The 55,878-nt window shown below is 60.9% G+C and carries 58 protein-coding genes, 1 tRNA gene and 1 pseudogene (1 of these 60 only partly in view); 28 read left to right on the plus strand and 32 right to left on the minus strand.

The annotated features are described in order from the left end of the window. Nucleotides 1-215 precede the first annotated feature (215 nt). A pseudogene (locus tag E1B25_RS22865) lies at nt 216-332 on the plus strand (IS481 family transposase); the annotation flags it as partial. Nucleotides 333-480: 148 nt separating this feature from the next. Here E1B25_RS22865 and E1B25_RS22255 read toward each other — a convergent pair. Continuing rightward, a complete protein-coding gene (locus E1B25_RS22255) occupies nt 481-783 on the minus strand; it encodes a hypothetical protein (protein WP_165937694.1) in 303 nt (100 codons plus the stop codon). Between the two features lie 179 nt (nt 784-962). Here E1B25_RS22255 and E1B25_RS19350 point away from each other — a divergent pair, with 179 nt between their 5' ends. From E1B25_RS19350 to E1B25_RS19365, 4 genes are all read left to right on the plus strand, one after another. Then, nucleotides 963-1,304 (plus strand): PepSY domain-containing protein, encoded by a 342-nt coding sequence (locus tag E1B25_RS19350; RefSeq protein ID WP_165937695.1) that lies wholly within the window; start codon nt 963-965, stop codon nt 1,302-1,304. Then, complete coding sequence (locus E1B25_RS19355) at nt 1,304-1,969, plus strand: response regulator transcription factor (protein WP_132831231.1); 666 nt, start codon at nt 1,304-1,306, stop codon at nt 1,967-1,969. The genes E1B25_RS19350 and E1B25_RS19355 overlap by 1 nt, the downstream gene beginning before the upstream one ends. Beyond that, nucleotides 1,966-3,396: a sensor histidine kinase gene (locus E1B25_RS19360; RefSeq protein ID WP_132831232.1), complete on the plus strand. Its 1,431-nt coding sequence runs from the start codon at nt 1,966-1,968 to the stop codon at nt 3,394-3,396. The genes E1B25_RS19355 and E1B25_RS19360 overlap by 4 nt, the downstream gene beginning before the upstream one ends. Nucleotides 3,397-3,479: 83 nt before the next feature. Beyond that, complete coding sequence (locus tag E1B25_RS19365) at nt 3,480-4,517, plus strand: cytochrome-c peroxidase (RefSeq protein WP_132831233.1); 1,038 nt, start codon at nt 3,480-3,482, stop codon at nt 4,515-4,517. Between the two features lie 89 nt (nt 4,518-4,606). Here the strand turns inward: E1B25_RS19365 and E1B25_RS19370 are convergent, their stop codons facing one another. From E1B25_RS19370 to E1B25_RS19440, 15 genes are all read right to left on the minus strand, one after another. After that, nucleotides 4,607-5,377 (minus strand): MurR/RpiR family transcriptional regulator, encoded by a 771-nt coding sequence (locus tag E1B25_RS19370; RefSeq protein WP_165937696.1) that lies wholly within the window; start codon nt 5,375-5,377, stop codon nt 4,607-4,609. A gap of 52 nt (nt 5,378-5,429) precedes the next feature. After that, a complete protein-coding gene (locus E1B25_RS19375; RefSeq protein ID WP_132831235.1) occupies nt 5,430-6,332 on the minus strand; it encodes a CehA/McbA family metallohydrolase in 903 nt (300 codons plus the stop codon). 34 nt (nt 6,333-6,366) lie between these two features. Then, entirely contained in the window at nt 6,367-7,026 is a 660-nt protein-coding gene (locus tag E1B25_RS19380) for an HAD family hydrolase (RefSeq protein ID WP_132831236.1), read from the minus strand. A gap of 99 nt (nt 7,027-7,125) precedes the next feature. Next, nucleotides 7,126-8,406 (minus strand): ABC transporter substrate-binding protein, encoded by a 1,281-nt coding sequence (locus E1B25_RS19385; protein WP_132831237.1) that lies wholly within the window; start codon nt 8,404-8,406, stop codon nt 7,126-7,128. Nucleotides 8,407-8,558: 152 nt separating this feature from the next. Next, nucleotides 8,559-9,431 (minus strand): carbohydrate ABC transporter permease, encoded by an 873-nt coding sequence (locus E1B25_RS19390; protein WP_132831238.1) that lies wholly within the window; start codon nt 9,429-9,431, stop codon nt 8,559-8,561. Continuing rightward, nucleotides 9,431-10,366: a carbohydrate ABC transporter permease gene (locus E1B25_RS19395; RefSeq protein WP_132831239.1), complete on the minus strand. Its 936-nt coding sequence runs from the start codon at nt 10,364-10,366 to the stop codon at nt 9,431-9,433. The genes E1B25_RS19390 and E1B25_RS19395 overlap by 1 nt, the downstream gene beginning before the upstream one ends. Further along, on the minus strand, nt 10,356-11,528 hold the full coding sequence (locus E1B25_RS19400; protein ID WP_132831240.1) for an ABC transporter ATP-binding protein: 1,173 nt from the start codon (nt 11,526-11,528) through the stop codon (nt 10,356-10,358). The genes E1B25_RS19395 and E1B25_RS19400 overlap by 11 nt, the downstream gene beginning before the upstream one ends. A 553-nt stretch (nt 11,529-12,081) precedes the next feature. Further along, the gene (locus tag E1B25_RS19405) at nt 12,082-13,365 is read right to left on the minus strand and encodes an NAD(P)/FAD-dependent oxidoreductase (protein WP_165937697.1); all 1,284 of its coding nucleotides are present in this window, start codon (nt 13,363-13,365) and stop codon (nt 12,082-12,084) included. A 4-nt stretch (nt 13,366-13,369) separates the two neighbouring features. Then, nucleotides 13,370-14,131 carry a DUF1028 domain-containing protein gene (locus E1B25_RS19410; RefSeq protein WP_165937698.1) on the minus strand — a complete coding sequence of 254 codons (762 nt, stop codon included), beginning with the start codon at nt 14,129-14,131 and terminating at the stop codon, nt 13,370-13,372. A 17-nt stretch (nt 14,132-14,148) separates the two neighbouring features. Further along, entirely contained in the window at nt 14,149-15,516 is a 1,368-nt protein-coding gene (locus E1B25_RS19415; RefSeq protein ID WP_132831242.1) for an amidohydrolase family protein, read from the minus strand. Beyond that, nucleotides 15,513-16,286 carry an ABC transporter permease gene (locus tag E1B25_RS19420; RefSeq protein ID WP_132831243.1) on the minus strand — a complete coding sequence of 258 codons (774 nt, stop codon included), beginning with the start codon at nt 16,284-16,286 and terminating at the stop codon, nt 15,513-15,515. Before E1B25_RS19420 ends, E1B25_RS19415 begins: the two co-directional genes overlap by 4 nt. Next, complete coding sequence (locus tag E1B25_RS19425; protein WP_132831244.1) at nt 16,286-17,128, minus strand: ABC transporter permease; 843 nt, start codon at nt 17,126-17,128, stop codon at nt 16,286-16,288. Before E1B25_RS19425 ends, E1B25_RS19420 begins: the two co-directional genes overlap by 1 nt. A 58-nt stretch (nt 17,129-17,186) precedes the next feature. Continuing rightward, nucleotides 17,187-18,320 carry an extracellular solute-binding protein gene (locus E1B25_RS19430; RefSeq protein WP_132831245.1) on the minus strand — a complete coding sequence of 378 codons (1,134 nt, stop codon included), beginning with the start codon at nt 18,318-18,320 and terminating at the stop codon, nt 17,187-17,189. 44 nt (nt 18,321-18,364) lie between these two features. Further along, nucleotides 18,365-19,504, minus strand: a complete 1,140-nt coding sequence (locus E1B25_RS19435; RefSeq protein ID WP_245510786.1) for an ABC transporter ATP-binding protein — start codon at nt 19,502-19,504, stop codon at nt 18,365-18,367. Nucleotides 19,505-19,569: 65 nt separating this feature from the next. Further along, nucleotides 19,570-20,475 carry a LysR family transcriptional regulator gene (locus E1B25_RS19440; protein ID WP_132831246.1) on the minus strand — a complete coding sequence of 302 codons (906 nt, stop codon included), beginning with the start codon at nt 20,473-20,475 and terminating at the stop codon, nt 19,570-19,572. Nucleotides 20,476-20,574: 99 nt separating this feature from the next. Between E1B25_RS19440 and E1B25_RS19445 the strand changes: the two genes are divergently transcribed. Beyond that, a complete protein-coding gene (locus E1B25_RS19445; RefSeq protein ID WP_206338594.1) occupies nt 20,575-21,510 on the plus strand; it encodes an N-carbamoyl-D-amino-acid hydrolase in 936 nt (311 codons plus the stop codon). Next, nucleotides 21,507-22,172, plus strand: coding sequence for a DUF1028 domain-containing protein (locus E1B25_RS19450; protein ID WP_132831247.1), 666 nt, complete (start codon nt 21,507-21,509; stop codon nt 22,170-22,172). The genes E1B25_RS19445 and E1B25_RS19450 overlap by 4 nt, the downstream gene beginning before the upstream one ends. Here E1B25_RS19450 and E1B25_RS19455 read toward each other — a convergent pair. The 10 genes from E1B25_RS19455 to E1B25_RS19500 are packed head-to-tail and all read right to left on the minus strand — an operon-like array spanning nt 22,169 to nt 32,905. After that, nucleotides 22,169-22,450 carry a hypothetical protein gene (locus tag E1B25_RS19455; RefSeq protein ID WP_132831248.1) on the minus strand — a complete coding sequence of 94 codons (282 nt, stop codon included), beginning with the start codon at nt 22,448-22,450 and terminating at the stop codon, nt 22,169-22,171. The two genes, E1B25_RS19450 and E1B25_RS19455, sit on opposite strands and share 4 nt — an antisense overlap. A 6-nt stretch (nt 22,451-22,456) precedes the next feature. Beyond that, nucleotides 22,457-23,548 (minus strand): ABC transporter ATP-binding protein, encoded by a 1,092-nt coding sequence (locus E1B25_RS19460; protein WP_245510787.1) that lies wholly within the window; start codon nt 23,546-23,548, stop codon nt 22,457-22,459. After that, nucleotides 23,545-24,528 (minus strand): ABC transporter ATP-binding protein, encoded by a 984-nt coding sequence (locus tag E1B25_RS19465; protein ID WP_132831249.1) that lies wholly within the window; start codon nt 24,526-24,528, stop codon nt 23,545-23,547. The genes E1B25_RS19460 and E1B25_RS19465 overlap by 4 nt, the downstream gene beginning before the upstream one ends. Continuing rightward, nucleotides 24,525-25,967 (minus strand): amidohydrolase family protein, encoded by a 1,443-nt coding sequence (locus E1B25_RS19470; RefSeq protein ID WP_132831250.1) that lies wholly within the window; start codon nt 25,965-25,967, stop codon nt 24,525-24,527. Before E1B25_RS19470 ends, E1B25_RS19465 begins: the two co-directional genes overlap by 4 nt. A 60-nt stretch (nt 25,968-26,027) precedes the next feature. Then, nucleotides 26,028-27,611 (minus strand): ABC transporter substrate-binding protein, encoded by a 1,584-nt coding sequence (locus E1B25_RS19475; protein WP_206338595.1) that lies wholly within the window; start codon nt 27,609-27,611, stop codon nt 26,028-26,030. 50 nt (nt 27,612-27,661) lie between these two features. Beyond that, a complete protein-coding gene (locus tag E1B25_RS19480) occupies nt 27,662-28,594 on the minus strand; it encodes an ABC transporter permease (RefSeq protein WP_132831251.1) in 933 nt (310 codons plus the stop codon). After that, the gene (locus tag E1B25_RS19485) at nt 28,591-29,529 is read right to left on the minus strand and encodes an ABC transporter permease (protein ID WP_132831252.1); all 939 of its coding nucleotides are present in this window, start codon (nt 29,527-29,529) and stop codon (nt 28,591-28,593) included. Before E1B25_RS19485 ends, E1B25_RS19480 begins: the two co-directional genes overlap by 4 nt. After that, nucleotides 29,526-31,154, minus strand: coding sequence for an amidohydrolase (locus E1B25_RS19490; RefSeq protein WP_132831253.1), 1,629 nt, complete (start codon nt 31,152-31,154; stop codon nt 29,526-29,528). Before E1B25_RS19490 ends, E1B25_RS19485 begins: the two co-directional genes overlap by 4 nt. Nucleotides 31,155-31,181: 27 nt before the next feature. Further along, a complete protein-coding gene (locus E1B25_RS19495) occupies nt 31,182-32,129 on the minus strand; it encodes a 2-hydroxyacid dehydrogenase (protein ID WP_165937699.1) in 948 nt (315 codons plus the stop codon). Between the two features lie 5 nt (nt 32,130-32,134). After that, a complete protein-coding gene (locus tag E1B25_RS19500) occupies nt 32,135-32,905 on the minus strand; it encodes a class II aldolase/adducin family protein (RefSeq protein WP_132831255.1) in 771 nt (256 codons plus the stop codon). Between the two features lie 199 nt (nt 32,906-33,104). On the opposite strand from E1B25_RS19500, the gene E1B25_RS19505 reads away from it, so the two are divergent. Further along, nucleotides 33,105-33,806 carry a GntR family transcriptional regulator gene (locus tag E1B25_RS19505; protein WP_132831256.1) on the plus strand — a complete coding sequence of 234 codons (702 nt, stop codon included), beginning with the start codon at nt 33,105-33,107 and terminating at the stop codon, nt 33,804-33,806. A 621-nt stretch (nt 33,807-34,427) separates the two neighbouring features. Here the strand turns inward: E1B25_RS19505 and E1B25_RS19515 are convergent. Both E1B25_RS19515 and E1B25_RS19520 read right to left on the minus strand, forming a co-directional pair. Further along, nucleotides 34,428-34,739, minus strand: a complete 312-nt coding sequence (locus E1B25_RS19515) for a hypothetical protein (protein ID WP_132831258.1) — start codon at nt 34,737-34,739, stop codon at nt 34,428-34,430. Between the two features lie 103 nt (nt 34,740-34,842). Further along, a tRNA-Ser gene (locus E1B25_RS19520) sits at nt 34,843-34,932 on the minus strand. A gap of 123 nt (nt 34,933-35,055) precedes the next feature. Here E1B25_RS19520 and E1B25_RS19525 point away from each other — a divergent pair. The 8 genes from E1B25_RS19525 (at nt 35,056) to E1B25_RS19560 (ending at nt 42,056) form a co-directional block, all read left to right on the plus strand. After that, nucleotides 35,056-35,928: a DUF2059 domain-containing protein gene (locus tag E1B25_RS19525; protein ID WP_132831259.1), complete on the plus strand. Its 873-nt coding sequence runs from the start codon at nt 35,056-35,058 to the stop codon at nt 35,926-35,928. Between the two features lie 3 nt (nt 35,929-35,931). Next, nucleotides 35,932-36,765 carry a DUF2059 domain-containing protein gene (locus tag E1B25_RS19530; protein ID WP_132831260.1) on the plus strand — a complete coding sequence of 278 codons (834 nt, stop codon included), beginning with the start codon at nt 35,932-35,934 and terminating at the stop codon, nt 36,763-36,765. A gap of 190 nt (nt 36,766-36,955) precedes the next feature. Beyond that, nucleotides 36,956-37,546 (plus strand): 50S ribosomal protein L21, encoded by a 591-nt coding sequence (locus E1B25_RS19535; protein WP_132831261.1) that lies wholly within the window; start codon nt 36,956-36,958, stop codon nt 37,544-37,546. A gap of 12 nt (nt 37,547-37,558) precedes the next feature. Beyond that, complete coding sequence (gene rpmA, locus E1B25_RS19540; protein ID WP_132831262.1) at nt 37,559-37,828, plus strand: 50S ribosomal protein L27; 270 nt, start codon at nt 37,559-37,561, stop codon at nt 37,826-37,828. A 183-nt stretch (nt 37,829-38,011) separates the two neighbouring features. Further along, nucleotides 38,012-38,548 carry a GNAT family N-acetyltransferase gene (locus E1B25_RS19545; RefSeq protein ID WP_132831263.1) on the plus strand — a complete coding sequence of 179 codons (537 nt, stop codon included), beginning with the start codon at nt 38,012-38,014 and terminating at the stop codon, nt 38,546-38,548. A 36-nt stretch (nt 38,549-38,584) separates the two neighbouring features. Next, on the plus strand, nt 38,585-39,619 hold the full coding sequence (gene obgE / locus E1B25_RS19550) for a GTPase ObgE (RefSeq protein WP_132831264.1): 1,035 nt from the start codon (nt 38,585-38,587) through the stop codon (nt 39,617-39,619). Further along, a complete protein-coding gene (proB, locus tag E1B25_RS19555; RefSeq protein ID WP_132831265.1) occupies nt 39,607-40,713 on the plus strand; it encodes a glutamate 5-kinase in 1,107 nt (368 codons plus the stop codon). Before obgE ends, proB begins: the two co-directional genes overlap by 13 nt. Nucleotides 40,714-40,790: 77 nt before the next feature. Next, nucleotides 40,791-42,056 carry a glutamate-5-semialdehyde dehydrogenase gene (locus tag E1B25_RS19560; protein ID WP_132831266.1) on the plus strand — a complete coding sequence of 422 codons (1,266 nt, stop codon included), beginning with the start codon at nt 40,791-40,793 and terminating at the stop codon, nt 42,054-42,056. A gap of 39 nt (nt 42,057-42,095) precedes the next feature. On the opposite strand, the gene E1B25_RS19565 is transcribed toward E1B25_RS19560, so the two are convergent. Beyond that, nucleotides 42,096-42,716, minus strand: a complete 621-nt coding sequence (locus E1B25_RS19565) for a histidine phosphotransferase family protein (RefSeq protein ID WP_132831267.1) — start codon at nt 42,714-42,716, stop codon at nt 42,096-42,098. A gap of 16 nt (nt 42,717-42,732) precedes the next feature. Between E1B25_RS19565 and E1B25_RS19570 the strand changes: the two genes are divergently transcribed. The 5 genes from E1B25_RS19570 to tsf all read left to right on the plus strand — a co-directional run bounded on the left by E1B25_RS19570 (nt 42,733) and on the right by tsf (nt 46,797). Next, nucleotides 42,733-42,915, plus strand: coding sequence for a DUF3553 domain-containing protein (locus E1B25_RS19570; RefSeq protein WP_132831268.1), 183 nt, complete (start codon nt 42,733-42,735; stop codon nt 42,913-42,915). Between the two features lie 118 nt (nt 42,916-43,033). After that, the gene (olsB, locus tag E1B25_RS19575) at nt 43,034-43,858 is read left to right on the plus strand and encodes an L-ornithine N(alpha)-acyltransferase (protein ID WP_132831269.1); all 825 of its coding nucleotides are present in this window, start codon (nt 43,034-43,036) and stop codon (nt 43,856-43,858) included. Beyond that, nucleotides 43,855-44,694: a lyso-ornithine lipid O-acyltransferase gene (gene olsA / locus E1B25_RS19580; protein WP_132831270.1), complete on the plus strand. Its 840-nt coding sequence runs from the start codon at nt 43,855-43,857 to the stop codon at nt 44,692-44,694. Before olsB ends, olsA begins: the two co-directional genes overlap by 4 nt. A 354-nt stretch (nt 44,695-45,048) precedes the next feature. After that, nucleotides 45,049-45,840 (plus strand): 30S ribosomal protein S2, encoded by a 792-nt coding sequence (gene rpsB, locus E1B25_RS19585; RefSeq protein WP_132831271.1) that lies wholly within the window; start codon nt 45,049-45,051, stop codon nt 45,838-45,840. Between the two features lie 81 nt (nt 45,841-45,921). Further along, complete coding sequence (gene tsf, locus E1B25_RS19590) at nt 45,922-46,797, plus strand: translation elongation factor Ts (RefSeq protein WP_132831272.1); 876 nt, start codon at nt 45,922-45,924, stop codon at nt 46,795-46,797. Between the two features lie 364 nt (nt 46,798-47,161). Here the strand turns inward: tsf and E1B25_RS19595 are convergent, their stop codons facing one another. Then, a complete protein-coding gene (locus E1B25_RS19595; protein WP_132831273.1) occupies nt 47,162-47,917 on the minus strand; it encodes a LuxR family transcriptional regulator in 756 nt (251 codons plus the stop codon). Between the two features lie 251 nt (nt 47,918-48,168). Continuing rightward, a complete protein-coding gene (locus E1B25_RS19600) occupies nt 48,169-48,648 on the minus strand; it encodes a MaoC family dehydratase (protein ID WP_132831274.1) in 480 nt (159 codons plus the stop codon). 110 nt (nt 48,649-48,758) lie between these two features. On the opposite strand from E1B25_RS19600, the gene E1B25_RS19605 reads away from it, so the two are divergent. Further along, nucleotides 48,759-49,415, plus strand: coding sequence for a histidine phosphatase family protein (locus E1B25_RS19605; protein WP_132831275.1), 657 nt, complete (start codon nt 48,759-48,761; stop codon nt 49,413-49,415). Nucleotides 49,416-49,421: 6 nt separating this feature from the next. Here E1B25_RS19605 and E1B25_RS19610 read toward each other — a convergent pair whose 3' ends face one another. Then, the gene (locus tag E1B25_RS19610; RefSeq protein WP_132831276.1) at nt 49,422-50,417 is read right to left on the minus strand and encodes an NADPH:quinone oxidoreductase family protein; all 996 of its coding nucleotides are present in this window, start codon (nt 50,415-50,417) and stop codon (nt 49,422-49,424) included. A gap of 141 nt (nt 50,418-50,558) precedes the next feature. Between E1B25_RS19610 and E1B25_RS19615 the strand changes: the two genes are divergently transcribed. The 6 genes in view from E1B25_RS19615 to E1B25_RS19640 are tightly spaced (at most 28 nt apart) and all read left to right on the plus strand, a layout consistent with a single transcriptional unit that may run on beyond the window. Beyond that, on the plus strand, nt 50,559-51,737 hold the full coding sequence (locus E1B25_RS19615; RefSeq protein ID WP_132831277.1) for an acyl-CoA dehydrogenase family protein: 1,179 nt from the start codon (nt 50,559-50,561) through the stop codon (nt 51,735-51,737). A 5-nt stretch (nt 51,738-51,742) separates the two neighbouring features. Beyond that, nucleotides 51,743-52,858, plus strand: a complete 1,116-nt coding sequence (locus E1B25_RS19620; RefSeq protein WP_206338596.1) for an acyl-CoA dehydrogenase family protein — start codon at nt 51,743-51,745, stop codon at nt 52,856-52,858. Nucleotides 52,859-52,868: 10 nt separating this feature from the next. Then, nucleotides 52,869-53,690, plus strand: a complete 822-nt coding sequence (locus tag E1B25_RS19625; RefSeq protein WP_132831278.1) for an SDR family oxidoreductase — start codon at nt 52,869-52,871, stop codon at nt 53,688-53,690. A 28-nt stretch (nt 53,691-53,718) separates the two neighbouring features. Beyond that, nucleotides 53,719-54,648, plus strand: a complete 930-nt coding sequence (locus E1B25_RS19630) for an SDR family NAD(P)-dependent oxidoreductase (RefSeq protein WP_132831279.1) — start codon at nt 53,719-53,721, stop codon at nt 54,646-54,648. Nucleotides 54,649-54,653: 5 nt separating this feature from the next. Further along, entirely contained in the window at nt 54,654-55,313 is a 660-nt protein-coding gene (locus E1B25_RS19635; protein WP_132831280.1) for a histidine phosphatase family protein, read from the plus strand. A gap of 9 nt (nt 55,314-55,322) precedes the next feature. Further along, a protein-coding gene (locus E1B25_RS19640; RefSeq protein WP_132831281.1) for a phosphotransferase family protein crosses the window boundary here: on the plus strand, nt 55,323-55,878 show its 5' portion. 476 nt of this gene lie beyond the right edge of the window; only the first 556 of its 1,032 coding nucleotides appear in the window; it begins with the start codon at nt 55,323-55,325; its stop codon lies beyond the right edge, outside the window.

Consider the following 55,878-nt stretch of genomic DNA (forward strand, 5'->3'; position numbering starts at 1 on the left):
CCTGCTTGTGAAGATGGATCAGCATGGTCGCACCCCGTCCCGAATGTCCCTCAGAACCGATCCTGCCATGAAAAACGCGGATCGCCGAGGGTCTATGTGATCATCCGGGATGGAACAGTTAGGTGACCCATCCCGGATGATCACATAGACCCTCGGCGGACTGCGTTGTTCAGGGCAAGATCGATCTTGGGCGAGGTTCGGGACGGGAACAAGAGATGCTGATTTCTCTTCACAAGCAGGCCACGACGACACCGAAGATCCGGGCTGCGATTCAGGCAAGCGACGACCCGGCGTGGGTGGTGGCGGAGCGCTGCAGGATCTCGGAGCAGACCGCAGCAAGAGTAACAGAGCATATAGGGCTGTGGATGTCTGCTAACGCCGATCTGAGAACACTATCTCGCATGTACCGCGAATGCGGACTATCCGCGCGGACCAGGCGCGTGTTCGATATCGCAACCCTGTGGGTATACACGCGAACACCTATGCCCGGACCAACCATGCTGCCTCCACCACACGGCATAGGGAGGTCAGCGCGGCCAGGTCCATTGTGCTGTCAAAATGCCAGCGGCGACCACGCCGCAGGCGCAATTCGATGGCAGTCTGTGGCAACGTTTCGGTGCCAGAGGGCTGTAGCACAGGACCTTCGCTCTCGACCGAAATAACCATCGGGACGACGAGCGCCCCCGCATCAGGCGACCACGGACCAACAGGCGTGACAATCTCGAGCTTGTCCCCGTCACGCCAAAAGCGCCGACGCTCCAACCCAAGACGTTCACCGCGCATCGCAGCCCTCGCATAAGATACGTCGCAAGCGATGTCGCTAAACACCTGTCTTGGATCAAAGCCCAACCCTCAGGCCGGCGATGCCAATGGCGCGGTTCCGCTCATGTCATACCTGTGCTGACGCTGACCTGACGTGACCTGTCAGGCTTCTGTCAGGTTTGTTGGGTTACAAAGGCCGTGTGAAACATTTCATCACCCTCCTTCTTGTCTTGCTGGCCTGCCCGGCACTTAGCCAGCATGCGGGCGGCGGCTCGTCCGGACAAAACGGCGGCGCTGACCACGATCGGGCGCGCAGCGCCGTCGAGCGGAACGAGATTCTGTCGTTGAGACAGATATTCTTCGGCACTCAAGAGCAATATGGCGGACGCATCATCAAGGTCGAACTTGAAGAGAACCATGGCCTCTATGTCTATAAGCTGAAGCTTATCACGCCTCAGGGACGGATCGTTGAGCTTGAGGTCGATGCCGCGACCGGATTGCCCGTTGGCACCACCGAAAAAGATCGCGGCGAGGACAGCTGATGCGTGTACTCTCGGTTGAAGATGACCAGAGGATTGCGGCGGATCTGAAGACCGCGCTGGAGCCGGTCGGCTACCGCGTCGAGACGTGCACGAACGGGCTTGATGCCTGGTTCCTGGGCGACACCGAAGACTATGATCTCATCATTCTCGATCTCGGCCTGCCCCAGATGGACGGGTTGAGTGTCTTGAAAAAATGGCGTGCCAATGGCCGCGAGATGCCCGTCCTTGTGCTTACGGCGCGCGGTGCATGGACCGAACGGGTCGAGGGAATTGACGCTGGCGCTGACGATTACCTGCCAAAGCCGTTTCGCATGGAAGAACTTGTGGCCCGGACCCGCGCGCTGATCCGTCGTTCGGCGGGGCGCGCCTCGGCGTGCCAGAGCGTTGGCGATCTGACGCTCGACACCAACCGGATGAGCGCCTTGATCGGCGGCGTACCGCTTTCCATGACCGCGCTCGAATTTCGGCTGCTTTCCTATCTGATGCTGCATCGCGACCGGATCGTGCCGCCAACGGAACTGCTTGAACATCTTTATGGCGATGATGAGTCCCGTGAGGCGAATGCGCTCGAGGCGGTCATTGCGCGCTTGCGCCGCAAGCTTGGGTCCGGTGTGATCTGCACCCGACGCGGCTTTGGCTACTTTCTCAAAGGGGATTCAGCGTGAGGCGTCTCTCACTCCGGCTGCGACTGGCGCTTGTGGGCGCGCTCGCGGTGGTGGGGGCATTGGCCATTGCCTCCACTGCGCTGACGGCCCTCTTTGCGGCCCATGTTCAGCGCCGCGCGGAAGCTGAACTTTCTGTCCAGCTCGATCAGGTCGTGGCCGGACTGGGACGTGGCGCCGGTGGGGCGCTGGAGTTGCAAAATCCACCTGCGGACCCGCGCTTTGACCATCCGCTGAGCGGGCTCTACTGGCAAATCGAGCTCGACGGCGCGATCTTGCGCGCGCGTTCGCTTTGGGATCACGTTCTTCCGCTACCGCCCGATGACCTGCGCGACGGTCAGGTTCACATCCATAGTCTTCCCGATCAGGCGGGTGGCTCGCTCCTCACCCTTGAACGCAGCGTCACGCTGACGCCGTCGCTTGGAAGCCAACGGGTTCGCGCTGCGGTTGCGCTCACCACGGCAGATCTCAAACAGGCGCGCGCCGATTTTGTGCGCGATCTCATCCCTTATAACGTGATCCTCGCGATTGCTTTGATTTTGGCTGGCTGGGTTCAATTGTTCTTTGGGCTGCGCCCGCTTGCCGAAGTTGGCAAACGGGTTCTCGAAGTGCGATCTGGCCACCAGAAACGACTTGGCGACGGTTTTCCGAGGGAAGTCTTGCCGCTTGCCAACGCGGTAGACGCTTTGATCGACGCGCGCGACGCAGAACTTGAACGCGCAAGGCGGCGTGCTGGCGATCTTGCCCACGGGTTCAAGACCCCGTTGCAAGCCCTTTTGGGAGAGGCTGATCGCCTGCGAAAGAACGATCAAACCGAAGCTGCGCGCGCGATCGAGGAAATCGCGGATGCGATGCGCCGTCATGTGGATCGGGAACTGACACGCTCCCGGCTTGCAGGGGGCGCCACGACGGCAAGCTCCAATGTTGAGAGGATCGTGCAAAGGATCATTTCCGTCGTGAGCCGAACGCCTCTTGGGGCCGCCTTGACGTGGGATTTGAAGGTTCCGGACGCGCTCAACGTTGCCCTTGATCCAAATGATCTGACCGAGGCGCTTGGCGCCGTAATCGAAAACGCAAGTCACTACGCCAAAGAGCGCATCGAGATCCGCGCAATCGAGCGCGGTTCATCGGTCGAAATCGAGGTTCAGGATGATGGCCCCGGAATCGATGAAAACCGGATCGGGGAACTGCGCAAACGCGGGGCCCGCGTCGACGAGAGTGGTCATGGTTTGGGGTTTGCGATCTCAGCCGAGATCGCTGAAGCCGTCGGAGGAAGATTGACGGTTGTGAACACAAGCCCGGGTTTATGTGTCGCATTACATCTTCCGAAACCGGCGGGCTGTTTTCCTGCGAAGTGGGTGGGCAATTGCCGAGCCATGCGGCCAAAAGAATTTGGGATTAATTTGAAGAAAATCCCATATTTGGGGTGATAGGTTATGCCAAAATACAACTTTTAGTTGATTTTTGTGTGGAATATAATTTTTCCGTATTGCGAACTCGAAAGGAGAGTCGAATGAGAAAGTCTTCAATTATCGCGTTGAGTTGTCTTCTCGTGATGCCCGTCAACATGCTGGCGGCACAGGAGCTTATGTCTGATGCTCAGGATCTGTTTGAGCCCATTCCCGCAGAGCCGCCGGCGCTTGAGGGCAACGCATTGACCCCTGAGAAGGTCGAACTCGGAAAGATGCTCTACTTTGAGCCTCGGCTCTCTGAAAGTCACACGATCAGCTGCAACACCTGCCACCAGATTGGTATGGGTGGCGTCGACATGCTTGAGACATCGCGTGGTCACCGTTGGCAAGCTGGCGGACGAAACGCACCGACAGTGCTGAATTCCGTCTTCAACACCGCCCAGTTCTGGGATGGCCGCGCAGCCGACCTTGCCGAACAGGCCGGTGGGCCCATGGTGAATCCGGTCGAGATGGCGTCTACGACAACACATGTTGTCGAACAGCTGAAAGGTATTCCCGGCTATGACGCCTATTTCAAAAGCGCATTTCCCGATGATCCCGACCCAATCAATTTGCCAAACGCCGAAAAGGCTATCGCCGTTTTTGAAACGACTCTGATCACCCCGAACGCACCGTTCGACAAGTTTCTAAAAGGCGACGAAACTGCGCTGACAGATATGCAGAAGGAGGGGCTGCAGGCCTTTATGGATAACGGCTGCGCGACCTGCCACAACGGCGTCAATGTCGGCGGCAACATGTATCAACCGTTCGGCGTGGTCGAAAATCCGGGTGCGGAATTCCTGCCGCCGGATGACAAGGGGCGGTTCCAGGTCACCGCATCGGTGGATGACGAGTATGTCTTCAAGGTGCCGACCTTGCGCAATATTGCGCTCACGCCGCCTTATTTCCATACCGGTAAATCGTGGGATCTACATCAGGCCGTCGCTGTGATGGGATCAAGCCAGCTTGGTATCACCCTATCCGATGATGAGGTCGCAAAGATCACGGCCTTTCTCGACTCCCTGACGGGGGATCAACCACAAATCGTTTACCCGACCCTTCCGCCTTCGGTCGCCACCACGCCAAGGCCGATGCCGTAAGTTTTACGCATGCCCGGCGATTTAGCTGACCATTGACCTGAGCCCCAGGTTCTTCTTGCTTGCGAGGAGAGCTTGGGGCTGATTGCGGTTCATGACAATCGTTCGATCTCGTCGGCGATGAGTTCACAAAGGACGATCTTGGCGACGGCGGGGCTCAGCTCGCCGCGTTCGGGCAGCGGCGAGAGCGGGGGGGCGATCAGCACCATATCACAGAGCTTGTTCAACTCGGCAATGCGGCGGCCCGAGACCGCGACGCGATAGGCCCCGCGCTCGCCCGCGAGGGTGAGCATATGGCGGGTATGGGCGGTAAGTCCGGTTTCGGAAATGGTAACGAAGACCGAGCGCGTATCGAGGGCGCCCGCCACCTCGACGGTTTCGACAGGATCCTGAAAACTGCGCGCCACCAGCCCGAGCCAAGACAGGCGGTAGGCAAACATCCCGGCGATCATCCCGGAGAGCCCCGAGCCGAAGATATCCACATGACGTGCGGCCACCATCCGCTCGGCGACTTGGCGCAACTCATCGCGCTGGGGGGCGTCGATGACGGCGCGCACCGCCTCGGCTATGCGGGTGCCAAGATCGTGCGAGCGGGGATCAACATGGCCGCGATAGGCGATGTCAGAGGCCAGCGCGATCTTGAGATCGGGGAAGCTGTCAAAGCCGAGACGGCGGTAAAAGCGCACGATGCTGGCCTCGCCGCTGCCGCTGAGATCGGCCAATTCGGCCATCGAGGCGCGCACCGCAACTTCGGGCTCTCGCAGGATGAAATCGGCGATCCGCGCCAGGGCCTCGGGCAGGTCGCCACGGCTGGCCTCGATGCCGGTCAAGACGTTATGCCCGAACGGATGTTTCTCCTGCATGGGGTCTTCCTTTTCGAGGCGGGGCGCCCGCAGACGCCCCTGAGCCGTTCGCTTACATCCAATACGGGTTGGTCCAGGCCCGCTTGCCATCGGTTCCGAACACGATAACACGCAGCCATGGGCTGCCTTCAAGACCATCCAGCGGAATGGTGGCGTGGCTGATGCCTTGTTCAAAGCGATAGCTGTGCTGATAGCCTTGCCCGATCACCAGAATGCCGCTGGCCGGGCTGCATTCGACGGTAAGCCCCGCGCCGGTCATTTCCAGATTATGGATCGCGGGGCCTTGGGTGGAATAGAACCGGCCTTGTTTCAGCGCCTCGAGAATGGCTTCGGGGTTGCGGTCGGGGGCTTTCAGCTCGATCCAGCCGCCGCCGAAATCGGGGGTTTTGAAATGGGCGTCGTCGCAGGCATAGGTGAGCAGGCGGTGCCCCTTGTCGGCCAGACCGTCGAGCATATAGGCGCCGTCGCCCTTGTCGTGCATGACATGGCAGCCGTGATTATAGATCTCGACCGCGTCGGCATGTTCGACCAGAGTTTCAGCATCCTCCATTGAAAGCTGATACCAAGCCGGATGCGCGATGCCGACGAAGGCGCCCGCGTTATGGGCGCGCCGGGCGAGCGCCGGGCCGTCTTCTTCGGCAGAGGTCGGCGCAAAGTCGGCGGGCAGGCCGACGGCGACGAGATGCCACAATTCGCTCATCTCGGTGCGTGGCGCGTGCAGTTCGGCGCCGAGCAGGGGGGTAAACGTCTCGCTCCGAAGGGCCGAGATATCGGTAAGCGGGAAATCGAAGCCGGGCAGGAAATGATCCGTGAGCGACAGGAAGTCGTAGCCCGCCGCGCGATAGCGCAGCGCGACCTCCTCGGGCGGCAGGGCCCCGTCAGAGCGGTTGGAATGGGTGTGGATATTACCCTTCAGAAAGGGGCCGGGGGCAGAGAAGAGGGAAAAGTCAGTCATGCGTTTGGTTTCCTTGTGAGGGATTGGGGGTTGATCACGCCGCGGCGCGCAGGGCCGAGAGCAACGCAGGGGTGTTTGCGGCGACGCAACAGGCCCCGGCGGCGTGCAGGCGGTCGGCTTGATCCCACGCGACATGGCTGCCGCCGGTAAAGCCGATGGCGCGGGCCCCGGCGGCGATGGCGGCCTGAATGCCGGAAACATTGTCGTCGATCACGGTGCATTTTGCGATGTCGGCGCCCATGACACGGGCGGCGTGGAGAAAGAGATCGGGCGCGGGCTTGCCTTGGGTCACGTCCTCGGCGCTGAAGACGTTTTCTTGAAAGAACGCCCCCAGCCCGGTGGTGGCGAGCGTCACCGCGAGACGCCTGTGCGTGCTGTTGGAGGTGATGCAGCGGGGGCGGTCAATCTCGCAGAGCAGCGCCGCCATGCCATCGATCGGCCTAAGGTCGGCTTCGAAGCGTTGGAAAAGCAGGGCTTCATGCGCCTCGACGAAAGAGGCTGGCAGAGAGACACCATAGGAGGCGTGTACGAGCGCGAGGGCGTCTTTCATGCTCTTGCCGATGAAGATGTCGTTTGCCTCTTGCCAGCTCATCTCGATGTCATGCGTGGCCAGAAGATCGGCGGTGGTTTGCGCCGAGAGGGGCTCGCTGTCGACGAGCACACCGTCACAGTCGAAAAATATGGCGTCTTTCACGAAGGGTCTTTCTGTTTTCTGGCGGTGCCGACGGGGACGCCGGGCGCGAAAACCGGAGGCGGCGCGGGGACGCCTCCGGCAGGTGTGTCTGCGTGGAAATCAGCGGCCGATCAGGCTGTTGGTTTCGTCGGCCAGTTCTTCCAACCCGTCTTCGACGTCGAGATCGCCGGACATGACTTCGGCGATGATGTCGCGCTGGGTGCGCCAGATTTCGACGGCATTGGTGCCGGGATAACCGGCCCAGGGGGTGGCGCGGTCAAGTTGGCGCAGCGAGGTGGCCCAGTTCGGGTTGGCGGCATAGAAATCGCCTAGCAAATCCGGTGCCATGGCGAGCTTGTTGGTGGGCATGTAGCCAGAGCCAAGTACGGCCAGTTTCTGACCTTCGGGGCTGGCGGCGAACTTGATGTATTCCCAGGCGGCTGCCTGCTGCTCGGGATCTTGCGTGGTGATCAGGCCGCCATTGCCGCCGGTGGGCACCTTGCCAGAGTCCTTGTTGCTCACCGGGAAGATGTCTGTGCCGACGGTGAACTTGTCGCCGGCCAGCTCTTCGAAGGAGCGGGCGGAGTTGACCGATTGAATGGTGAATCCGGTCAGGCCGGCGGCGAACTGCTGACGGGCCTGTGAGAAATCCATCTGGACCATGCCGCCCTCGGTGACGAACCGACGGGCCAGCTCCAGCGCCGATTTTCCGACCTCGTTATCCCAGGCGACGCTCTGGCCGTCCTCGGCCATGAATGGTTTGCCCTGCTGCGAGATCAGCGCGCGCCAGAGCCAGTCGTCAGGCCAGGCGTCAACCGAATAGGACATGCCCGAGATGGTGTCGCCGAGCGCGTCGATCTTGCCGGCAAGCTCGATCCAGCCGTCCCATGTGTCGGGCAGGTTGGAGGCGTCGCCACCGGCTTGTTCGATCAGGTCCTTGTTGAAGAAGATGATCGGGGTCGAGGCGTTGAAGGGCAGGGCGTAAATTTGGCCTTCGACGGTGGTGAGGTTGATCATCGAGGGGGCGTGGTTCGCCGAGATCCAACCGTCGCCGCCTTCGGCGTCGATGAAGGGCTTGAGCGGGACATCAAGACCGCGGGCCTGAAGTTGGCGGATCAACTCGGGCAGGAGGTGATAGCCGGAGAAGACGATATCGGGCAGGTTGCCTGTCACGGCATCGCGCACCACGGCCTGATGCTCGGTGTCATAGCTTTCGGCGGCGGCGAGGAAGTTGACCTTGATATCGGGATGCTGCGCCATAAATGCCTCGGCCACGTCCTCGTGGAAATGGCGGTGCCCCGGCCAGGCGTGAAGCACGTCGATGGTCACTTCGGCTTGCGCGGCGAAAGCCCCGGCTGATAGGGTGGCTGCCAGAGCAGCTGTTCTGAGGTAGGTTCTCATGGATTTGTCCTCGGATTTTGGGGAGGTTCCCCAGGTTATGCGGCGGTGCCGCAGCTCATCTGCGGGGTGGGGGCCACCACCCCGCAGTCCACGCCGCCCCGGCCTTGCGGGAACGGCGAAATTTTTGGCGATCCTCACGTCACGCCCGTCCTTCACTTCACGCCCGTCATGGTGACGCCTCGGACGAACTGGCGCTGTGCCAGCATGAAGACGAGCATCAGCGGCGCGGTGAGGATCGTGGCGGTGGCCATCAAGGCCCCGTAATTCTCGCCGCTTTCCACATCGGCGAAGGTTGCCAGCCCCAGCGGCGGCGTCATCAGCTCGTTTGAGCGGATCACGATCAGGGGCCAGTAGAGGTCGTTCCAGTGGGTCGTAATCGAGAACACCGCAAAGGCGGCAATGGCAGGGATCGAACCGGGCACGACGATGCGCCACAGGATTGCCCATTCTGACAACCCGTCGAGCCGGGCGGCCTGAATGATCTCGTCAGGGTAGGATTTGAAACTTTGGCGGAACAGGAAGATGGCGAAGACCGAGAGGAAAAACGGCACCATGGCCGCGAAATAGCTATCGAGCAGGCCCAATGCGTTGAGCCCGAGGTAGAGCGGCAGCGCGGGGACCTGAATGGGCACCGTGAGCGCGAAGATCACAAGCGCTAGAAGCAGATTGCGACCGCGGAACTCGAACTTGGCCAGCGCATAGGCGCAGGGGATGGCGGTGAGGATTTGCATCACGAGAATGCCCAACGCGATGATCACGCCATTCTTCATGAAGGTGAGCACCGGCGAGGTGGTGATCGATTCAATATAATATTTCAGCCCGGTGAACTCCTGCGGCAACAGGTGGAATTCTGGCGTAAAGAGTTCGGAGGGAGACCGGAAGGATGTGACCAGCATCACGTAGAAGGGGAACAGGAACAACACCGCCAGCAGCAACAGGACCAGATGTGTGCCGATCTGGCCCCAAGGCAGGCGGCGACGAGAGGCGCGGCGGGGGGAAGCGCGATGGTTCGGAGCGGCGGCCATCAGTAATGCACCTTCTTGTCGAGAACCCATGTCTGGAGCAGGGCGAAAACCATGATGATCGCAAGGAAAACGACCGTCATCGCTGCCGCAGATCCCATGCGGAAATAGGAAAAGCCTTCGAGATATGTCGTGTAGAGCAGCACATCGGTGGAACCGCGGGGGCCGCCACGGGTGATCACCGCGACCGTATCGAACACCTTGAACGCTGTGATGGTCGAGGTGACGATGACGAAAAGCGTGGTCGGGCCCAGCAGTGGCAGGGTGACGGAAAAGAAGCGGTCGAGCGGTTCGCTCAGCCCGTCTACCTCTGCGGCGTCGTAGAGTTCGGAGGGGATCGCCGTGAGTCCGGCGGCAAAGAGCACCATGTTGAAGCCTGCGAGGCTCCAGATATTGATGATGGCCAGTCCCGTCAGGGCGAGATCGGGGTCGCTGAAAAAGTCGATCGCGGGCAGGCCGAGCGATTGCAGCACCAGGTTGAACGGCCCGATGGTGCCATGCAGCAGGTATTTCCACACCGTCGCCATGGCCACCACCGTCGCGGTGACCGGCAGGAAGAAGATCATCTGATAGATCTTGCGCCCGCGCCGCAGCCCGGTGGTCATGACCGCAAGCGCAAGGCCGAGCGCGACGCTTCCGGGGACGACGATGGCAACATAGACAAAGGTATTGCTCAGCGCGCGCCAGAAGGTCCGGTCATCGGCAAGATCAAGATAATTCTCGACCCCGATGAAGGCATAGCTCAGATCGCCAAAGCGGTAATTGGTCAGGCTCATCACCAGCATGACGGCGATCGGCAGCAACATCAGAAGACACAGCAGGATCATCGAGGGCGCCGCGAGGGCATAGGCGATCCAGCCGGGCAGTTCGGCCCCAAGCCGCTTGCGGCGGAGGGGGAGGGCGAACGCGCGGGGCGCGCCCGTCGTTTCAACCGACATGGCTCAGCCCCCGGTTGGTCGCCGCTGCAAGGCCGGGAAGGGCGACGCGTTTGCCATCGGGGCCGAAGGCCAGAAGATCGGCCGGGTGCAGGCTGGCTGTCAGCACGCCCCCGGGGGCGTCAAGGCGGGCAAAATCGGCCGCTGGAATCCGCGCTGTGACGCCGGCGCCGTCCGCAAGGACACGCAGGAACAGCAGCACGTCATGGCCGAGCCGCTCTGTGCGCTCGATGTGGCAGGAGAGATGGAGCATATCGGTTTGCGCTGCGCTTTCTGCGCTAAGCCGAACGGCTTCTGGGCGAAAGGCGATATGCAGCGGCCGTTGCAGCAACTGCCCTAGCCTTGTATTGCCGCCCTCCCATCCGGCCACGGTGTCGGAGGCCACGACATTGATCTCGGGCGAGCCGATGAAGCGGGCGACGCGAAGATCCTCGGGCGCTTCGTACAGCCCCTGTGGCGTACTGCACTGGATGATGGTGCCATCCATCATGACCGCCACGCGACTCGACATGGTCATCGCTTCGGTCTGATCGTGGGTGACATAGATGAAGGTGGCGCCGAGCCGACGGTGCAGGGCGGTGATCTCGGCGCGCATTGTGACACGGAGGCGGGCATCAAGATTGGAAAGCGGCTCGTCCATCAGGAACACCCGCGGATCGCGGATGATGGCGCGGGCCAGCGCGACGCGCTGGCGCTGCCCACCGGAAAGCGCCGCCGGTTTACGCTCGAGCAGGGGTCCGATCTCGACCAGATCCGCGACGCGGCGCACCTCGTCGGTGATCTCGCGCCGGGTTCGTGCCTGTCCCGGAAGCAGTCGACCAAGAGCGGGCAGGCGGGCCATGCGCGACAGGCGGCGCACCTTCAGCGGCGTCGCGACATTCTCGGCCACGCTCATATGCGGGTAGAGCGCATAGGACTGGAACACCATGGCGATATCGCGCTCTCGTGGCGGCAGATGATCTATGCTGGCACCGTCAATGTGCACTTCGCCGCTGGTTTGCGGCAGCAGCCCGGCGATAATGCGCAGGAGGGTGGATTTACCGCAGCCCGAGGGCCCCACCAACGTCATGAATTCCCCGGGCTTCACGTCCAGAGTTGCGGCGCGCAACGTGGTTGTCGCGCCATAGGTCTTCTCAATTCGGTCCAGTTCAACCCCGGCAGACATCATCCGCATCCTTTCGAAATACGGTGGTGATCTATTGGAGTTGTGCTTCACTTTTGTGAACTACTTGTGGAGCTTTTACTTCATGATCTCGGCAGGGCATTGCCGCAGACCACTTTTCATGACAGGCGCACAATGTGGGGTGCTTTGTCTAGGCGGAGTTCTGAAGTGGTCCTGCTGTTTCCAACAGGTATGCGGCTTATCAAAGATGCATCCGGGTTAAGTTTCATGCCGCAGGCCGTGCCGGTGAACTGCGATCCTTGATCCCCATCAGACGCCGAACCCGATGCCGCCCGGCATGGACCCCTTGAAAATGGTGGATTACACCCTCCACGGGCTCGCCCCGTGAGAGTATCACCAACGGTCACTAAAGCCCCTCCCTGAACAGAGCGCCCTTATAAACAAGGGTTCTTCAGAGAGAACGTCACTGCGCGAGACGCTGAAGGAGCTGTCTGGCGACCATCGCGCCTTGTAACTGCGGCCCAGCTGAGGCCGAAGAACAAAGTGACACCATTTCCCGGGGCGCCATTTTCTTTGAATGTGTCTGTCGCTGTGGCTATCGTTTCTTCAAGTCGCACGCGTCCTGATAGGCATACCATTTTGTCATTAGATCAGCCACATGACCTGCGACAGGTTTGAAGGGAACGCGCGCAAACGGCAGATCGTCAAATGCGGTTTCCGCATCGGGTTGGCGCAGTATCTTGCGGGCCAGCTTCATCCCGAAATACAGGCTGCGCGTCACGCCAGACCCGCAGTATCCCCCGGCCAGCCACACCCCGTCTTCATACCCGATGTGCGGGCTATGATCCGTCGTATAGGCCACATCGCCAGACCAGACATGGCTGAAGGCCACGTCTTTCAGTTGCGGGAACACGCGCGTGGCAGCGGTTTCAAAGGCTTTGCGCTGCTTGTCGGGGTCACCGCCCGGGCGGCCAATCCTGCCGCCAAAGATAAACCGTTTGCCGTCTGGCGTGGGTCTGAACCACATGAAAATGCGACCAGATTCACCAAAGGTCCGGCCTTTGGGAGTTAGCTGGCTGATGACGTCAGCGGGCAGCTCTTCGGTGGCGACGGCGGCCGTGCGGATCTGAACAACGCGGCGATTCATGGCAGGGGTGTGCCGGTCGGAATAGGCATTGGTCGCGACCACGACCTCGCTGGCCCGAATACTGCCCTCGGGGGTTCTGACCTGCGTCCCGGTGATGTCTTTGCGCAGGGCGGTGACCGGACAGTTGGTTATAATGCGCACGCCCGAGGCCACGGCGAGACGTGCAAGCGACAGCACCAGTTTGCGCGGGTGGATACCACCGTCCCGGTGATACACCACGCCGCCTTTGTAAAAGTCGCTGCCGATTTCGCTGCGCTGTTCGCTCTGCGGCACCATGTCGAACGGAAGGCCCAGATTCTTTCCCAGCCATTCACACTCGCGTGCCGTGCTCTCATAATCGCCACGGGTTCGCGCGCCTCTGAAACGGCCTTGCATTTTCAGATCACAGGCAAGGTCTTCGCGTTTCACGAACTCTTCGAAAAAGTCGAGGGCCAGCAGCCCTTCGCGCAAAATGCCCAGCGTTTTCTGTTCGCCATAGCGCGCCAGCAGACCCGCAGAGCCGAGCTTGTGAAAACTGGGCCCAACCATGCCCCCGTTGCGAGAGGAGGCTCCGGCCCCGATGCCGCCGGCATCAAAAACGGTCACATCGCGTCCCGCGCGGGCAAGGTGCAGAGCCACGGACAGGCCGGTGAACCCCGCCCCGATCACCGCAATGTCCGTCTTTTCGGGCAGGGCCGGTTTTTCGGGGGAATAGGTGGGGATCGTTTCCCAGAAAATTTGCTCAGCGGTCATTTCTTCAGTCCCTAAGGGTCCAGTTGTCGCGATTTCGAGCCGTGGGAAAACGGTCTTGCAGACCCAATTCTTCGATCCGTTGGATGCTTGCTTCGAACAGGCCGCGCTTGATCGGGATTCCGTCGGGGGCCAGCGCGACCTCGCGCAGGTTTTCTGCACGGTCCGCATAGGCATCCACAAGTTTACGCAGGTCTTCGATCGCGGTTTGTTCCGACATGTCGACGCGCAGATCCATGGCATCAATCCCGTGCTCGCCGGTGACGCGCACGCCGGCCGAACGCAGGGGCCCTTGGATTTCTCCTCCGGCATCGCGGCCCGCCTCCAAGGCGCGCATCAGGCGCTCCCCAAGCGGCAAGTCGGAGTTTGCGGTAAAGGCATCGGCCATTTTGCGGGTGACCTGATCATTCGCCAGAATATTCCCCAGCGCGAGGCAGTCCTTGTCGATGCTATGGGTAAAGATCGAATACATGCGGCGGCCATGGTAGACAGAGGCCTGTCCCGTGGCATCCAATGCGCCGACTTGGCGCCATTCAATGTCATTGGTCGAATTGCAAACCTCGGACACGGTTTCATCCGCGCGTTTGCCTGCCGCCAAAAGGGATATGCCAAGATCGCCCAACCGGCTGTCAGTACGGTGCTGCGATAGCATCGCGCCTTTGCCATGGGCCAGTCGGACACAGCGCGCGCCGACAGCCAGATCCGATGTCGTGATGGCGGCCCCGAAAGCCCCTGTGCGCTCGCATCGGCCAATAATTGAAAAGGTCACTCGGGTACTCCTGTTCGTCAGCAGATGTCAGTTGAAGGCAGGGGGACGCCACGATCCTCGGCGCCAAACCTTTGCCACATGGCGTCGGTCGCGGCCTGTGCCTCTTGCACGGCGGCGCGTTCATCGATCGTGACAAGTTTGCGGTCGCGCATCAGGAAATGCCCGTCAACCATCGTGTCGGTGACCGTGCCCGGATGACCGTAATGCACAATGTTGGAGATCGCGGACACCCGCGGGGACAGCGCGGGCGTCATCAGATCGAACATGGCCAGATCGGCTTTCATGCCCACGGCAATGCTGCCGATGCCGGAGTGATCCAGCGCCTTTGCCGCGTTCACGGTGGCATAGTTGAACACCTGCTGCGGTGTCGGCGTGACGGATCGTTGATAGGCCCCGCGATGCAGCGTCAGACCCATTTTCATGGCGTGGAACATATCCTCGGTCATGTTGTCCGTGCCCAATACGATCTTTACCTTGTGATCAAGGATCGCGCGCATCGGTAGCGGGTGCGGCCCTTTGGCCGACATTGACGCCGGGCAATGCGCCAGCCACGTTCCCGTTTCAGCCAGTCGGGCCACGTCGCTTTCGTTGCAAAACGTCCAATGCACGGCCAGCAGGTCATCGCCAAGGAAGTTGTTGCGGTCCAGATACTCGGTCGAGGTGCAACCATGCAGGCTTTCAACCTGTTCCTTTTCGCTGATGATCTGGCTGAGATGAACCGTGCGGCGCAGCCCGTGCCGCCGGGCCAGATCCGTCAGCTGGCCCAACATCCAAGGGCTGCAATTGTCAGGCGCATGGGCGGAAATCATGACCCGCACGCGGTCGTCCTCCGCGCCGTGAAACCGCTCGATCAGGGCGCGGGTGCGGGTCAGGAATGTTTCCCCGAATTCGCGGTCAAACCGGTATTTCCCGCTGCCCACTTCGGTGGTGACGGCATCGGCGCAGCTTTCTGCCAGCCACAGGCGCATCCCTGTTGCAATCATCGCCGGCGCGTAATCGGCAACATGGCGCAGCGGATCAACCATCGTGGTCGTGCCGGACCGGATCGCCTCGGCGCAGGCAAGCCGCGCGATTGCGGCACGTTCTTGCGGTTCCAGAAGGTAGGAGGCCGGCACCATGTATTGGTAGACAAGGTTGCCCTCGATATCCTCTACCGTGCCGCGCAGCACCAGCAAGACCGCATGGGTATGCGCATTTATCAGACCGGGCGATACCAGCTTGTCCGACATGTCCAAGGGCTCGAACCCGTCGAAATCCGTGCCCGAAAGGCTGTCGGAAATGGCGATGATCCGGCTGCCATCAATGGCGATATGCCCTTTGCAGACCTCGGGCAGGCCGCTTTCATGAGAGATATACTGCGCGTTCTTAAGTAAAGTGCGGCTCATTTTTTGCGCATCACTCCGATGGCTGTTGCGGCAAGCGTGATAACGACAAGCACGGTTGCGACGGCGGCGATTGTCGGGTCGATATTGTCCTGAATGCCTTCCCAGATCATTTTGGGCAGGGTGCTGACCCGGCGCACGGTAATGAACAGGACACCGACGATTTCATCAAAGCTGACGATAAAGGCGAAGATGAATCCGGTCGCGATCCCCGGTTTGGCGGCGGGCACGACAACGGCCCATACGGTTTGCAGGACCGACGCCCCAAGGCTGCGCGCGGCGCGGGGAATATTGCGGTCAAGATTGGTCAGGGCCGCGAAGACAGAGATCGACACATAGGGAAGGGCCAGCAGCGTATGCGCAAGGATGACGCCCATATTGGTGTCGATCAGCCCCAGAACGACCCAGAAACGGTAGAACCCAAGGGATTGCACCACGGGGGGCACCAGGATCGGCGTGATCAGCACCCAACGGGCAATGGAGGAGGCGCGATCGGACAGGAACCAGCAGCCAATGGCAAAAGCCGTGCCAAGAACCGTGGCGCATGTCGCCACGACCAGACCGATCCAGATGCTGGTCCAGGTGGCACCAAGCCATGCCGCGTCGGTAAAATAGTTCACATAGTGCTGGATCGACAGGCCGTGTTTGGGCAAACCGATATAGCTGGTGTCGGTAAAGGAAATCGGGAGCACCACCAGCAAGGGCAGAACCAAAAAGGCGATGACCACCCACGCGCCGGTCTGAAAGAAAATCTGAAAGGTGGAACGGGGCATCATTTACGCTCCAGCAGGGCGGCGCGCAGGTTGACGAACCGCGCCGCGATCAAAAGGACAAGGGCCGTTGCAACCAGCAGGCCGACCGACAGGGCAGAGCCAAGCCCCCAGTTCAGGAATTCCTGAATCTGGTAGGTGATGTATTCGGAGATCATCAGTACACGGCCGCCGCCCAGCAAGGCTGGCGTCACGAAAAAACCAAGCGACAAGACAAAGACAAGCAGCGCGCCGGACATCACGCCGGGCATCGTCTGGGGAAAATAGACTTGGCGGAATGCGGTCCATTCGCCTGCGCCCAAACTGCGGGCGGCCAGCACATAAGCGCCGGAGATACCGCGCATATTGGTCAGCATGGGAAGGATCGCAAAGGGCAACATGACGTGGATCATCGCGATCAACACGCCCAACTCGTTGTGCATCAGCCGCAAGGGCGACTCTATAAGCCCTGCGCCCTTCAGTGCGTCATTCACGATCCCGGACCGGCCCAGCAACACGATCCAGCTGAACGACCGGATCAGAACCGAGACCCAGAACGGCAGGATGACAAGGGCCACCATCAGCGGTGTCAGCCGCGAGGAGTAATTGCTGATGGCATAGGCCACGATATAGCCCAAAAACAGGCAGCCGATCGTGGTGATCGCAGCCACCCGAAAGGTGATGACAAAACTGGTCTTCACGGCGTTGGACCCAGCCATGGCGACAAAGTTCGTCAGTCCCGTTTCGGGTTCGGTAAAGGCGATTTTCCAGATGCCAAGAACCGGGACTATGTAGAAAATCACCATGATGGCCAAAGCTGGAACAACCAGCATCCAGTAACTGACCTTTTCGTTCATTCTCGGCATCTCGGCTCCTGACAAAATCGGACGGGCCAGCGGCTATCACTGGCCCGCCAAAGGTCGCTTAGTTGATCAGCGCATCCACATAGAGTTCTTCTGCGGCAATCTGGTTCTTGGCGTACCATTCATCGTTATACAGAATCTGGGTCGCCAGATTCTCGGGGCTGGATGGGTTCCAAGGTGCCAATTCGGCAGGGACCAGGGCAGCGGCCTCGGGGTTGATCGGGCCAGACCCGATCATCTCAAGCCATTTGACCTGAAGCTCGGGTTTCTGCGCATGCGCGATAAGCTTCATGGTTTCTTCGGTTCCGGCGGGATTGCCCTTGGGGACAACCCAGATCCCCGGTGCGATGACACCGCCGTTGAAGCTTACGTTGAACGAGCCCGTCTCCATTTGGTCCTTCAGCAGATGCGCGCGGGTGGACCAGATGTTGCCGATCGCAACCTCTTCTTGCAGGAACAGGTTTTGGCTGTCGCTGCCCGAGCCCCAAACAATGATGTTTTCGCGCAATTCGCGGAACTTGGCGATTGCGGCCTTGATGCCATCTTCAGTACCAAGCGCCTCGTAGACTTCGTTCAGCGGCACACCGCGCGCCATTGTGGCGCTCTCAAGCTGACCGCGCACCGATTTACGGAAGGTCCGCATGCCGGGGAAATCCTTGACGTTCCAGACATCTTCCCAAGATTGCGGAACGGCGCCGCCCAAAAGCTTAGGGTTGGTCGCCAGAACATAGGAATACACATAGTTGCCGACGCCATTGTTATAGGCGGTGCCTTCGAGAACCTTGGATTTGTCGACGATGGAATAGTCGATCGGCTGCGTGATGCCCTGCTGTTCAAGAATGATCGCCGAACCCGCGCCGCTGTCGCACAGATCCCAAACAACTGCGCCGCTTTCGACCATCGCACGGATTTTTCCTGCTGAGGGGCCGGACCCGTCAACAATAACCGGAATGCCGGTTTCGGCTGTATAGGTATCGCAAATCACCTCTTGCAGCACGTCTTTTGCCGTGCCGCCCCAGTTGACGACGATGATCTCTTTGGCTTGGGCGGTGGCCTTTGTGCCCAGTGCGGGCAGAATGCCCAAGGCGCCCATTGCCGCGATAAAACCGCGCCGTGTCAGGCGGCCCTGTTTGTACCGCTCGACCGCAATATCTGCGATGTCACGTTTGGCTTCAAAATCTGTTGTGTCTTGCATGGTGGTGCTCCTTGTTGGTGGGGGATCGGGGTCTTTGCCCCTTGTTAATCTTCTGACAAAACGACGGGGGCGTCGGGGTCCCACCCGATGCTGACGGCAAGGCCGGCAACTGGGGTGATGTCGGTTTTCCAGGTCGGGCAAGAAATCAGCATCTCGCCCAGCGTCTCGTGTTTCACGATGACCTGACAACGCTCGCCCAAATAGCTGACCTGCTTTACAACTGCGGGCAGGAACTCCTCGCCGGGGGCGCCAAGCTTCAGCCGCTCGGGACGCAGCGCAAGTTTGACGTCGGAGCCGGCAGCATTGTGCGTGTCGGTTTCGACGTTAAAGGCGACCCCTTTGGCGGCGCACTGCAACGTGGTTCCGGTCTGCGCGCCAACCGTGACGTCGATAAAGTTCGACTTGCCTAGAAAATCGGCAACGAATTTGTTGCGGGGGCGATTGTAAAGCGTATTGGGATCGCCCTGTTGCTGGATGCTTCCGTCTTTCAGGATGATGATCCGGTCGGACATCGACAACGCTTCGTCCTGATCGTGGGTCACGTAGATGAACGTCACACCCAATTGATTGTGCAGTGCTTTCAGCTCCCACTGCAAATCGGCGCGAAGCTTCTTGTCGAGGGCTGACAAGGGCTCGTCCAGCAACAGGACCTGCGGGCTGAATGACATGGCGCGTGCCAGCGCGATGCGCTGCTGCTGGCCGCCGGAAAGCTGCGATGGCATGCGATCCGCGAAGGCCCCCATTTGCACCATTTCAAGCGCGTCATTTACCTTTTTCTGAATCTCGGCTGCCGGTTTTTTGCGCACCTTCAGCGGAAAGCCCACATTTTCCCGCACCGTCATGGTCGGGAACAGGGCATACCCCTGAAAAACCATACCGAAATCGCGATGTTCCGGCGGGCGGTTGGTTATGTCCTCGGACCGCAACGTCAGGCTGCCGCCATCCATTTTGATGAAGCCGGCAATCGCACTGAGCAGGGTGGTCTTTCCAGATCCCGAAGGGCCCAACAGGGTCAGAAACTCACCTTCGGCGACATCGAGGTTCACCTGATCCAATGCGCGTATGCTGCCGTAAGTTTTAACTGCATCATTGATCGAGAGAATAGGTGAAGTCATCTGGTCAACATATCCGTTCTGCACAGCTTCAAGACCCGGTTGGATCTCGTTCCCAGCGAAAGGGAACACGGCAGAAAGCGTTTATGAAATAAAAAAGATACCCTCGTGTATATTCTGGAGTTATACCATTTGGGCTAGGTCAGGTCGGGTGCGCCTTCGTTTTTCAGGAAAGCAGACAGGTAATCCTGAAATTGCATCGCCAGATTTGACGTCGGAAAAAGTTTGGACGTGATGCCGTGCATCGTTATCGGCAGAACGGGTTTGGTGGGCCGTATCGCGATCGACGTGGTCTGCTGTCCGATCAAGGCAAAGCTGTCGACCAGCGCAACACCCAGACCGCTGCGCACCATCTCCAGTGCTGTCGCCGTGTGGCGGACCTCGCAAAAGAAGCGCCGCTCCAACCCTCGGTCGGAAAAGACATTGTCGATGACCTGGCCAAGCGGTGTGAGCGCGGCATAGGAAATGTGGTTGACGTGGTTCAGGTCGGTGACCGAGATGCGATCCAGCAGCGCCAGTTCGTGATCGGGGGGGCAGATGCACATCAATTGACCATCCCCGATTTGACGCACATAGACCGCGGGCAGACGGGGCGGGGTGATGGAAAGCCCCAGATCCGCGCGCCCACTGCCCAGCCGTCGGGTGATTTCATCAACGCCTCCCAGCTCGATCGAAAGCTGCAGCTTGGGGCGGGTTTTCATGAACAGCCCCAGCACGCGCGGCAGGATGCTGTGACCAATCGACGGGGTTGCGACGATGCTCAGGCGTCCCATCGTGCCGCCTTTCAGTTCGCCGATGATGTTGTCGATCCGTTTTTGCTGCATGAACAGATGTTGTGCTTCCTGCGCGATGTGCAGGGCCTCTTTGGTTGGAGTCAGGCGCCCGTGTTCGCGTTTGAACAGGGCAAAGCCGATGGCATCTTCGGTGTGTCGAATCATATTGCTGATCGCGGGCTGGCTGACATTCAGCAGCTGTGCCGCGCGCGCGGTTGTGCCCACTTCTATCACGGTCGAAAGAACCTCGAGCTGGCGCGCGCTGATCATATGTATAACTTTCTATTATTCGGGAGGGTTCAGAAATTATTTCACAATGATGGTTTGGCTGTCTAGCAAAAAGAAAACCGGTCTTCGCAGGAGAGTTTCGTGAGCAGGAAAGAGATTTTTGCGGTCGCACAACTGGGGCCGATACACCTTGCCGATACCAGAGCGGCCGTCGTGGCGCGCCTAATCGACATGCTGCGCGAGGCCCATGGGCGGGGCGCGCGCTGGGTCACCTTTCCCGAACTGGCGCTCACGACATTTTTTCCGCGTTACATCTACGAGACACCGGAAGAATACGACGTCTTCTTTGAAGAAGGTCTGCCTTCGCCGGCGATGATCCCGCTTTTTGATCTCGCCAAGGACTTGGGCGTGGGATTCTATCTGGGATATGCCGAAAAGGTGACCGAACAAGGGGTCGTCCGGCGTTTCAACACTTCGGTTCTTGTCGGTCCCGACGGCGCAATTTTGGGCAAGTATCGCAAGATTCATCTGCCCGGCACCAAAGACCCGATTGGCGATCTGGAATTCGAACACCTTGAAAAACGTTATTTCGAGGTGGGCGATCTGGGCTTTCCCACCTTCGCCACACCCTCGGGGCGTTTTGGCATGTGTATCTGCAATGACAGGCGTTGGCCTGAAACCTTCCGGGTAATGGCCTTGCGCGGGGCCGAGGTTTTCATGCTGGGTTATAATACGCCGACCCGAAACATTCACCATCCCGAAGCGGCCCACTTGCGAGAGTTCCATAATCGGCTCAGCCTTGAATCGGCCGCCTACCAGAATGGCGCTTGGGTCATGGCCGCCGCGAAATGCGGGTCCGAGGATGGGTTCGCGATGATTGGCGGCTCTGCCATCGTGGCGCCGACAGGGGAAGTCGTCGCGCGTGCGATTTCGGAAGAGGACGAGGTCATCACCCATAATTGCGACCTGGATCTGGGGAAATATATCCGCCGCTCGGTCTTTGATTTCGCCCGCCATCGCAGGATTGAACATTACGGGCCAATCACGGAACAAACGGGGGTGGAGATTCCGGAATGACATATTCACTGGCTGGAAGAGACCCGGAAACGGGCGATATCGGCTTCGCCGTGACAACCTCTTCGGTTTGCGTCGGCGCCCGTGTGGGGGCGGTGACCGATGGGTGCGTGGTGTTTTCACAAGCGCGCACCGACCCTCGTTTGCACCCGGTGGGGTTGCGAAAGTGGGAAGAGACGGGCGATGCGGGCCAAGTCTTGGATGCGATGAAAACTGCTGCAACCGCATTGCATTGGCGGCAATTGGGCGTGTTTCCGGCAACCGGTGAACCGCTGCACTTCACCGGGTCTTCCTGTCTGGATTCGGCGGGCGGTTTGGTCGGGAAGGAGTGTCTGGCGCTGGGGAACTTTCTTGGATCTGACGCTGTTTTGCCAGCTATGGTGCAGGGATTTGAGACGGCCTCGGGCCATCTTGCGACACGGCTGATGGCGGGAATGCTGGCAGGCGAGGCCGCCGGCAGCGAAAGGGATCCGCTGCAATCCGCGACCGTTGTCGTGCTTGGTGCGGATCATTTGAAAGACGTCGATCTGCGGATGGATTCCTCGACAACGCCGCTTCAGGATTTGATGGACCTTCTGGTGGCCTGGCTTCCGAAAGCACCGGCTTATCGCGTCCGTGCGATTGATCCCGATGCGGCTGAAATGTCCAGCAAGATCGAACACTAAATCAGGAGACCTGACGCCCGAACGGGCTGTCTGACGACCTGAAACTTCGCGATTTTGGCGGGGCGATTTTTCGCCGCTTTTCCCGGAAAATCCGCGCCGCAACGCGTTTTCGCCTCGCCTCCTCGCAGGATTTGGCTCTGTTCCGTCGCGCCCGTGCCTTGTCGCAACTCCTGAGAGGCGGCGATGGCGTGCAATGCGATGCGGGCCGACCGGTTGGCGCGTCTGAAGCCGTATTTCTCTTCGCGCTCAAAAGTTTCTTCGTGCTCGCGCGCATTCAAACCCAGCTACGTCATTGAATTTCGTGCGTTGGCCATGACCGCAAGCCGCGCAGCCAAGGCAGGCGTCGGGGTTGGCGCGGGCGGGAAGACCATTGGCGCGCGTTGATCCGCGTGGTGGCACGCAATGCGGGTGGGTCCGCCATCGACAGCGTCGATTTCGGGCCGCGTGCTGCGACACAGATCAGTTGCCAGAGGGCAGCGCGACGCAAACGCACATCCCGGCCCCAGATTAAGCGCCGATGGCGCCTCGCCAGAGGGCGGTTCGGAGGCAACCCGCAAGCCCGGAACCGGGCGCGGCGCGGCCTGTATCAAGGCACGGGTGTAGGGGTGGCGCGGATCGGCGAACAGCGATTCAGCCGGCGCTTCTTCAACGATGCGGCCAAGATACATCACGGCAACGCGGTCTGCGATGTGGCGGACCACGGACAGGTCGTGCGAAATGAAAACATAGGCCATCCCGAAATCACGTTGCAGATCCTGCATAAGGTTCACGATTTGCGCCTGAACTGAAACGTCCAAGGCAGACACAGGTTCGTCGCAGACGATCAATCGCGGGCGGGTTGAAATGGCGCGCGCTATGCAGATCCTTTGGCGCTGTCCCCCCGAAAATTCGTGCGGATAGCGATCAGCATGGTGCGGTGCCAGCCCGACCCTTACCAATAGTTTGTTCACGGTTTCATGGGCGCGTTTTCCGGTGGCGATATTGTGAAGCAACAAGGGCTCCAGCAGCGTTTCGCGCACGGTCATGCGTGGGTTGAGCGATCCGAAGGGATCTTGGAACACCATCTGCATATTGCGCCGAAGCGCTTGAAGCCGATGGGGCGGCAGCTTGGAGATATCCTCGCCATCCAGTTTCACCGAACCAGACGTCGGTTCCAACAGACGCAGCAATGCGCGGCCCGTGGTTGATTTCCCACAGCCGGATTCTCCGACGATTGCCAGTGTTTCACCTTTCCCAACTGAAAATGAGACATCTGACACGGCCTGAACCACGTGCTTGGAGCCCTGAAGGAAACCGCCGCCCAACGGGAAGTGTTTGGTCAAACCCGATACCTCAAGAACGGGCGTTGGCAGCGCGGGGGTCTTTGGTGTGGTCATACCGAAATCTCCTCGATGGGGGCGCGCCAGCAGGCGACCAGCCAGTCCTTGCCGATTTCGCGCAGCGGTGGTTGGCTGGCACGGCATTCTTCGGTGGCGAGGGGGCAGCGCGATGCAAAACGGCATCCTGCGGGCATGGCCCATGGCGGTGGAACCGAACCGGGAATGGTCTCCAGCCGGTCGGAATTGGTATCCAGACGCGGCACCGCAGCCATAAGCCCAAGCGTGTAGGGGTGCATTGGTCCATTGAACAGATCCCGCGCGGGGGCGCGCTCAACGACCTTGCCCGCATACATGACCACAACATCATCACAGGTTTCCGCAACGACACCAAGGTCGTGGGTGATCAGCATGATGGCAGCGCCAGTCCGGTCCGACAAATCGCGCATCAGATCAAGGATCTGCGCCTGAATGGTCACATCCAGCGCCGTCGTCGGTTCATCCGCGATCAGCAGGTCGGGGTTGTTGGCCAGTGCCAGCGCGATCATGACGCGCTGGCGTTGACCGCCGGACAGTTGGTGGGGGAAGTCGTCAACACGTTTCGACGGCGAGGGCAGGCGCACCAGATCAAGCAGTTCGATCGCGCGTTCGCGGGCCTCGCGACGGTTGGTCATACCGTGGGCGCGCAGGCATTCGATGATCTGTGCGCCGACCGTGTAGACCGGGTTCAGCGAGGTCATCGGTTCTTGAAACACCATGCCCATGCGGCCGCCGCGCAGCGCGCGACGTTCCGAATTGGACATGCTCAGCAGGTCGCGCCCCTCAAACAGGACTTCGCCGCCAACGTATCGCCCCGGCGGGGTCGGTATCAAACCCATGATCCCCAAAGAGGTCACCGATTTGCCGCAGCCGGATTCCCCCACGATGCCCAGCGTAGCGCCGCGGTTGACCGTAAAGCTGACACCGTCCACCGCCATGAACGTGCCGGTATCGGTCTTGAATTCGATTTTTAGGTCACGAACATCGAGTAGGGGAGTCATGAATCGCCTCGAAGGTAATTGATCGGCGCCGCCTCGTCATGGGTTCGGTTACGGAAATCGAGGGTCTGGAACGCCTCGGCCGCGCGGGCTTGCGCTGCCTCAAGACCGTCAAGCGCCTCATCCAGATCAAAGGTGGTCAACACGCCGTCGCGGACCAGGGCCTTGCCGTCGACAAAGGTATCGGTGACAGCGCGTTCGCCCGCGACGTAGATCAACGAGGCCAGAGGATCGCGCAAGGGCCGCATCGCACGATGGCTGATGTCGGCAAGGAACAGGTCCGCTTTCATACCCGGGGCCAGTTTTCCGATATCATCCATCCCCAGCACCGAGGCGCCGCCAGTTGTCGCCGCGTCAAATGCGCTGGTGGTGCGCAGATCGTAGGGGTTTTGGGAAATGATCCGCGAGTTGATGAGGGCGTGCCGGATTTCTTCAAGCATATTATGCGGATAGGTGTCGGTCCCGATCCCCATCGGGATGCCATTGCGCAGATAGCGGCCAAACGTATTCATGGTCACGCCGCGGCGTTGGAACACGGTCGGGCAATGCGCCACGGCAGCGCCGGAACTTTTAAGGGTGTCGAAATCCTCGGCCCCGGGCCAAGCGGTCCACGGGTGATCGTTCAGAAAGATGCCGTGGCCGATAATCACGCCGTCCGTCAATACGCCCAGATCATCCAGCCATTCAATCGGCGTGCGACCGTGGCGCGACGTGATTTCGTTGAATTCGACCATGCTTTGCGCCGCATGGATTTGCATTTTCACGCCACGCGATTGTGCCTCGGCAAAGCTGTTGCGGATCAGCTCAGCGGAACATGTGTCGATCTGCGCCGGGGCAACCATGCCCGACAACCGGTCGCAGGGATGCGCGATTGCCTCATCGACCACTTTCAACGCCTCATCCATGACGCCGCGCCCGTCATCCTCTGCCCATTCGTATTCGACGGAATGGCCGGTTTTGGTGAACCAGCGGGCCGAACGATACATCGGTGCAATCACGACGCGCAGACCGGATTGTTCCGCCAGATCCAGCCAGTTCTCATAAGGCACGGACAGGTCGACCACGGTCGTCACGCCGGACAACGCCAGTTCGGAATAGGCCACGCGGGTGGCAAAGGGGGTGCCCTGTGCGTCAGGGCGAAACAGAGGCATGAATTCGTAGAGCGAGGACATCCGCAACCCGGGAGAGCCGAGCTCATCCAGCATGCCCTTGTTCATGGCTTCGGAAGAGGGGTGCGAGTGGATGTTTACAAGGCCGGGGCTGACAAGACGTTTGGACCCGTCGATCTCTTCCGCGACCGGTCCTTCCCAGGTTCCGCCAACTTGCAGAATTCCGGTGTCGTCAAAAGCAAGGTCTTGGTTCTGCAAAAGCGTATGGCCATCCGCATCGGCATCCCAAGCGATGATGTAGGCGGCGTTCCTGATGACGGTGGGGCTGGTCATGTTATCTGTCCTGTTGTGCGAAGGCTGGGCCGCCCGGAAAGCCCGGACGACCCGTGATCTTTATTCGGTGAAGGTAAGCTGGAGGCCCTTGTAGAGGCCGGCGCCGTAGATGTTGTGCGCTTCGAACGGAGCGAGCTTGGTCGAATATCCGATCTGCATCGGGCGATGGTAGATCGGCAACCAGACGGCGTTGTCATGCACCTTGTGCAACACTTTGGCATAGGCCGCCGCGCGATCCGTTTCATTGGTGGCCTGAGACCCGGCAACCAACAATTCGTCGGTTTCGGGGTCGTTCCAGTTCATCCGGTTGGGGGTCGGAATATTTGCCGAGCGGAAATACAGGTTCAACGCATCCCCGGCGGAAATATAGGGATAGCCCATCACGTACATTTCGAACTCGTCGGTGGCCGACTTGCCCCAGTAGACGGTCGAGTCCATGGGCTCGATCTGCAGTTCAATTCCGACCTTCAGAAGGTCAGCCTGCACGGCTTCGGATGTCTGTTGCCATTCGCCGGTGAACGAAATGGCCAGCGGCTCCATGACCTTGCCATCTTTTTCACGCTTGCCGTCGCTGTTCAGAACCCAGCCAGCTTCGTCCAGAAGCGCAGCAGCCTTTTCAGGGTCATACTTCAGCAGGCTGTCGTTCAGCGTGGCGTCATAATCAAGCGCGCCCGAGGAAACATAGGAATAGGCCGGCTCGACCTCGCCAAAGAACAGATCCTCAGCCATGGCTTCCTGGTTTACCGCAAGGTTGATGGCCTGACGCACCTTCACATCACCCACAAGATCCTTGGTGATCTTGAAGCCCATGTAATTGGTCCAAAAGGCGCTTTCGGACTTGATCACATTGATGTTGGGCGCGGCGCGCAACGTGCTGTAGCCGATGAACGGAATGTATGGCGAAATATCGCCCTGTCCGGTCAACAACGCGACGGTGCGGGTCGCCGCTTCGGGAACGATTTGCCACGTCACTTTTTCAACTTGCGCGGGGCCCCTGTTTTCATAGTTGGCCGGCCCCCAGTTATAGCCGTCATGCCGGGTCATTACGACCTTGTCGCGCGGGGTCCAGCTTTCCCAGCAGAACGGACCCGTGCCGTTGAAACCGGTCACGCCAAAATCCTTGCCCAGGGTTTCGTAGGTGTCCTTGTCGATGATCGAGCCAAAGCTTTGAGCCAGTTGATACAGAAGCTCTGAATGCGGCGCGTTCAGCTCATATACCACGGTGGTGGCATCGGGGGCGGTGATCGATTTGACGTCGCCCATGCGCCAGCGCACGGGGGATTTGGTTTCCGGATCCTGCCAGCGGTTCAGCGACCATGCGACATCTTCGGCAGTCATTGGTTTGCCGTCGCAAAAGCTTACGTCGTCGCGGATCTTGAAGGTATAGGTCAGCGCGTCATCGGACACATCCCAGCTGCTTGCCAGCAAGGGTTCGATGGTTTTCATATCCTCGGCCAGACCGACAATGGTGTCAGACAACATGAAGATGATTTCGGCGCCCGACTGGGCCGTGGTGCGTGGCGGGTCATAGTGGTTGCTGTCTTGCGCACGAATGATCGTCAGTTCCTGCGCGGCCACGGGCAACGCCAGGGCCATGGCAGCGGCAAGACCGAAGCCGGCGCGCTTGATGGGGGTCGGTGTCATGATGGAAAATGCTCCTTGTTGGGGGTGCGGTAGTTTCTGAGAGATCGTCGTTACGCCTGAAGCCGCGGGTCCAGCACATCGCGCAGCGCGTCGCCGGCGACGTTGGCAGACAGAACAATGATGAAAATCACGACGGATGGGATCACTGCGATATGCGGTGCAAACAGAAGAAAATCGCGCCCTTGGGACGCCATCATGCCAAGTTCGGAGGCAGGCGGTCTGGCCCCCAGTCCAAGAAAGGAAAGGGTCGCGCCGATCAGGATCGTCTGGCCAAAGCGAAGCGAGATGAAGATCATGATGGAGGAAATCGCGTTTCGCACCAGATACCGGTTGAAAAGTTGCAGGTTTGAAAGGCCGACGGCACGGCCCGCTTCAATGAACTCCTGCTTCATCACGCCGATCGCGATGCCGCGCGCCACCCTTGCGCAATCGGGGATGGATGAAATCCCCAGCGCGATCACGATGGGCACGATGCCTTGCCCCATCACGGCAACCAGGGCCAGGGCCAAAAGGATCGCGGGAAAGGACAGCAACACATCCATGGTGCGCATGATCCACGGATCGATCTTTGCGTTGAACGCAGACAGCAGGCCAAGAAGAGAGCCAAAAAATCCACCCAGCCCAACGGCCGCGAAACCGATAAGCAAGGTCAGCCGCGCCCCGTAAAGCAACCGGGAAAAAATATCGCGCCCCTGACCGTCAGTGCCAAGCCAGTGCTCTGCGTTGCCCCTTGCCATCCACGCCGGAGGGGTCATGACGGATCGGGAATTCGATGCGGGATCATGCGTGGCCAGAACTGGCGCGAATATGGCGCCAAGAATGACCAATGCCAGTGTCAACAACGCCAGGAACGCGGCACGATCCCGTAACAATCTGCGCAGCCAGTGGGCCCGCGCGGGTGCTGTAAATTCCTGAGAAACGTCGCCCTCTATGCTGCCGGAGATCTGTGGGGCAGGGGGCACATTGGTTGATGTCACGCTCATTTTCTCACCCTTGGGTCAAGCAGGGAGTACAGAATGTCGACGATCAAATTCACGGTGATGAACCCCAGCGCAAAAATCATGATGGTGCCCTGAGCGACCGTGAAGTCAGACGACATGATCGCGCCGACCGCGAGCCGTCCAAGGCCCGGCCAGCTAAAGATGGTTTCGGTCACGACGGCGCCGCCCAGCAGATACCCGACTTGCAGACCAATCAGCGTCACCACAGGAATAAGGGCGTTGCGCAACCCATGCGCCAGGATCACCCGGGTTTCCGACAGCCCCTTGGCGCGCGCGGTCCGCACATGGTCAAGTTTCAGAACTTCAAGAACCGAAGATCGCGTCATGCGCGCCACCGGCCCGATCAGGATCGATCCAAGCGATAGGGCGGGCAGGAACAATGCCATAAAACCTTCGGCGGTGTACCAAGGGCCCGGTCGACCAATGAAGGGAAAAATCTGCCACTTCACGCCAAGAAACTGGATCGCCATCAGCGAGATGAAGAAGATGGGCAAGGACACTCCGGCCACGGACAAGGCCATGATTGCCCGGTCGATGAGTGATCCGCGCACGACGGCGGCAAGCGTTCCCATGGCAACGCCCACCGGCACCGACCAGACCATCGAACCGATCATCAGTTCCAGCGTCGGCCACAGAGCGGCGCCCAGTTCAGAGGTGACCGATTTGTTGGAGATCATGGACCGTCCCAGATCGCCGACAGCCATACGCTGGAGGTAGCTCCAGAATTGAACCAGGACCGGTTGGTCAAGGCCCATCTCTTCGCGGATGGCGGCCACGACATCGGCGGTGGCGGTCGGACCCGCCACCACCATCGCGGGGTCGCCCGGAACGATCTGCACCAGCAGAAATCCGAACAGCAACACCCCGAAAAGGACCGGAACCGACAGGACCAGGCGATGAAGGACGGCGCTGATCATGTCAGGGTCGCGTCCCGCTCGAACACCGTTTCCCCCCCGCGGATCGTCAGGACACACTGTCCACTCAGGATTTTCTCGGGGTCGACCGTAAAGAAGTCGGTATCGAACACGGACACATCCGCCAGTTGCCCGGGGATCAGGCGACCTTTTCGGTCTTCGTCGTGCACGCCATAGGCGGCCTCATAGGTGTAAAGGTGCAATGCTTCTGCCACGGACAGTTGTTGCCCATCGCCCAAAACCGTCCCGCCGTCGGATTTGCGCGTCACCATGGCATAGATATTGGCAAACGGGTTGGGGTCGGTCACCGGGCAATCCGTCGATGCGGATGGATGCAACCCCGCGTCAAGCCAGGTCTTGTAGGGGTAGCAGTCATGCGGCCTGTCAGGGCCAAGGCACATGAAATACCCTTCCCCGAAGTAGTACAGGAACGAAGGCTGCCCCGCCGGGATGACGCCCATGGCTTTCATCCGCTCAAGTTGATCCGGACGGTGCCAGCCGCAATGTTCGATCCGGTGGCGACGATCGGGCGCGGGCGTATCGGCATATGCCTTTTCATAGGCGTTCAAAATCATCTCGATTGCCGCGTCGCCAATCGCGTGGGGGGCCATCTGATAGCCCAAACGATGCGCCTTCAGGACCAGTTCGTCGACCTGTTCCTGTGACAGGCAAGGCACGCCAAAGTTGGTATCGTCGTTGTAGTAGGGCACTGACATCCACGCGGTACCGGCCCCGGCCGATCCGTCGGTGAAAATCTTTACCGGCCCGATACGGAACATGTCGTCGCCCGCACCCGTCACCAGCCCCTCGGCATAGGCGATATCAAGAATGTTCTTTTCCAGATCGCCCATCAACGTGCCAGCGACCCGCACGGGCAGGCGTCCATCCCGGTTTGCGATCTGGTAGGCGCGCAATTCGGGTTCGCCCGGCCCCATGCCGATACCGGCTTCCATCACCGAGGTGATGCCAAGCGACAAAAGCTCGGTCCCGGCGCGTTCGATCGCATCGACGAAATCCTCGGTCGACGGTTCGGGTTGCGCCTTTTGCACCGGCGCACGCGCTGCTTCGAACAGCAGCCCGTTCAATTCGCCCTCGGCACGGCCGATCTTGCCGCCGTAAGGATCGGGAGAGTTGTGGCCGATTTCCCCAAGTTGCAGCGCCATGCTATTGCATACCGCTGTGTGACCACAGGCGCGGGTCAACATGACCGGGTTGTTGGGGGCGACCGCGTCAAGTTCGCGGCGATGCGGATGGCGCAGTTCGGCAAGCTTGTCGTGGTCATAGCCCCGACCCGTGATCCAGGTGCCCGGTTCGGCCTTGGCGACGGCTTCGGCCACCTGATCAAGGATCGCCTGAACGGTGGTCATCCCTGCCGCCGCGCGTAGATCCAGATTGAGCTTGCTCATACCGTACATGTGCAGGTGCAAATGCGCATCGTTCAGGCCGGGCGTTGCAAGGCGGCCTTCAAGATCCACGATTTCGGTGTCCGGCCCGGCCAATTCAGCGATGTCTTTCGCGGACCCAACCGCCAGCACCTTGTCGTCGGAGATGGCAATCGCCTCGGCGAAACCTTCGTTCAATCCACACCAGATTTTGCCATTGGTAAGGATACGTGACGGAATGGTCATTTTCGTGCCTTTCAGTGCATCAATCGATTAGTAGCCAGCGCCGCGGTTGACCGCGCCCGGAGGGGTAAGCCCTTGAACAAGGGCTTCGTAATTGTCAGCCAACTGCCGCAGCACCTCGGATCGGGTGGTGTCAGACGCCTTGTGCGGCGTGATCACGACCTTGGGATGGGTCCAGATCGGGCTGTCCTTTGGCAGAGGCTCAAGGCGAAACACATCAAGGGACGCCGCCGACAACTGCCCTGAATCGAGGGCCGCAAGAAGATCCTCTTCGATCAGCTGCTCTCCGCGTCCCAACTGAACAAGGACCGCCCCCTTGGGCATGGTTGAGAACAGCTCGGCATTCAGGATGTCCCGGGTCTGGGCCGTCAGGGGGAGCAAGTTGATCAGAATGTCGGACCGCGCCGCCGTTTCGGCGATTGCACCATCCCCTGACAGAAGCTCGACCTCGGGTTCAGGTTCGCCGCCCGATCTGCTGGCGCCAATCACCTTGTACCCCATCGTGGCCAGAGCCCGCGCCGTGTGACGGCCCATGAGCCCGAAGCCAAGTACACCGACCGTCACATTGGAGGCCATGTCTGCGCGGAAGGACCGGTCCCAGGTCTGGGTGGCTTGATTGTTGATGTAGGTTCCCATTTGGCGGTGATGATGAACAACGTGCCAAGCGGCGAACCCCGCCATCATGCGCGCCTGTTCTTCGTCGCGGATACGGGTCACGACGATGTCATCGCGCAGGGACGGGCAGGCGATAAGCGAATCCACTCCGGCCGCGATTGACGACACCATGCGCATATTCGGGTAGGCGTCGAAGGCATCATCGGCGGGCAACCAGGCCAGGGCGCAGGTCACCAAAGACGGGTCTTCAACCTCGCTCGGGCGCACAAGGTGGACTCTCGGGTCCGCTACCTCGGCCATGTTGGCGGCCAGATCAAACGTCTCGGACAGGGCGACAACTGTAATCCGTGTTGGCAATGTCATATCTTTCATTGATCAAAATCCGGGTGCCGCGCCTTGCAATGACGAAGGTAGGCCTCCCATTCGGCGTCCGGCTTGCTCGAAGCCTGGTGGCTTTCAATCCAGCCTTCTTCCTGCTGTGCGGTGTGCTCTGCCAATTCGTCGGACAGGATGTTCATCTGCCCGCCAGTCCCCATGATCGCCACTTGCGCACGGCAAGCGCGTTCAAGGTCCATCATCGTACGAAACGCCTCGCCAACCGTTCGGCCACAGGTCAAAAGACCGTGGTTGCGCAGGATCATCGCGTGTTTGTCGCCCAGATCGTCGACGATCCGGCCGCGCTCTTCGTGGTTCAACGCGATGCCTTCATAGTCGTGATAGGCAAGCCGATTGAAAAAGGGCGCGGACCACTGGTTCAGCGGCAACAGCCCATCTTTCAATGAGGCCACGGCGACCCCCGCCACGGTATGCGTATGCATGACGCAAGCGACGTCGGGCCGGGCGGCGTGGACCGCGGAATGAATCGTAAATCCCGCCTTATTGATCCCCAATCCCTTTGGATCGTACAGGACCTGTCCCTCCAGATCGACGGTCACAAGGTTGCCTGCGGACACCTCGTCAAAGCGCAGCCCGTAGGGGTTGATCAGGAACGCGTGGTCCCCCTCGGATGCGGGCGCTTTGGCCGAAATATGGGTGAAGATGCTGTCATCCATGCCGAATTCGGCAAGCAGCCGATATGTGGCCGCCAGCTCTACCCTTTCGATCGGTAGGCTGGATTGGATGGACTTTTGCGGGCTCATGAAGGTCTCCGTTAATCTTGGCAGTTCGGTCCCGAATCGTGACGGGTTGTACAAAATGTCGCAGGTCATTTGTGAACTGTCGACAATCTTCACGTCGACTTTTCGAAAAAAAGATTTCATGGACGACCGGTGCTACAAAATGTAGCTTCGCCTGAGCAGGACGGGGATCAGCCTCAACGATGTCGGAGAGCGGGCAACAATGACCAACATAGATAAGGCATCACACCCCGATAGCGCGCTCTTTTCTGAGTTGCCCTCGGCAGATTTGGCCAGCCGCATTGCCGATCAGGTTTTGCAGGCCATCGGTGATGGCCGGTTGATCCCGGGGCAGAAGGTCGCCGAAGCACAGCTTGCGCGTGAGATGGGAACGTCGCGCGCGCCGGTGCGCGAAGCGCTGCGTTTGCTGGAAAGTCAGGGGTTGATCGTTTCGCATCCCCGCCGAGGCTTTTTCGTGCACTCTTATGATGCGGACGAATTGGACGACATCTATGATCTCAGAGAGTGCCTGGAGCTTCACGCGGCTGAGGCGGCAGTGGCGCGTATCACCGATGCTGATGTCGACAGGCTTGCCGCGCAAGTGGAGCTGCTCAAACGGTTGGCCCAAGACGGTCAGATGCAAGAACAGGTCACCCAGGATTACGAGTTTCACAGAATGCTGTGCGCCTTGGGGGACAATATGCGGGTGGTGCGCTTGTTCGATCAAATCGCAACCCAGCTTCGCGCTGGAATTGCCTTGCTTGGACGGAACTACGACGATCCTTGGGAGATCGCGCAATCGCATGATGTGCTGATCGATGCCCTACGCCAAAAAGATGCGGCCCGGCTTCGGTCTGAATTGAAAGAGCATCTGGAAGAGGCGCGGTTTCAGGTTGTTGCGCTGTTCCGCAACGATAACGGGTAAGGGCTCTGATGCACAAATCGGGTGAGGGATTCATGTCGTGAATCCAGCGTGGTAGCTGATGGGCGTGAGCAAATCGACGGCACCGAGCTACAAGACTACGAATTGGACTGCCTATAATGAGGCGTTGAAGCGCCGCGGGTCACTTACGATCCACTGGCCGGTAGGCCGATTGCCTGCAATTACCGTAAGGCTGGTTCGATCCCGAGATGAAGTGGGATGGCGGCCCGTGCACTTGGCACGCTGGCCTTCTTCCCCGGTTTCCTGACCGAGACCGGTGGGCGCGTCACCGAGATGGCTATGGCAACCTGGGATGATGACAAAGGTCTCGTGCGCCCGGTGGAAGGCAACGTAACCTTGCCCCTGCGCCGTACGAAAGGGCGTAAGGTGCGGACGTGTGGTTGGCGCAGTAACGGATCGATCAAGGAGAAGCGGCAGTCTTCAAGCATTGGTATTGTTCGGCCACCGTTACTGAGGCCAAAGTGCAGACTTGCCTCTGCTGCGACACAGAATGGCGTCAGTATGGGCTCGAACCGGACCTTAGCTGCGTGATGTGCCAAGGTCGGCTCAGGGCCGGTCACGTCGCTCCGGCAGGCGCTGCCACCGCGACTTTGCAAAGGGCGATTACTGCGCGGTGCTGCCGTTCATACGGGGCGCAGCGAACGGCAGCACCGCGCGCAACTGTGTCGATGACATCAAGGGGCAGGTCTTACCTTGAATGGCACTTTGGGCTGTAATGGCACTTTGGGCTGTAAGGTGCCATTTCTCTTTTAGGGGACCAAAAGCTTTCCACTCATCCCCAACATGCGCCAGATTGGTGAGGATGCGGCGTGACCGGACTGCGAAGGGCGGTATTTGCCCGACACCGACCAAGATTTCCAGTAGACCCGCGCTATATGGATGCGCCGCATGTTCTGTGTCACGTAGCCAGTACATTCGGCCCGACCAAAATCGATCAGCCAAAATGTACCTTGAAATGTACCCCGAACTACCGGAGCTCAGTTTTTATGTTCAATCCCAATGCTTTCGCCGGAATTGATGGCGGAGAGACAGGGATTCGAACCCTGGGAACCCGTGAAGGCTCAACGGTTTTCGAGACCGCCCCGTTCGACCACTCCGGCACCTCTCCGCGGGGGTCTGTGAGGGGAGCGTTTAGTGGGGAACGGATGGTGTTGCAAGGCCGTTTTGGGCCAGTTTTCGCTTTTCCCGGATTTTCCATTGCCCGCCCCGGCAAAACGCTTAGGTTTCCCTTATGACAGATACTGACACACGCCCGTTTCGCGCTTTGATCCCGCCGCTTCGCTGGCTGTTCGGGCTGTTGATCCTGTTTGCCGGTCTTGCCAGTTTTGCCGCCCCCACGCGGGCCGCCGAACGGGGGCGGATCGAGGCGTTTCTGCAGGTCACGGGATTTGATGTGGCGCTTGACAGTATCGCGTTTTCCGCCGGGGCGGCGCCCAAGATGCTGGGGATTGAGCCGGGGCTGTTCGGGTCCGAATGGGAGCGGCTGAGCAAAGAGGTGTTTGATACCGCCGAAATGCAGGGGCTCGGGCTGGACATTCTGGAGCCGACGCTGCGCGATGAGGCGCTTAACCATGCGGCGGAGTTCTATGCTTCCGATCTGGGCCAGCGGCTTGTTGCGGCCGAAAACCACTCGCAGAGGCTTGAGGATGACAGCGCGAAACAGGCCGAGGGCAAGCAGATTCTGGCCGATCTGCGCGACAGCGATCCGGGCCGGATCAAGGCGTTGGAACGGATGAACGGATCAATCGATGCGGCCGGGGCCAGTCTGCGCGCGATGCAGGAGATTCAGTTCCGCTTTCTAATGGCGGCGAGCGCGGCCGGTGTGGTCGAGTTGCGTACCGATGCGGATGAGTTGCGCGCGCTGCTCAAGCAGAACGAAGCGGAGCTGCGCGAGGCCATTCGTGCCTCGGCTCTGGCTGGGTCGGCCTTTACCTATCGCGATTTCACGGATGAGGAGATCGTGGCCTATACCGAGGCGTTGGATCACCCGCTGATGCAAGAGGTCTATGAGCTGTTGAATGCGACGCAGTACGAGATCATGGCCAATCGGTTCGAGGTGTTGGCCGCCCGCATGGCCGAACTGCGGCCCGGTCAGGACATCTGAGCGATGGCCCTGTTGCGCCGCGCCGGGGCCTGTCTTTCACTTCTGGTGATGTTTTTCGCGAGCGGGCTGTGGGCTGGCCCCGATGCGACCGACGCCGCTGATCTGGCGCGTCTTTTGCGGGTCGATGATCTGGCAGAGGCGCTGCATCACGAGGGGGGCGATCACGGCACCGCCCTTGATCAAGACATGCTGGATGGACGGGGCGGGGCGCATTGGGCCCGGCAGGTGGCCGGGATTTACGGCACGGATCGGATCGCCACCGCGATGCGCCGCGCATTGGCTAAGCTGCTTGCTCCTGATGATGTAGCGGCCTGCGCCGCGTTTTTTGACAGCCCGCTGGGACAAAAGATCCTGTCGCATGAGATTGCTGCGCGGGTGGCCATGCGCAATGATGCGATCGAGGCCGCCGCGCGTGATGTCTATGACTCGCTGAAAGGCGGCGATGATCCGCGTCTGGCGGCGGTGATGCGGTTTGCCGATGTCAACGATCTGATCGAGCGCAATGTCGCGGGGGCGCTGAGTTCCAGTTTTCAGTTCCGGCGCGGTCTGGTGGAGGGCGGCGTTCTCGATCTGGATGAGGCGGGACTGCTTGCCGAAGTCTGGAGCGAAGAGGGGGAAACCCGGCAAGAAACCGAGAAATGGCTGTATGGCTATCTTCTGATGGCATATCAGCCGCTGTCCTTGCCGGAAATGGAGCGCTATATCGGGTTTTCGCAAGGTCCGGCGGGGCAGGCGCTGAACGCGGCACTGTTTGACGGCTTTGATGGGCTGTACCGGCAGATTTCATATGAGCTGGGCCTTGGGATCGCCAATGCCATGATGGCCAGCGACATCTAGGGCGAATCCGGTTGACAGGCCGGGGGCAGGACGCGATAAGCGCGCATCCCGGCCCGTATCTTGCGTGCCGGGTTTCGTTCTCATGACGCCCTGAAGGGCGCGCTGTCCGACGGTGGCGGGGCTGAAATGCCTGCCGCGAACACCCCGAAAGAGGGGGGCCACAGGACGCGGCAGAAAAAAGGAAAGACCCATGTTCGCGGTCCTCAAGACCGGTGGCAAGCAGTATAAGGTTCAGGCGGGTGATATTCTCCGTGTTGAAAAACTGGCTGCCGATTCCGGCGAAACGATTCAATTCAACGATGTCCTGATGCTGGGTGGCGAAAGCCCGGTTATTGGCGTGCCCTTCATCGAAGGTGCTGCCGTTCAGGCCGAAGTGATCGACCAGATCAAAGGCGATAAGGTCATCCACTTTGTCAAACGTCGCCGTAAGCATTCCAGCAAGCGGACCAAAGGTCACCGTCAAAAGCTGACGCTGGTCAAGATCACCGAGATCCTGGCGTCTGGTGGCGACAAGACCGGCGTGAAGGTCGCGACTGGCAAAGGCGATGCGCCTGCTGCCGGTGCTGCTGCTCCGGCCCCCAAGGCCGCCGCTGCTGCCACTTCGGACGATCTGACCAAGATCACCGGTGTCGGCCCCGCCGCCGCCAAGAAGCTGGTCGAAGCCGGTCTCTCCAGCTTTGCCCAGATCGCGGCCTTGTCCGAAGACGACATTGCTGGTATCGACGCGGTCAAAGTGAAACCCGAATGGGTTGAGCAGGCCAACGAGCTGGCCAAGGGCTAAGGAGACAGACGAATGGCACATAAAAAAGCTGGCGGTTCCTCCCGTAACGGGCGCGACTCCGCAGGTCGCCGCCTTGGCGTAAAACTCTATGGCGGTCAGGCCGTCATTCCCGGCAACATCATCGTGCGTCAGCGCGGGACCAAATTTTGGCCGGGGCAGGGTGTTGGCATGGGCAAGGATCACACGATCTTTGCAACCGTCGACGGCGCTGTGAAGTTCCATACCGGCCTCAAGGGCCGCACCTTCATTTCGGTTCTCCCGGTGGCGGAGGCCGCCGAGTAAGCCGTAACCTGAAGGGTTTTGAAAAACTGAAGGGGGATCGGCGAAACCGTCGGTCCCCTTTCACTTGTTTTCACGCCTGTGCCGTGACGCTTGCGAAAGGCCGGGCCGCACCACATATCGAGTTGACCATTTGGCAGGGGCTCCGGTCGGATACCCTGTGATGTTCGGAGGAGGAACAGGCGGATGATGTTGAATCAAATAACAACGCAAGAGGTCATCAATGCGGGGCGCTTCGATTTGCGCCCGCTGCGGCGCTCGGACATGGGGCTGATCGAGCTTTATGCAAGCGACAAGCGCGTGGCGCGCATGACCACGTCGATTCCGCATCCCTATCCGCCGGGCGCGGCCGAGGCTTTTGTCGCCCGCGCGCTGGATCCTGAGCGCGAGGCGGATATCTGGGCCATCGACGGCACCAAGTCCGACGAGGGCGAGCTGCTGGGCCTGATCAATCTGAAGAAGATGGATCGCAACCAGTCCGAGGTTGGCTTCTGGGTGGCGCCACTCTACTGGAACACGGGCATGGCCTCCGAGGCGGTGCAGGCGTTGATCGCGGCCAATCCGCTGGGCAACGACGCGATGTTCGCCAGCGTGTTTCAGGACAACCCCGCCTCGGCGCGGGTGCTAACTCATTGTGGCTTCGCCTATCTGGGCGATGCTGAAACCTATTCGGTGGCGCGCGATGCCACCGTTCCCACCTGGACCTATAGCCGAAAACTCTGATTGTTTCGGTATGGTCCTTTGCGCTAGGCAACGCATATGAAATTTCTAGATCTCGCAAAGGTCCATATCCGCTCCGGCGCCGGCGGTAATGGTTGCATCAGTTTTCGGCGCGAAAAATATATCGAATACGGCGGTCCCAACGGCGGTGACGGCGGCGGCGGTGGCTCGGTCATCGTCGAGGCTGTCGATGGGCTGAACACGCTGATCGATTTTCGCTATCAACAGCACTTCTTTGCCAAGAATGGCCAGCCCGGCATGGGCCAGCAGCGCACCGGCAAGGATGGCGAGGATATCGTCCTGCGGGTGCCGGTCGGAACCGAAATCCTGGATGAGGACGAGGAAACCGTGATCGCGGACCTTGCCACGCTCGGGGATCGGGTGGAACTGGCGCGCGGCGGCAATGGCGGCTGGGGCAACCTGCATTTCAAAACCGCAACAAACCAGGCTCCGCGCCGGTCCAATCCGGGCCAGCCGGGGGTCGAACGCACGTTGTGGCTGCGGTTGAAGCTGATTGCCGATACCGGGCTTCTGGGGCTGCCCAATGCGGGCAAGTCGACCTTTCTCGCCGCGACCTCGAACGCGCGGCCCAAGATCGCGGATTATCCGTTCACGACGCTGCATCCCAACCTCGGGGTCGTGGGGGTGGACGGGGTCGAATTCGTCATCGCCGATATTCCCGGCCTGATCGCCGGTGCGCATGAAGGGCGCGGCATCGGTGATCGGTTTCTGGCCCATGTGGAACGCTGCGCGGTGCTGCTGCATCTGGTCGACGCCACCTCCGAGACCATGGTCGAGGATTACCACACCATCATCCATGAGCTTGAGGCCTATGGCGGTCATCTGGCAGACAAGCCGCGCCTGACCGTGTTGAACAAGGTTGATGCGCTGGACGAAGAACAGCGCCAAGAGGCGAAGGCCGCGCTGGAGGCCGAGATCGGCAGCCCGGTGATGTTGATGTCGGGCGTCAGCGGCGAAGGGCTGACCGAGGTGTTGCGCGCGCTGCGGGCCGAGATCGACGAGGATCGCCTGCGGCTCAAACCCCGTGAGGAGGAAGAGTCGTGGCGACCCTAAGCACGGCCAAGCGCGTTGTGGTCAAGATCGGCTCGGCGCTGCTGGTCGATCGGGTCAGCGGCGATCTGCGCGGCGACTGGCTGCTGTCGCTGGCCGAGGATGTCACTGCGCTCAAGCAACGCGGCACCGATGTGATCCTGGTGTCCTCCGGCTCTATCGCGCTGGGGCGCGGGGTGCTGGGGTTGCCGCGCACGGAATTGCCGCTGGAGCAATCGCAGGCCGCCGCCGCGGTCGGCCAGATCCGGTTGGCGCGCGCCTATGAAGAAGCGCTGGCCCCCCACGGCATCACCACCGCGCAGGTTTTGGTCACGCTGGAGGATTCGACCTCTCGCCGTCGCTATCTCAACAGCCGCGCGACGATGGAGACGCTGCTGGGCTTTGGTGTGGTGCCGATCGTGAACGAGAATGACACCATCGCCACCGACGAAATCCGATATGGCGACAATGACCGGCTGGCGGCGCAGGTCGCGGTGACCGTGGGGGCCGATCAGCTGATCCTGTTGTCGGATGTGGATGGCTTCTATTCCGCCAACCCGGCCGAAGACCCCAACGCACATCGCTATGACGTGATTGACGAGATCACGGGCGAGATCGAGGCGATGGCGGGCGATGCCGGCTCTGGCCTGTCCAAGGGCGGCATGAAGACGAAACTGATGGCGGCGCAAACCGCCACCGCCGCCGGCTGCGCCATGGCGATCACTGAAGGCTCGCGCATGAACCCGCTGCGTGGGCTGGAACAGGGCGCCACTGCCACCTGGTTCACCGCCCAGCTTGATCCGCATGCGGCGCGCAAGGGCTGGATCGCGGCGATGAAACCGCGCGGAGAGATCACCGTCGATACCGGCGCGGCCCGGGCGCTTGGCACTGGCAAAAGCCTGTTGCCGGCCGGGGTGAGCCGCGTCGATGGCACCTTCGGGCGCGGCGATCCGGTGGCGATCCTGGACGAGACCGGGCACAAGCTGGGGCAGGGCCTTAGCCGCTATACCGCGCTTGAAGCGAAAAAGATCCGTGGCCACCACTCGACCGAGATCGAACCGATCCTCGGCTATCCGGGCCGGGCCGCTTTGATCCATCGCGACGATATGGCACTCTAGCCCTTCCTTTCACCACAAATATCCCCGCCGGAGGCGAGACATCCTCTGGCGCGCCCCAAAAGCAAAGGCGCCGAGACATGAAAGATCTGGACAACATTCCCGCCCTGATGGCCGCGCTTGGCGCCCGTGCCAAAGCCGCCGCGGCGGAACTGGCCTTCGCCCCGGCCGAAGCCAAGCGCGCGGCGCTGGAAGCCGCTGCGGATGCGGTCTGGGCGCATCGGGGCGATATCATCGCGGCCAATGCCAAGGATCTGGATTTTGGTCGGGACAAGGGCCTGAGCGCCGCGATGATGGACCGGCTGATGCTGGACGAGCCGCGCATTCAGGGCATTGTCGCGGGGCTGCGTGCGGTGGCGGCGCAACAGGATCCGGTCGGCGCGGTGATGACGGAATGGGACATGCCCTCGGGGCTGCATATCCAGCGTGTGCGCACCCCCTTGGGGGTGATCGGCGTGATCTATGAAAGCCGCCCCAATGTCACCGCCGATGCCGGTGCGCTGTGCCTGAAATCTGGCAACGCGGTGATCCTGCGCGGCGGTTCGGAAAGCTTCCATTCCTCCAGCGCGATCCATAGCTGTCTGGTCGAAGGGCTCAGGGCCGCCGGGCTGCCCGAGGCGGCGATCCAGCTTGTGCCGACCCGCGATCGCGCGGCGGTCTCCGAGCTGTTGACCATGACGGAGTATGTGGATGTGATCGTGCCGCGCGGCGGCAAGGGGCTGGTGGGTCTGGTGCAGCGCGAGGCGCGGGTGCCGGTCTTTGCCCATCTGGAGGGGATCGTGCACATCTATATCGACAAGGCGGCCGATCTGGACAAGACGCTGAAGGTGGTGATGAACGCCAAGACGCGACGCACCGGGATCTGCGGCGCTGCCGAATGCCTGCTGATCCACCGTGACGTGATCAACTCCATCGGCAAACCGGTGATCGCGGCGCTGGTTGCGGCCGGGGTTTCGGTTCATGCTGGCGGCGCACTGAGTGAAATCGTCGGCACGGTGCCCGCAACGGAGGCCGATTGGGGCCGTGAATACCTCGATATGATCATCGCGGCCAAGCCGGTCGATGACATCGACGCCGCCATCGCCCATATCCGCCAATATGGCTCGAACCACACCGATTGCATCCTGACCGAGGACAAAGCGGCGGTCGCACGTTTCTTTGAGCGGCTCGACAGCGCGATTCTGATGCACAACGCCTCGACCCAATTCGCCGACGGTGGCGAATTCGGCATGGGGGCCGAGATCGGCATCGCCACCGGCAAGATGCATGCGCGCGGGCCGGTCGGGGCAGAGCAATTGACCAGCTTCAAATATCTGGTCACCGGCGACGGCACTGTTCGGGGCTGACCGAACTGGGACTTGACAGGCGTCCGTTTGGACTGCGGATCAGAACCGAAGAGTCAGACCTGCCGCGTCATGTTTCGGTCTGAGCGTGCGGCCCATCTGTGTCGCGGCCAGTGGCAACAGCGCGAATTGCACCTTGGCGGGGATCAGGGCGGCGGTCTTGCCCGCCCCGGTCAGCCAGTCCCAGAGCGCGGGATCGACAGCGATGGGGGTGCCGCTGGCGGTGACGGTCCAGGCCCCGTCCGCTTCGATCACATCAACCTGCCCGCCGCGGGGCAGCGCCGCTTCGCAGCACAACAGCGACAGAAACGCCAGCTTGACCAGACCGCGCGTTTGCCCCCCCTCGGGGTGCCAGGTGATGCGCAGGCGACCATCGCACCCGATGTCTTGCAACAGAGTCTTGATGTCGGCCTGGCCGATCACCTGTTCGCCCACCGCGCCAAAGGCGATGCGGAAAAACCGCAGCCGTGCGCTGGCGCTATTGGCGCTTTGCGCGATAAGGTCGTGTTCGGGGCCCGAGGCACCGCCGACCAGCTCCAGCAACTCCATCCCGTTCACGATCGCCCCGATGGGTCCGATCAGATCGTGGCAAATGCGCGAGGCAATCAGCGCCGACATGTCTGGCGCGTCATCCTTCGGGTTGACCTGTGAGGGATTCTCCATAAGGGAATACTGGCCCATGAACGATCTGAACTCCATACTTGAACCGGGCATGCTGGTTCGCCACCCTGATCGCCCCGACTGGGGCGTCGGGCAGGTGCAGTCCAACGCCGGCGGCAAGATCACCGTGAATTTCCGCGACGCCGGCAAAGTCGTGTTTGACGGGGCCCGCGTCGCGCTTGTCATCGCCTTTGATGGGTGAAACAGGTTGATGAAATGTTAAAGCCTGCGGCATCTGCTCCCTGCTGGTTGCGCTGTTGGGCCGGGATGCGGTATCAGCGCGCAAAACCGTGCCCTAACTCTTTTCAGCAGGAATACTGATGCCTGACCGCGGGCCTGCCTTTTCCGTCAAGATCGCCGAGACCGAGGACGAACTGCGCGCGGCGCAGGCCTTGCGCTATGAGGTTTTCGTACGCGAATTGGGCGGTGGTGGCGAGATGGTGGATCACGAACAGGGATTGGAGCGCGACCGCTTTGACCCGTTCTTTGATCACATGATTGTCAGCGAGACTGGCGCGGGCCGGGTCGTCGGTGTCTATCGGCTGTTGCGCGACGATCAGGCGCAGGCGGCGGGGCAGTTCTATTCCGAGGATGAATACGACCTTTCGGTGCTGAAATCTTCGGGGCGCCGACTGTTGGAACTGGGCCGCTCCTGCGTGCATCCGGACTATCGCGGCAGCATGGCGATGTTTCATCTCTGGACGGGGCTGTCCGGATATGTGGCGCAGCACGGGATCGACATCCTGTTCGGCGTCGCCAGCTTTCACGGCACCGATGTGCAGGCGCTGGCACAACCGCTGTCGATGCTGCATCACAACCATCTGGCCCCGCCGGAGCTGCGGGTGCGGGCCCAGCCCGACCATTTCCAAAGCATGGATCTGGTGCCCGAGGATGCGCTTGACGGGCGCAACGCCATGCTGGGGGTGCCCGCGCTGATCAAGGCCTATCTGCGGCTTGGCGGGTTCGTGGGCGAGGGGGCCTTTGTCGATCATGCCTTCAACACCACCGATGTCTGCCTGATCCTCGATACCGGACTTATGAACGAGCGGCACAGGCGGATCTATTCCGGGGCCCGTGCCAGCGCCCGAACCGGGGATCAAACGGCGGCCCAAACGGGCGACCAGACTGGTGAGCGCGCCGAATGAGCGCCACCTGGGAGAGTGAGACCCCGCCCGATCCGGTGGACATCGGAGCGTTGGGCTGGGTGCTTGTCGTCGGTCGGGGCACGGTTCTGATCGCGCTGATCACGGTCTGTCTGGTGCTCTTGCTGCTGCTGCGGCTGGTCGAAATCCCGATCTGGGGGCAGGGGCGGCCGATCACCCCCTTTATCGTCCAGTTTGTCTGCCGCAATGCCTTCCGCATCCTTGGAATCGGATTTTCCAGCCACGGAACGCCGATGCGGGGTGCTGGCGCCGTCGTGGCCAACCACAGTTCGTGGCTGGATATCTTTACGCTGAACGCCTGCAAGCGGATCTATTTCGTGTCCAAGGCCGAGGTGGCGCACTGGCCCGGCATCGGCATTCTGGCGCGGGCAACCGGCACGGTGTTCATCGAGCGCGACCGCAGACAGGCGCGGGCGCAAACAGCCGTGTTCGTCGAACGGCTGGAAACGGGGCACAAGCTGCTTTTTTTCCCCGAGGGCACTTCGACCGACGGGCTCAGGGTGCTGCCGTTCAAATCGACGCTGTTTGGCGCCTTTTTCGCCGATCCGCTGCGCGAGTCGCTTAAGGTGCAACCGGTCAGCGTGATCTACCACGCTCCGGACGGGCAACCGGTGCGATTTTATGGCTGGTGGGGGGATATGGAGTTCGGCCCGCATCTGCTGAAAACGCTTTCGGCACCGCGACAGGGGCGGGTAGAGCTGATCTATCACACCCCGCTGAAGGTGTCCGAATTCCAGAACCGCAAGGCGCTGGCAGCCACAGCCGAGGCGCTGGTGCGCGCGGGGCTTGAGGCCTATCTGCCCGAAGCGGAAGACTGATCCGCCGGATTTTTCTGGCCAGACCTTACGATCATACCCTATGCTTACGGATATCGTTTCAGCTGCGGCCCTGCATGAAAACCCATACAGGATGCGCTGAACAAGCTCGCGGCGCGGCATTTTCGAAAGATCGAAACGGGCCAAGTCGGTCACCGCCCCAAGGCCTATTGCATCTCAAGACGGCCCTCGCATCGCTTTGGGGTTGCGGCTGAGGGCCAGATGGCCTATTTGCGCGCCATTCAAACCCGCAGGCGGGGTTTGGGCTGCTCGGGGGAGACATCCCTGACGGTCCGCCGGTTGGAGCATCTGCTTCTCTCACCCCCGCCGAGGCGTAAACCGGAAAGGAAACTACCTATGGCTCTTCCTGAGTTCACAATGCGTCAGCTGCTTGAAGCTGGTGTTCACTTTGGTCACCAGACGCAGCGCTGGAACCCGCGCATGGGGCCCTATATCTATGGCTCGCGCAACGGCATCCATATCATGGACCTGACCCAGACTGTCCCGATGCTGGACCAGGCGTTGACCGCGGTTCGCGATACCGTTGCCAAGGGTGGCCGGGTTCTGTTCGTCGGCACCAAGCGTCAGGCACAACAGCCGATCGCCGACTCGGCCGAGAAATCGGCGCAGTACTTCATGAACCACCGTTGGTTGGGCGGCACGCTGACCAACTGGAAAACCGTTTCGCAGTCGATCAACCGTCTGAAGCAGATCGACGAGCAGATGGAAACCGGCTTTGAAGGTCTGACCAAGAAAGAGCGTCTGGGCATGGAACGTGACCAGACCAAGCTGCAGGCCAGCCTTGGCGGGATCCGCGAAATGGGCGGCACCCCGGACCTGCTGTTCGTCATCGACGTCAAGAAAGAGGCTCTGGCCATCTCCGAAGCGAACAAGCTGGGCATCCCGGTCGTCGCTGTGGTCGATACCAACTGCTCGCCTGATGGCATTGATTACATGATCCCCGGCAACGATGACGCGGCACGCGCTATCGCGCTGTATTGCGATCTGGTCTCGCGCGCGGCACTGGACGGCATGACGGCACAGATGGGCGCCGCAGGCATCGATCTGGGCTCGCTGGAAGAGGCTCCTGTCGAAGAGGCGCTGGTTGAAGAACCGGCCGTCGTCGCGGACGCCCCGGCCGAAGCCTGATCACCGGGCTGTCACCGATCTGACATGCGGGGCAGGCTATGACCTGCCCCAAGCAACCTTTGATTTGAGGAGAGCCAAGATATGGCAATCACAGCAGCACAGGTGAAAGAACTGCGCGACTCCACCGGAGCCGGCATGATGGACGCCAAAAAGGCGCTGACCGAAACCGATGGCGACATGGACGCCGCGGTGGATTGGCTGCGCACCAAGGGTCTGGCCAAAGCGGCCAAGAAATCCGGTCGCACCGCCGCCGAGGGCCTGATCGCCGTCGTCGTCGAGGGGGGCACCGGCGTTGCCGTCGAGGTGAACTCAGAGACCGATTTCGTCGCCAAGAACGCTGATTTCCAGTCGATGGTCGCAGGCATTGCCAAAGCGGCGCTGCCCGTGGCTGACCTTGCGGCGCTGAATGGCGCCGATCTGGGCGGCAAGAGCGTGGCCGACACCCTGACCGACAAGATCGCCACCATTGGCGAGAACATGTCGCTGCGCCGTATGGAAAAGATCGAAGGCGAAACCATCGTCTCCTACATCCATAACGCCGTGGCCGATGGCATGGGCAACATTGGTGTTCTGGTCGCGCTCAAGGGCGGCGACGAAGCCTTTGGCAAACAGGTCGCGATGCATATCGCTGCGGTGAACCCCGCCGCGTTGTCCGAGGCCGATCTGGACCCTGCCGTTGTCGAAAAAGAGCGTCAGGTGCAGATGGATATCGCCCGTGAATCCGGCAAGCCGGAGCAGGTGATCGAAAAGATGATCATCGGTCGGATGAAGAAATTCATCGCCGAGTCGACCCTGCTGAGCCAGCAGTTCGTGGTCAACCCGGACCTGACCGTCGGGGCCGCCGCCAAAGAGGCCGGTGCGGAAATCACCGGTTTCGTCCGTCTGGAAGTGGGCGAAGGCATCGAGGTGGAGAAGGAAGACTTCGCCGCCGAGGTGGCCAAGGCCGCACAGGGCTGAAACAGCCCATACCACGGCTTGGGGCTGTAACAGCCCGGGGTTAGGGACCGAAACCAAAACGGAGCCGCGCATATCGCGCGGCTCCGACTTGTTTGACGACCCCTTGATGATGGGGATGGCGGGGCCATTCAAAGGCTCCGGCTCGACTACGGAAAAATACATACCCGAACCGGACGGGACAGAGAGCCTTGAAATCGGCAAGGATCAGTTCCCGACGCTCCTTAGGCTAAAGCCACCACTCACGGAACGGCTATACTTTGCGATTTTCGGTCTGTTTTGAAAAGTCATGTATTCCTTACCCCAGGTAAGGCACGAGACCCGAAATCTGTACAACGTATTGTAAGTTTGCTGTTTTTTTCACCGTTCAGGCTTCGATGACGAACATCTGGTTGTGAAGCGCGGCTTTCATCACGGCCTGCGCGGTGGTCTCGACCGCCAGCGCCTCGCGCGCCAAGCGTAGATGTTTTTCCACCGTCGCCGAGGTCAGCCCCATCAGCACCGCGATATCCTGCATGGTCTTGCCATCGCCCACCCATTCCAGCGCCTCGCGCTGCCGTTTGGTCAGAGAACGCTTGGGCGCGACATGGGGCAACGTCAGGATTTTCAGATGGGCAATATTATTCATCAGCAGGATGTCTTCGCCATGGATCTTCCAGATCTCATCAATATCCGTCTGGGTCATCCCCGGCCGCGCACAGAGCGAAATCGCGCCCTTTGAGCGCACAGAGACGGAATTGAAACTGATCGTATAGCCGGCGGTGACGTTCATCTTGTGATTGAAATCATACACCATCTGCTCCTGCGGCGTGAAGGTCTGGCTGGCCATCATCTGGTTGATCATGCGCCAGCTTTCGGCCCCTTCGTTTTTCAGCGCCCAATGCAGCATCGGGGCATCAAAATATAGACCACCATGCATAAACCTATCGACATAGTCTTTGCTGTGATTGGTCAGGATCACAAAGTCGTCCGGGTCCCCAAGCGAGGTTTCGGTGCGATATCGCGTATAGCCATAAAGCAGGCGATCAAAGCCGTAGCGGGCCATTTCCTTGGTATGGGTGGACCAAAGCGCTTCGAGCGAAGGCGCGCGCGAGATAAAGTTGAGATAGCTGCGCAGGGTCATGAAAGACCCCGCCGACCGATCCGGGCCGCGTCTGATTCTTGCACGAAGATATTCATACACACCATCTGGTATTGGGGTTTCTGCGCAGACCGGTATGCCGGGGTCTGAACCATCCCGATACAACTATAACGGAGTTGATCGAAAAACATGTACTCCCATCCCTCATAGAGCTAGGAATACACGTTCAAACCGTTCCCTGTCCAGTTCGTCTTGCGTTCTAGCCTGCAAGCGAAAGGTCGATCCTTCGGGGCTCAATCCTGCGGGGGGGCGAACACCGTCATGGCCAGCCAATCGGCGACCAATGCCGGGCTGTCGTGCCCCTCGATCTCTATGCTCAGACTGAATTCGCGCAACACCTCGACCTCAGAGCGTTGCCGGATCGCTGTCAGGATAAAGCGTCCGCGCAGACGTGCCCCGGACGGAACCGGGCTAAGAAAGCGCAGCTTGTTGAAGCCGTAATTGAGGGTCATCACCTCACCGGACAGGGGCGTGAAACAATCCTCGCCAAATCGACTGGCCAACGACAGGGTCAGAAATCCATGCGCGATGGTTCCGCCGAACGGGGCCTCGGCGGCGGCGCGTTCGGGATCGACGTGAATCCACTGGTGGTCGTGGGTGACGTCGGCGAAGGCGTCGATCATGGGTTGATCGACCGTGATCCAGTCCGACAGGCCGATTTCGGTACCGATCAGGGCCTCTTGCGCCGCGAGGGCGGTTTCAATTTCAGTCATGACGCATCCTTTTGCGTTGTAGAACAGGGAGTTGGGACGCAGGTCCAAGGCGGGTTGCGCTTGGTCCTCGTCGGGTTACTTTGCCACGCGACACCAGGCAGGAGGCTTTGATGACCCGCGAATATCGCCAACATGTGTATCGCCCGCCCGCAGGCGCCGCCGATATCCTGCTGATCCGCCACGGCGAAAGCATGCCGGCGCGGCCCGGCGAATCTTTTCCGATGACCGGCGGGCATGGCGACCCGGCCCTGCATGAGACCGGCCATGCGCAGGCCGCCGCCGTGGCGGAGCGGTTGCAGCGCGCGCCGCTCGCCGCGATCTATGTCACCACCTTGCAACGCACGCATCAGACCGCCGCGCCGCTGGCCGCGCGTCTGGGTCTGACCCCGCGCGTCGAATCTGATCTGCGCGAGGTGCATCTGGGCGACTGGGACGGCGGGCTTTACCGCATCAAGGCCGCCGAGAACGACCCGGCCTTTCAGCGCGCCCGTGAACGCCGTGAATGGGGCGAGATCCCCGGCGCCGAGACCACCGCCGCGTTGCAGACCCGCGTACGGGCAGGGCTGCTGCGCATCGCGGCGGCCCATCCCGATCAACTGGTTGCCGCCGTGGTCCATGGCGGTGTCATCGGCGCCGCGATGGCCTTGGCCAGCGGCGCGGATGCCTTTGCCTTTAACGGGGCGGCCAACGGCTCGATCAGCCGGTTGGTAATTCAGGGCGACCGGATGACCGTGCGGGGTTTCAACGATTGTGCGCATCTGAACTGACCGACCTCAGTCCATGATCAGAACGACCTTGCCCTTGGCCTTGCGCTCCTCCATCAGCTTCAACGCTTCGCCCGCTTGCTCCAACGGGAAGCGCGCGCTGATTTGCGGCTTGATCTTGCCCGCGCCATAAAGCCGGAACAGATCGGCCATGTTGGCGGCATGCCCCTCGGGTTCGCGCGCGACCGCCGCGCCCCAGAACACGCCAACGATCTGGCTGCCCTTCAACAAGGTCAAGTTCAGCGGGATCTTGGGGATGCCGGCAGGAAAGCCAACCACCAGAAACCGCCCCTTCCACGCCAGCGCGCGCAGCGCCGGTTCGGCATAGTCCCCGCCCACCGCGTCATAGACCACGTCGACTCCTTCGGGTCCGGCCAGTTCCTTGATCTTGGCCGAAAGCGCCCTTTGTGCATCGCGATCCATCTCGCGCGGATAGATCAGGGTCTCGTCAGCGCCGATGTCACGGCAAAACGCCGCCTTGTCCTCGGAAGAGACGGCTGCGATCACCCGCGCGCCCGCCGCTTTGCCCAATTCAATCGCCGCCGCGCCAACGCCGCCGGCCGCGCCCAGAATCAACAGGGTTTCGCCCTTTTGCAGTTGCGCCCGGTCCTTCAGCGCGTGATGCGAGGTGCCATAGGTAAAGACGAAACAGGCCGCATCCTCATAGGGCATCGCATCGGGGATCTTGACGGCTTTTGCGGCCTCGACATTGATACGGGTGGCGAATCCGCCATGCCCGGTCAACGCCAGCACCCGATCACCAACGGCAAACCCGCTGATACCTTCGCCCACCTCAAGAACTTCGCCCGCGACCTCGCCGCCCGGCGCAAAGGGACGCTGCGGCTTGAACTGGTACAGATCGCGGATGATCAACGTGTCGGGAAAATTCAGCCCCGCCGCATGGACCTTGAGCAAAAGATGTCCCTTTTTTACCTCGGGGTCCGGGACGTCCGTCAAGATCAGGGTGTCGGGGCCGCCGGGTGCGGTGCTGAGCATGGCTTTCATTCTGTTTTCCTCCATATGCCGCGACGTTCGTGCACGCCGCAAAATCCGCCCGAGTCATCCCGTTGCAAAACCCTGTTGTCAATCGAAATGCAAAATGCAATTTTGCTGTGCGGAATATGCCGCGCAATATGAGGGGGGAGCATGGGGCAGGATTCAGGCGATCTGGCGTTGTTTCGCGCCGACATCCGGGCTTGGCTGGACGAAAACTGTCCGCAGGATATGCGCGACGGGGCTGTCGGCGAAGATAGCATCTGCTGGGGCGGAAAAAACTGGAACTTCACGTCAGAAGCGCAGGAAATCTGGCTGCACCGCTGCGCGACGGCGGGCTATTCCGTGCCGACATGGCCGGTGGAATACGGCGGTGCCGGGCTGAACCGCGATCAGGAAAAGATCTTTCATGAGGAAATGGCGCGCATCAACGCGCGCCTGCCGCTGCAGAGTTTCGGCATCTGGATGCTGGGGCCGGCGCTTTTGCAGTTTGGCACCCACGCGCAAAAGCTGCACTTTCTGCCGCCCATCGCACGCGGTGAGATCCGCTGGTGCCAAGGCTATTCCGAGCCGGGGGCGGGATCTGATCTCGCCAGCGTTCAGACAAAGGCCGAGGACAAGGGCGATCACTGGCTGGTCAACGGGCAAAAGATCTGGACCTCCTATGCCAACAAGGCCGACTGGATCTTTGCCTTGCTGCGCACGGATCGGGACGCGCCCAAGCACAAGGGAATCTCCTTTGTTCTGATCGATATGCGTAGCGAGGGGGCCTCGACCCGTCCGATCGGATTGATTTCCGGCGCCTCGCCATTTTGCGAGACCTTCTTCGACAACGTGAAGGTGCCGAAATCCTATGGCGAAGACATCCCGTCGCAGGTCGGCGAGATCAATCGCGGCTGGGACGTGGCAAAATACCTGCTGACCCATGAGCGCGAGATGATTTCGGGCTCGGCCATGCTGGCGGGCAGTGGTCGCTCGCTTGGCGTGATCCTGAGCGAGAGCGGGCATCTGGACGACCCGATCCTGCGCGCCGACGTGATGCGCGCCGAGATCGACGAACTCGCCTTTGGCCTGACGCTGGAACGCTACAAGGATCAGGCGTCGGCCGGGCAGGGCACCGGCGATGCCTCTGCCATGCTGAAATACGTCGGCACCGAGCTGAACAAGCGTCGGCAAGAACTGATCATGGCCGGGGCCGGCGCTGATGCGCTGGCTTGGGATGACGGGCGCGCGCCGGATTGGTTGCGCAGCAAGGCAAATTCGATCGAGGGCGGCACCTCCGAGGTGATGCTCAGCATCCTCTCGCGTCGCGTTCTTGGGCTGCCGGGGTAACGGACATGACAAAACTGGTTAGAACCGAAGAAGAGATCATGCTGGCCGATGCCGCACGCGGGTTTCTTGACGAGGCCGCGCCGGTTGCGCATCTGCGCGCGCAGCGTGACGCCGGGCAGACCCACGATCCCGAGCTCTGGAAACAGATGGCTGAGATGGGCTGGGCCGGAGTTCTGGTGCCCGAAGCGGCAGGCGGCGCCGATATGGGCTTTGCCGCTGCCAATGTGCTGGCTGAGGAAATGGGCCGCAGCTTGACCGCCAGCCCGTTCCTGTCGACCGCCGTGATCGCGGCCACGGCGCTGCGCCAAATCAGCGACGAGCGCGCCCGGACCGCCTTGGCAGCCATCGCGGGCGGCGCGCGGACCTATGCGCTGGCGATTGACGAAGGGTCGAAACACGCCCCCGAGGCAAGCGCGTTGCGCGCTGAGCGGGACGGCAACGGCTTTCGCCTGAGCGGCGAAAAACGCTTTGTCGTCGATGGCGGCTTTGCCAATCACCTGCTGGTCCTGGCGCGCACCGATGCCGGGCTGACGCTGTTTGATATCCCCGCCGATCGCGCCGGGATCGCGCGCACGGCGCAAGCAATGATCGACAGCCGCGATGCGGCGCGGATCACTTTCGACGGGGTCGAGGCGACGGGCGACAACGTGTTGGGTCAGGTTGACGATGCGATGACGGTGCTGGCGCCTGCGCTGCACGCCGGGCAGGCGGCGCTGGCCGCCGAGATGTCCGGGTTGGCCGCCGGGGCCTTTGGCATGACGCTGGCCTATCTCAAGGAGCGCACACAGTTTGGTGTGCCCATCGGCAGCTTTCAGGCGCTGCAACATCGCGCCGCGCATCTGTGGAGCGACTGCGAGGTGACCGCCTCGGCCATCCTCAACGCGGGCCGGATGCTGGACGGTGACCCGGACAATGCTGCGCTTGCCGTGTCGCTGGCCAAGGCACGCGCCACCCAGACCGCGCAGCTTGCGGTGCAGGAGGGGGTGCAGATGCACGGCGGCATCGGCATGACCGACGAATTCGACATGGGCTTTTACATGAAGCGCGCCCGTGTCGGGGCCGAATGGCTTGGAGATTATGGTTATCACGCGGGCGTTGTTGCCCGCCTGCGCGGATTCTGAAGGAACTGATATGACACCTGAAACCCTGTTCAATCTTACCGGCAAGACAGCTTTGGTTACTGGCGGTGCCACCGGCATCGGCCGCATGGCCGCCGAAGGGCTGCTGCGTGCCGGTGCCCGCGTCCTGATCGCCAGCCGCAAGGGCGATGCCTGCGAAGCTGTGGCGCAAGAGCTCAACGCGCTTGGCGGCCCCGGAACCGCCGAAGGATTCGCGGGCGATGTGGGCAGCGAGGCAGGGATCGAAGCCCTCGTGCAAGAGGTGAAAAACCGCACGGAGCGCCTTGAAATCCTTATGAACAATGCGGGCCGCACCTGGGGGGCTCCGCTCGGGCAATTCCCCTATGAGGCTTGGGACAAGGTGATGGGCCTCAATGTCGCGGGCCCGTTTCACCTGACGCAAAGCCTGTTGCCGCTGCTCACCGCCTCGGGCACGCTCGACGATCCGGCGCGGGTGGTCAACGTCGGTTCGGTCATGGGCGAGGTGCCGATGGGCGACGGGGCCTATAGCTATGCCGCCTCCAAGGCCGCGGTGATGCACCTGACCAAGATCCTCGCCAAGGAGCTGGCGGGCCGGTCCATCACTGTCAATGCGCTGGCGCCGGGGCCTTTCGTGTCGAAAATGACCGCTTTTGTCACGGGCGACGTGGAACGGCGCGCAAAGGTCGGGGCCGGGGTTCCGCTGGGCCGGGTCGGGCGCGACGAGGATATCGCGGGCTGCATGCTGTTTCTGTGCGGGTGTGGCGGGGCCTATGTGACCGGCGCGACGATCCCGGTTTCGGGCGGGCTGAACGTGCAGGTCGGCAGCGACCTGTTCGGGCCAGCGCTGGATTGAGCCGGAATCACGACAGGAGGACAGGATCATGAGTATTCGATTTGATGGCCGCGTTGCCATCGTCACCGGTGCTGGTGCCGGGTTGGGTCGCAGCCATGCTCTGGGGCTGGCGGCGCGCGGTGCGAAGGTGGTGATCAACGATCTCGGCGCCTCAACCCAGGGCGAAGGGCAGTCGTCGGACGCGGCCAGCGCCGTCGTGGACGAGATCCGCGCCGCCGGTGGTGAAGCGATCGCCCATGGCACCGACGTCGCGGACGAGGCGGGCGTACGCGACATGGTTGATCAGGCGATGAAGGCCTGGGGCCGCATCGACATTCTCGTCAACAACGCGGGCATCCTACGCGACAAGACCTTTTCCAAGATGACGCTGGAAGATTTCCGCAAGGTGGTCGATGTGCACCTGATGGGCTCCACCACCTGCACCCATGCGGTCTGGCCGATCCTGCGGGAACAGAAATACGGGCGGATCGTGCTGACCTCTTCGGCCTCTGGCCTGTATGGCAACTTTGGCCAGTCGAACTATGGCGCGGCCAAGGCGGCGATGTTGGGGCTGATGAACGTGCTGCACATGGAGGGCGCGCGCGACGATATCCGCGTCAACATGCTGGCCCCGACCGCCGCGACCCGGATGACCGAAAGCCTGATGCCGCCCGAGGCGCTGGAGCTGTTGCGCCCCGAGGCGATCACCCCCGGCCTGCTGTATCTGGTCAGCGACGACGCGCCATCGCGCACGATCCTTGGGGCCGGCGCGGGCTGCTATGCGCTGACCCGCGTTTACGAGACCGAAGGTGTGCTGCTGGAGGGCGACGCCAATACCCCCGAAGGGGTGGCCGCCCAGTTTGACGCCATCGCCGATCCCTCTGGTCAGAAAGAGCTGACCGATGCCTTTCAACAAACCCGGAAATACGCCCGCAAGGCCGCCGATGCCCGTGGCCTGAACCTACCATGGGGTGATTGAGGCGCATGGCTGAACTTCTGGTCATTCGCCACGCGCAGGCCTCTTTTGGGGCCGAAGACGCCGGGGGCTATGACAAGCTCAGCGATCTTGGCCACCAACAGGCCGAGATCGCGGGCCGGGCACTGCGGGCGTCGGGCTGGGTGCCGGACCGGCTGATCACCGGCACCTTGGCGCGGCAGCAGCAAACCCTGCACTCCATGGGGTTCTGCGCCGCGCCGGAAACCCATCCGGGCTGGAACGAATACGATTTCCACGATCTTCTGCATGCCCGGTTCGGTGGCGCGGTGCCGGATGCGGTGCTTGGGGATCGCAAAACCCACTTCCGCACCCTGCGCGAGACCCTGCTTGACTGGCAGGCTGGCGGGTGCCGCGGCGCGCGGGAAACTTGGGAGAACTTTACCGCCCGCGTCGAGGCCGCACGTGTTTCTGCCACCGCCGAACCGGTCGAGCGGGTTCTGGTCGTCAGTTCCGGCGGTGCCATCGGACAGTTGGTCGCCGCCAGTCTGGACGCGCCAGCGAAACAGATGATCGCGCTGAACCTGCAGGTGAAAAACACCTCGATGTCGCGATTCATCTTTTCCGGGACCCGGTTTTTCCTGCATGAATTCAATGCCACACCGCATTTCGCGCCGCCCGAGGCCGCCGATCTGCTGACCTATAGCTGAGGACAATCGATGAGCAACACAGCGCAAACCCTCGATCTTGATGCGGTGGATGCCTATCTGCGGGCGCATCTGCCCGGATATAAGGGGCCTTTGGAGGCGACGAAATTCGACGTCGGCCAGTCCAACCCGACCTTTTTGCTGTCAACGCCAGCGCACAAATACGTGCTGCGGCGCAAACCCCCGGGGGTTCTGCTGAAATCGGCCCATGCGGTCGACCGGGAGTTCCGGGTACAGAAGGCGCTCGAGAACAGCAAGGTTCCTGTCGCCAAGATGCACCTTCTTTGCGAGGATGACAGCGTCATCGGCTCGGCCTTTTACGTGATGGACTTCCTCGACGGTCGCAACTTTGCCGATCCAACCATGGAGGGCGAAGACAACGCCACACGCGCCGGGGTCATCGACGAGATGAACCGCGTTCTGGCAGAACTGCACATGGTCGATATCGACGCGGTTGGCCTGTCGGATTACGGCCCTCCGGGCAATTACATCGAACGCCAGCTGGGCCGCTGGTCCAAGCAATACCGCGCCTCGGAAACCGAGGTGATCCCGGAGATGGATACCTTGA

It is taken from the genome of Antarcticimicrobium sediminis (assembly GCF_004348975.1).
GTDB classification, from domain to species: Bacteria; Pseudomonadota; Alphaproteobacteria; order Rhodobacterales; family Rhodobacteraceae; genus Antarcticimicrobium; species Antarcticimicrobium sediminis.

Bases quoted from the DNA above. Each gene is read 5' to 3' on its own strand.
- E1B25_RS22255 (WP_165937694.1), bottom strand. From the start codon at position 783: ATGCGCGGTGAACGTCTTGGGTTGGAGCGTCGGCGCTTTTGGCGTGAC.
- E1B25_RS19355 (WP_132831231.1), top strand. From the start codon at position 1,304: ATGCGTGTACTCTCGGTTGAAGATGACCAGAGGATTGCGGCGGATCTG.
- E1B25_RS19365 (WP_132831233.1), top strand. From the start codon at position 3,480: ATGAGAAAGTCTTCAATTATCGCGTTGAGTTGTCTTCTCGTGATGCCC.
- E1B25_RS19370 (WP_165937696.1), bottom strand. From the start codon at position 5,377: ATGCAGGAGAAACATCCGTTCGGGCATAACGTCTTGACCGGCATCGAG.
- E1B25_RS19375 (WP_132831235.1), bottom strand. From the start codon at position 6,332: ATGACTGACTTTTCCCTCTTCTCTGCCCCCGGCCCCTTTCTGAAGGGT.
- E1B25_RS19385 (WP_132831237.1), bottom strand. From the start codon at position 8,406: ATGAGAACCTACCTCAGAACAGCTGCTCTGGCAGCCACCCTATCAGCC.
- E1B25_RS19390 (WP_132831238.1), bottom strand. From the start codon at position 9,431: ATGGCCGCCGCTCCGAACCATCGCGCTTCCCCCCGCCGCGCCTCTCGT.
- E1B25_RS19395 (WP_132831239.1), bottom strand. From the start codon at position 10,366: ATGTCGGTTGAAACGACGGGCGCGCCCCGCGCGTTCGCCCTCCCCCTC.
- E1B25_RS19400 (WP_132831240.1), bottom strand. From the start codon at position 11,528: ATGTCTGCCGGGGTTGAACTGGACCGAATTGAGAAGACCTATGGCGCG.
- E1B25_RS19405 (WP_165937697.1), bottom strand. From the start codon at position 13,365: ATGACCGCTGAGCAAATTTTCTGGGAAACGATCCCCACCTATTCCCCC.
- E1B25_RS19415 (WP_132831242.1), bottom strand. From the start codon at position 15,516: ATGAGCCGCACTTTACTTAAGAACGCGCAGTATATCTCTCATGAAAGC.
- E1B25_RS19420 (WP_132831243.1), bottom strand. From the start codon at position 16,286: ATGCCCCGTTCCACCTTTCAGATTTTCTTTCAGACCGGCGCGTGGGTG.
- E1B25_RS19425 (WP_132831244.1), bottom strand. From the start codon at position 17,128: ATGCCGAGAATGAACGAAAAGGTCAGTTACTGGATGCTGGTTGTTCCA.
- E1B25_RS19430 (WP_132831245.1), bottom strand. From the start codon at position 18,320: ATGCAAGACACAACAGATTTTGAAGCCAAACGTGACATCGCAGATATT.
- E1B25_RS19440 (WP_132831246.1), bottom strand. From the start codon at position 20,475: ATGATCAGCGCGCGCCAGCTCGAGGTTCTTTCGACCGTGATAGAAGTG.
- E1B25_RS19450 (WP_132831247.1), top strand. From the start codon at position 21,507: ATGACATATTCACTGGCTGGAAGAGACCCGGAAACGGGCGATATCGGC.
- E1B25_RS19460 (WP_245510787.1), bottom strand. From the start codon at position 23,548: ATGACCACACCAAAGACCCCCGCGCTGCCAACGCCCGTTCTTGAGGTA.
- E1B25_RS19465 (WP_132831249.1), bottom strand. From the start codon at position 24,528: ATGACTCCCCTACTCGATGTTCGTGACCTAAAAATCGAATTCAAGACC.
- E1B25_RS19470 (WP_132831250.1), bottom strand. From the start codon at position 25,967: ATGACCAGCCCCACCGTCATCAGGAACGCCGCCTACATCATCGCTTGG.
- E1B25_RS19475 (WP_206338595.1), bottom strand. From the start codon at position 27,611: ATGACACCGACCCCCATCAAGCGCGCCGGCTTCGGTCTTGCCGCTGCC.
- E1B25_RS19480 (WP_132831251.1), bottom strand. From the start codon at position 28,594: ATGAGCGTGACATCAACCAATGTGCCCCCTGCCCCACAGATCTCCGGC.
- E1B25_RS19485 (WP_132831252.1), bottom strand. From the start codon at position 29,529: ATGATCAGCGCCGTCCTTCATCGCCTGGTCCTGTCGGTTCCGGTCCTT.
- E1B25_RS19490 (WP_132831253.1), bottom strand. From the start codon at position 31,154: ATGACCATTCCGTCACGTATCCTTACCAATGGCAAAATCTGGTGTGGA.
- E1B25_RS19495 (WP_165937699.1), bottom strand. From the start codon at position 32,129: ATGACATTGCCAACACGGATTACAGTTGTCGCCCTGTCCGAGACGTTT.
- E1B25_RS19500 (WP_132831255.1), bottom strand. From the start codon at position 32,905: ATGAGCCCGCAAAAGTCCATCCAATCCAGCCTACCGATCGAAAGGGTA.
- E1B25_RS19505 (WP_132831256.1), top strand. From the start codon at position 33,105: ATGACCAACATAGATAAGGCATCACACCCCGATAGCGCGCTCTTTTCT.
- E1B25_RS19515 (WP_132831258.1), bottom strand. From the start codon at position 34,739: ATGTACTGGCTACGTGACACAGAACATGCGGCGCATCCATATAGCGCG.
- E1B25_RS19525 (WP_132831259.1), top strand. From the start codon at position 35,056: ATGACAGATACTGACACACGCCCGTTTCGCGCTTTGATCCCGCCGCTT.
- E1B25_RS19530 (WP_132831260.1), top strand. From the start codon at position 35,932: ATGGCCCTGTTGCGCCGCGCCGGGGCCTGTCTTTCACTTCTGGTGATG.
- E1B25_RS19535 (WP_132831261.1), top strand. From the start codon at position 36,956: ATGTTCGCGGTCCTCAAGACCGGTGGCAAGCAGTATAAGGTTCAGGCG.
- rpmA (WP_132831262.1), top strand. From the start codon at position 37,559: ATGGCACATAAAAAAGCTGGCGGTTCCTCCCGTAACGGGCGCGACTCC.
- E1B25_RS19545 (WP_132831263.1), top strand. From the start codon at position 38,012: ATGATGTTGAATCAAATAACAACGCAAGAGGTCATCAATGCGGGGCGC.
- obgE (WP_132831264.1), top strand. From the start codon at position 38,585: ATGAAATTTCTAGATCTCGCAAAGGTCCATATCCGCTCCGGCGCCGGC.
- E1B25_RS19560 (WP_132831266.1), top strand. From the start codon at position 40,791: ATGAAAGATCTGGACAACATTCCCGCCCTGATGGCCGCGCTTGGCGCC.
- E1B25_RS19565 (WP_132831267.1), bottom strand. From the start codon at position 42,716: ATGGAGAATCCCTCACAGGTCAACCCGAAGGATGACGCGCCAGACATG.
- E1B25_RS19570 (WP_132831268.1), top strand. From the start codon at position 42,733: ATGAACGATCTGAACTCCATACTTGAACCGGGCATGCTGGTTCGCCAC.
- olsB (WP_132831269.1), top strand. From the start codon at position 43,034: ATGCCTGACCGCGGGCCTGCCTTTTCCGTCAAGATCGCCGAGACCGAG.
- olsA (WP_132831270.1), top strand. From the start codon at position 43,855: ATGAGCGCCACCTGGGAGAGTGAGACCCCGCCCGATCCGGTGGACATC.
- rpsB (WP_132831271.1), top strand. From the start codon at position 45,049: ATGGCTCTTCCTGAGTTCACAATGCGTCAGCTGCTTGAAGCTGGTGTT.
- tsf (WP_132831272.1), top strand. From the start codon at position 45,922: ATGGCAATCACAGCAGCACAGGTGAAAGAACTGCGCGACTCCACCGGA.
- E1B25_RS19595 (WP_132831273.1), bottom strand. From the start codon at position 47,917: ATGACCCTGCGCAGCTATCTCAACTTTATCTCGCGCGCGCCTTCGCTC.
- E1B25_RS19600 (WP_132831274.1), bottom strand. From the start codon at position 48,648: ATGACTGAAATTGAAACCGCCCTCGCGGCGCAAGAGGCCCTGATCGGT.
- E1B25_RS19605 (WP_132831275.1), top strand. From the start codon at position 48,759: ATGACCCGCGAATATCGCCAACATGTGTATCGCCCGCCCGCAGGCGCC.
- E1B25_RS19610 (WP_132831276.1), bottom strand. From the start codon at position 50,417: ATGAAAGCCATGCTCAGCACCGCACCCGGCGGCCCCGACACCCTGATC.
- E1B25_RS19615 (WP_132831277.1), top strand. From the start codon at position 50,559: ATGGGGCAGGATTCAGGCGATCTGGCGTTGTTTCGCGCCGACATCCGG.
- E1B25_RS19620 (WP_206338596.1), top strand. From the start codon at position 51,743: ATGACAAAACTGGTTAGAACCGAAGAAGAGATCATGCTGGCCGATGCC.
- E1B25_RS19625 (WP_132831278.1), top strand. From the start codon at position 52,869: ATGACACCTGAAACCCTGTTCAATCTTACCGGCAAGACAGCTTTGGTT.
- E1B25_RS19630 (WP_132831279.1), top strand. From the start codon at position 53,719: ATGAGTATTCGATTTGATGGCCGCGTTGCCATCGTCACCGGTGCTGGT.
- E1B25_RS19635 (WP_132831280.1), top strand. From the start codon at position 54,654: ATGGCTGAACTTCTGGTCATTCGCCACGCGCAGGCCTCTTTTGGGGCC.